A 57,409-nucleotide genomic window follows, 5' to 3' on the forward strand; every position below is an offset into this window, starting at 1 on the left:
CACCTTGCCGCTGGCCGTGGTTTCCACCACTGCCTGAGCCGCTTTCTCAGCCTGTGCATGAATGGTCTCAACCCGACCGCGTACCGCTTGCGCGCCTTGCGCCTGATGCGCCGCTGCCTGCGTTGCCAGACCAATCGCCGCATGAACCTGCTCGACTGACGCCTGCACCGATTGCTGCAACCGCGCACTGTCACGCAGCACCAGCAAACCTTCGCTGGCCTGACGCCCGGCCTGACCGATCGCTGCCACCGCTTCACGCGCACCTTGTTGCAAGGCAACGATGTGCGCCTGAATGTCGCCAGTGGAGCTCTGCGTCTTGCTCGCCAGCGCTCGCACCTCGTCAGCGACCACGGCAAACCCGCGACCAGTCTCGCCCGCACGCGCCGCTTCGATGGCGGCGTTCAGCGCCAGCAGGTTGGTTTGCTCGGCGATCCCGTGAATCACCGTCAACACCACTTCAATCTGCTCACTCTGCTGTGCCAGCCGCTCGATGACTTTCGCCCCGGTGTCGACCTGCCCGGCCAACGCCTCGATCAGGCCGCCGACTTTCGCCGAGGTCCGCGTGTTTTCATCTGTCGCCGAACGAATATCCACCACTTGCTGCAAGGCCGCCTGCATGGCATGACTTTCAGACTGTGCTTCGTCAGCCATTTGCGATAGCGCACGCAGGCTCTCGGCCACTTCATCGCGTTGCATGCCTGCCGCTTTGTCGGCCCCGGCATTGCGCAAGGTCATCGCGCCGATTTCCACACCGGTACGCTGAGCCACATCGCCCGCTTCGCGCACGATCGGCTGCAACTTATCCACAAAGCGATTGACCGCCGAGGCCATGTCGCCGATCTCATCCTTACTGTTGATCTGCACGCGCTTGGTCAGGTCGCCCTCGCCCGCCGCCAGGTCATCCATGGCCGCAATCAGCAGCTTCAGACGATTGACCACGCGACGACCCAGCACCACGGCCAGCAACAGCAATACGCCGAAGCCCACCACCGCCAGGCCCATGCCGATGCGCCAGCGCAAAGTGCCCGCGGCTTCCTGCACGGTGCTGGTGGTGTTGGCCTGCATCTCTGAAGCCGTTGCCTGCGCCGACTTCAGGCGCGCGCCCATCGCTGCCGCACTATCAGCCGCCGCGCCTTTGAGGCTGTCGCCCACCAATTGATCACTGCTGGCGATCAGCGCCGAGAAGCGCTTGTCGAGGGCTGCCAGATCGACTTCCACGGAAGCAGTCGAGACGCCCATCAAGACCTTGCCGATTTCCACGCCATTGGGGCTGATGGAGGCTTCGAGGTAGTAGACCGACGGATCGTTCTTCGCCGCATCCAACACTTTGTCCAATGCGCGCTCGCCCTGGCCTTTCTCCAGCAGCGCTTTGTTGATCGGGTTCTCGCGGTTCAGATAGCGCGTCAGGTGCTGGCCGGTAGCGTCGTCGTAGATTACGAACAGCACGTTGGGATTGCGCTGGGCCCGGCGGGCGAATTCGGACAGGGTTGGAACGTCGCTGTCCCACATGGCCCGAGGTGCGACCGAAGCCAGAAGCTGCGCCATATCGTTGGCGGAGTCCTTCAGATCCTTCTCCAGCGTCGCACGCAGCTGTGCTTGTTCGTCCTTCAATCGCGAGGACAAACCCACCGCAAGACGCTGACGCGTGCTCGTAGAAAGGCTATCGAGGCTCGACGTGACTTCACGCCCTGCCTGCTCAAGTTCCCCGGAAAGTTTTTGACTGTCGGCACCCAGGCGCACACCCAGATCGGCTTCGAGCGCGGTCACTGTGCTCCGGGTCAGAGCGACAGCTACAAGCACTTGCACCAAAAGGGCGATACCCAGGGTAACGAACACAGGCCGCAATAGACGGCTTTGTAACAGTGAGAGAATGGCTGACACTTAAAATCCCTCTGCTTGGCGCCATTAAATTGATGGCGCACTGGAAGCGATGCTTTTAATCAACATCACAGCAAAGGTCGTGCCGCCCGACAGGCAGATACGACAAAGGCCCCAAATGAGGGGCCTTTGTGTTTTACATCAACGACTTATTAAGCGAACGGATGACGCAAAACGATGGTTTCGTTGCGGTCCGGGCCCGTCGAAATAATGTCGATCGGCGCACCGATCAGCTCTTCAACGCGCTTGATATAAGCACGGGCGTTAGCTGGCAGCTCTTCCATGGTTTTGGCACCCACAGTCGACTCGGTCCAGCCCGGCACTTCTTCGTACACAGGCTGCAGGCCCACGTAGCTGTCAGCATCAGTCGGGGCAACGGCATTGCCTTGCGCATCTTTGTAGCCGACGCAGATGTTGATGGTTTCGAGGCCGTCGAGCACGTCGAGCTTGGTCAGGCAGATGCCCGAGATGCTGTTCACATCGATGGCACGACGCAGGATAACGGCGTCGAACCAGCCGCAACGGCGGGCACGGCCGGTGGTAGCACCGAACTCGTGACCTTGTTTGGCCAGGTGAGCACCCACTTCGTCAAACAGCTCAGTCGGGAATGGACCCGAACCTACGCGAGTGGTGTAAGCCTTGGTGATGCCCAGGATGTAATCCAGGAACATCGGGCCAACGCCCGAACCGGTCGCCACGCCACCAGCGGTGGTGTTGGAGCTGGTCACGTACGGATAGGTACCGTGGTCGATGTCGAGCAACGAACCTTGGGCGCCTTCGAACATGATGTCTTTGCCGGCGCGACGCAGGTCGTGCAGCTCGGCGGTCACGTCCAGCATCAGCGGCTTGAGCAGCTCAGCGTATTCCTTGCACTCGGCCAGGGTTTTTTCGAACTCGATGGCAGGCTCTTTGTAATAACCGACCAGCATGAAGTTGTGGTAGTCCACCAGTTCACGCAGTTTGTCTTCAAAGCGCGGCATGTTGAGCAGGTCGCCCACACGCAGGCCACGCCGTGCAACCTTGTCTTCGTACGCCGGGCCGATGCCGCGACCGGTCGTACCGATCTTCAGTTCGCCACGGGCCTTTTCACGGGCCTGGTCCAGCGCTACGTGGAAGGACAGGATCAGCGGGCAGGACGGGCTGATACGCAGGCGCTCGCGCACCGGGACGCCTTTCTCTTCCAGCTTGATGATTTCCCGCAGCAGAGCGTCGGGTGCAACCACCACGCCGTTGCCGATCAGGCACTGCACGCCTTCACGCAGCACGCCCGACGGAATCAGGTGCAAGACGGTTTTTTCGCCGTCGATCACCAGGGTGTGACCAGCATTGTGGCCACCCTGGTAGCGCACTACGGCGGCAGCATGTTCGGTCAGCAGATCAACGATCTTGCCTTTGCCCTCATCACCCCATTGGGTGCCCAGGACTACGACATTCTTACCCATAACACTTGTCCTCATTCGCGCAAACTTGGTGCCGGCGGCAGCCGGCAGGAAAACTCAAGAAGCCAGTGGCGATACTTGCCAAAGCCCGTTCTGCTGAATCAATTGCCGGTCGCAGTCCGCTTCACGGGCGGCGGCCAAAGGTTGTCCAGGCAACGCCTGAACGACACGCTGACCCTCACTGCGCAACTGGCAAACCTGCTGCCAGAGAGCGGCATCCGTACTGTCAGGCATCCAGATACCGCCAGACGGTAACTCGATCTCAGCACGCCCCAGGGTCACCAGGGTTTTCAAATCGGTAGAGAAGCCGGTTGCTGGACGGGCGCGGCCGAAGTCGGCACCGATGTCGTCGTAACGACCACCCTGAGCAATGGACTGGCCAACACCCGGTACGAATACCGCGAACACCACACCGGTGTGGTAGTGGTAGCCGCGCAACTCGCCCAGGTCGAAATACAACGGCAACTCAGGGAAACGCGTGGACAGACGCTCGGCAATCGCCAGCAGATCATCCAGAGCCGCCAATACTGGCGCCGGCGCATTCGCCAGGCGCTCGCGGGCAGCGCTCAATACTTCACGGCCGCCACACAGATCGACCAGCGCCCGCAGCATGCCCGACAGATCGGCTGGCAGGCCTTCGGTCAAGGTAATGACCTCGTCGATGGCCTTACGTTGCAACGCATCGAACAACTGTTGCTCGACTTCACCGGACAGACCGGCGGCGCGAGCCAGCCCGCGGTAGATACCCACATGACCGAGGTCCATGTGCACATCCGGCACATCGGCCAGTTGCAGCATAGCCAACATCAGGCTGATGACTTCCACGTCGCTGCTCGGGCTGGCATCGCCGTACAGCTCGGCACCCAGCTGGATCGGGCTGCGCGAGGACGACAAGGCGCGCGGCTGAGCGTGCAGCACGCTACCGGCATAGCACAGACGGCTCGGGCCTTCGCGTCGCAAGGTGTGCGCATCGATGCGCGCCACTTGCGGCGTGATGTCGGCACGGAAACCCATCTGCCGGCCCGATTGCGGGTCGATGACCTTGAAGGTACGCAGATCGAGGTCCTGGCCCGCGCCGGTCAGCAGGGATTCCAGGTACTCGATATGGGGAGTCACGACAAACTCGTAACCCCAGCTCTGGAACAGATCCAACACCTGACGACGCGCGACTTCAATGCGCGCCGCTTCTGGTGGCAGTACTTCTTCGATGCCATCTGGCAGCAGCCAGCGGTCTACCGTTGCCATTACGCCATTCCCCTATGATCCGGGCGGCCAGCCTTTGGGCGAGCCTTGAGTGAAGCAGAAAATGATCGGTTCATGCGCAAACCACGCGCATGAACAACGCGGCGAAAAGCCCAAATCGGCTTCACCAACCACTTTCCTCGAAAAACCTGTCGAGTCATTCAACTCGCACGCCTGCATAAAAACAGCAATCAAACGTGCAGACGCAAAAAAGCCGGGAATTTCCCGGCTGCCGCATCATACACACGTTTTCCCAAAGGATCACCCCGCCCGAGGCGTTAGCCGCCAGGCGGGGGATGATTCAGGTCAGCGCCGTATCAAGGCTTGGCTTTTTCCAGGTAACGGAAGAAGTCGCTGCTTGGGTCCAGGACCATGACGTCGGATTTGTTCGCGAAGCTTTCACGGTAGGCACGCAGGCTACGGTAGAAACCGTAGAACTCCTGGTCTTGGCCGTAGGCCTTGGAGTAGATCGCAGCGGCCTGGGCATCACCATCACCGCGAACCTCTTCAGATTCACGATAGGCTTCAGCCAGCAACACGCGGCGTTGACGATCAGCGTCGGCACGAATGCCTTCTGACAGCTCGTTACCCTTGGCGCGGTGCTCGCGAGCTTCACGCTCACGCTCGGAACTCATGCGTTCGAACACGCTGCGGTTCACTTCTTTCGGCAGATCAATGGCCTTGACCCGAACATCGACAACTTCGATGCCCAGCTCTTTTTCCGCCATCTTGTTCAGCGAAGCCGTGATATCGGTCATCAGCGCATCGCGCTCACCGGACACCACTTCATGCAGCGTGCGCTTACCGAACTGGTCACGCAGGCCCGATTCCAGACGACGGGAAAGACGCTCGTCGGCAATCTGCTTGAGGCCGGAAGTCGCGGTGTAGAAGCGCTCGGCATCTTTCACGCGCCACTTGGCGTAGGCATCGACCATGACGGCTTTCTTTTCCAGCGTCAGGAAGCGTTGTGTCGGCGCATCGAGCGTCATCAGGCGTGCGTCGAATTTGCGCACCTGGTTGACGTAAGGCACTTTCACATGCAGGCCTGGCTGAACATCAGCCTGGACCACGCGACCGAACTGCAGCAGCACCGCACGCTCGGTCTGAGCCACGATGTAGAAGCAGTTCCAGGCAGCGATCGCCACGACGACGCCGACAATAAGGGCGATCAGCGATTTATTGCTCATCAGCGACTCTCCCTGGTACGTGCTGGCTGTTGCTGCAGATCGGCTGCCGCACGCGCATTCGCTTCATTGCTGCTGGCTGCCGCACCGGTCACCGAAGTGCTGGTGTTGCGACCACTTTCGACCATTTTATCCAGCGGCAAGTACAGCAGATTGCTCTGGCCATTCTTGTTCCCGGTTACGAGAACCTTGCTGGTATTGCTGAAGACTTCCTGCATGGTGTCCAGGTACAGACGCTCACGGGTGACTTCAGGTGCCTTGCGGTACTCGGCCACCAGTTTGGTGAAGCGATCGGCCTCACCCTTGGCGCGCGAGACGGTTTCGTCACGGTAGCCATTGGCATCTTCGATGATGCGCTGGGCCTGACCACGTGCTTCCGGCACGACGCCGTTGGCATAGGTTTCAGCCTGGTTGCGCGAACGCTGCTCGTCTTCACGGGCGCGGATCACGTCATCGAAGGCTTCCTGCACTTCACGCGGTGCGGCTGCGCTCTGTACGTTGACCTGGGTGACGGTGATGCCGGTGCGATAGGTATCCATGAAGCGTTGCAGACGCTCCTTGATTTCGCTGGCCATCAATTCACGACCTTCAGTCAGCACCTGGTCCATCGCGGTGGAACCCACTACGTGGCGTAAGGCACTTTCGGTCGCGTGCTGAAGGCTGATTTCCGGCTGGTCAACGCTCAACACGAAGTCCTGCAGGTTGCTGATCTTGTACTGCACGGTCAGCGGCACTTCGACGATGTTTTCGTCTTCAGTGAGCATTTGACCCTGCTTGGTATAGGCACGCTCACGCGTGACGTTTTCCAGGTACTTGCGATCCAGCGGCGGGAAATAGATGTTCAGACCCGGGCCGACAGTCTCGTAGTACTTGCCGAAGCGCAGCACCACGGCTTGCTCCTGCTCGTCGACGACATACACCGCGCTGTACAGCCACACCGCTGCCAACACGACCAGACCGATGCCGAGCAGACCGCCGAAGCCGCTACTCCTGCCCGAACCGCCCCCGTCATCACCGCGTTTCTTACCACCACCGAACAACCCGTTCAGGCTTTCCTGCAGCTTTCGGAAGGCCTCGTCGAGATCCGGTGGTCCCTTGCGGTCGCCGTTATTGCGGCGCTTGCCACCCCAAGGATCCTGATTATTCGAGTTGCCACCCGGCTCATTCCAAGCCATAGCGCTCTCCATCTGATAAAGCAAAGACGCACCCACGGCGCGCCGACCAATGCTACAGAATGCCTGTCACCGCGGCACAACCGCTTTTTCAGGCTTTTATTGCAAAGTGTGTTGTTCGATGAACTCTGTCGGCACAACGCCTTCACGGCTGACCAGCCGATTGAGCTCCGAGCGCGGTAATCGAACGGCCAGCAAGCTGACACCTTCTTCGTCGTGTTCTTCTTTCTGCACCGCTCCGAGCTCGAAAAACTGCGCACGCAGTCGAGCGAATCGTTGCGGCAAACGCAAGGTACCGATAAACAACTCACTGCCCAGCAACTCGGCAATGGCTTGCTCAAGCAATTCCAGACCACTGCCATCACGCGCCGACAGCCAGACCCGTTGAGGCTTACCGTTTTCGTCTCGCTGGATTTGTGGCTCAACGCCTTCAAGCAAATCGAGTTTGTTATAGACCTCGAGGATCGGCAAGTCCTGGGCACCAATCTCGCCCAGCACCACCATCACCTGCTCGATCTGCAACATGCGATCCGGTTCGGCCGCATCGATCACGTGCAACAGCAGGTCTGAGTTGCTCGACTCTTCGAGCGTAGACCGAAATGCCTCGACCAGTTTGTGGGGCAAGTGGCGTATGAAACCCACCGTATCGGCCAGGACAATCGGCCCCAGGTCGTCGAGTTCCAGACGGCGCAAGGTCGGGTCCAGCGTGGCAAACAACTGGTCAGCCGCGTAAACGTCGGATTTCGTGACGTTATTGAAGAGCGTGGATTTGCCGGCGTTGGTATAGCCCACAAGGGACACGGTAGGAATATCCGCACGCGAACGGCCGCGTCGCGACTGTTCGCGCTGACTGCGTACTTTTTCCAGTCGGCCCTTGATCTGTCGCAGGCGTACCCGCAGCAAACGGCGGTCGGTTTCCAGCTGGGTTTCACCCGGGCCACGCATACCGATACCGCCACCCTGACGCTCAAGGTGGGTCCAGCCACGAACCAGCCGGGTGCTCATGTGATCAAGCTGGGCCAGTTCTACCTGGAGCTTGCCTTCATGGGTACGGGCGCGCTGGGCGAAAATATCGAGAATCAGACCGGTACGGTCGATCACGCGACACTCGAAAACACGTTCGAGGTTACGTTCCTGACTGGGCGTGAGGATGTGATTGAAGATGACCAGATCGGCCTCTTTGGCATGGACCAGGTCGCGCAACTCTTCGACCTTGCCGCTGCCAATCAGGAATTTGGCGGTTGGCCGATGACGCGGCACGTTAAAAAACGCAACGGTCTCGGCGCCGGCCGAATTAGCCAATTCCTGAAACTCCTGCGGATCTTCGCGCGCCTCAGGGTCCTGTCCATCCAAGTGAACGAGGATCACTCGCTCACCACCACCGTGGCGCTCAAAGAACAAAGGAGACTCCTATCAGGCGTTACCTGGCTCAGCATCACCTGCTTCGGATTCGGTTGCGCTAGGCAGACGAATTGGACGAACCGGCACCACTGTAGAGATAGCGTGTTTGTAAACCATCTGGCTGACGGTGTTTTTCAGCAGGATAACGAACTGGTCGAAAGACTCGATCGTGCCTTGCAGCTTGATCCCGTTGACCAGATAGATGGAAACCCCCACTTTCTCTTTACGTAAAGTATTCAAGTAAGGGTCTTGTAGCGAATGCCCTTTTGACATGTGCCGCACTCCTTTAAGGATTCAATATTAAAAAATAGGTAATCAGATGACTTGTGGCCGTCACACCCCCAAGGATAGACGGCAATTGCAAGGACTCAGCTCAATATGGAGATGGTCCCAAGGTATTTCAAGGCGCGCGGCAGATTGTCGCAATCGAGGCTGTCCAACCAATGTAAATCAGCCCAACTGCGCAGCCAGGTGAACTGGCGCTTCGCCAATTGGCGCGTGGCAATGATTCCACGCTCCTGCATCTCGGCTTGCGTCAGCTTGCCATCCAGGTAATCCCAGACTTGTCGGTAGCCTACTGCACGTATAGACGGCATCCCCGAATGCAGGTCACCTCTATCTCGCAGGGCTACGACCTCGTCGATGAATCCCTGTTCCAACATATTCGTGAATCTTTGTTTAATTCGCTCGTGCAGTACCTGGCGATTTGCCGGAGCAATGGCCAAGTTCGCGACAGTATAGGGCAATTGTTGCAGTCCAGAGGCGGCTGCTTCAGTACTTTGCGCAGATTGTTGCAACCTGAGTGCAGTCATGCTCTGACCACTGACGCGATAAACTTCCAGCGCTCGACTCAGTCGCTGCGGATCGTTCGGATGAATACGCGCCGCAGATTGCGGATCGATGACTGCCAATTGATCGTGCAAGGCTTGCCAGCCAAGGCGTGCGGCCTCTTCTTCGATCTGTGCGCGAATGGCCGGGTCAGCCGCCGGCATGTCTGCCAGACCTTCGACCAAAGCCTTGTAATAGAGCATTGTGCCGCCCACCAGCAGCGGAATTTTGCCCCGCGCGGTGATCTCGGCCATGGCTTCGAGGGCATCGCGACGGAAATCGGCGGCCGAATAGCTCTCTGCCGGATCAAGAATATCGATCAAACGGTGTGGAAATTCAGCCAGAAGCTCTTTTGAAGGCTTGGCGGTGCCGATGTCCATGCCACGGTAGACCAGCGCCGAATCGACGCTGATCAGCTCACACGGCAAGACTTTGGTGAGTTCGATAGCCAGGTCGGTCTTGCCGGCGGCGGTCGGGCCCATCAGGAAAATCGCAGGAGGGAGCTGGTTCATCAACGACCGCGCAAGAACAGTTTGTCCAGATCGTCCAGGCCCAGTTGGGTCCAGGTCGGTCGGCCATGGTTGCATTGACCGCTGCGTTCGGTGTTTTCCATATCGCGCAGCAGACCGTTCATTTCGGGGATCGCCAGACGCCGATTCGCCCGAATCGCGCCGTGGCAGGCCATGGTGCCGAGCAGTTCGTTCAGGTGCGCCTGAATCCGGTCGCTGGTGCCGTATTCCATCAAGTCCGCCAGAACGTCACTGACCAATCGATTGGCTTCAGCTTGCTTGAGCAAGGCCGGAATCTGCCGGATCGCCAGGGATTCCGGGCCCAGACGCTGCAATTCAAAGCCCAGGCGCTGGAACCACGCGACGTGTTCTTCGGCGCAATCGGCTTCACGCTGACTGACCGCCAGCGACTCCGGCACCAGCAGCGGCTGACCGCTCAGGCCTTCGCTGGCCATGGCGATTTTCAGGCGCTCGTACATGATCCGCTCATGAGCCGCGTGCATGTCCACCAGCACCAGGCCCTGGGCGTTTTCCGAAAGAATGTAGATGCCTTTGAGCTGCGCCAGCGCATAACCCAGCGGCGGAATGTCGTCCTGCCCGGCTGGCAGCGCTACCGCGTTGGCTTCTGGCAATGGTGCAAAAAACTCACGATACGCTGCCTGGGCCTCAGCAACCGGCACACCGGATTGAGGCCGTGGCGAGTACTGATATTGATAACCGGCACCCGCGCCCGAGCCGGCCGGCGTATTGAACGACGGCTGGGCTTGAGGCTGTTCCAGCAAGGCATTGGCCGCCAGACGCATTTCGCCCTGTGGACCGAATTCGCCAGCATCAATGCCGGTCGGCCGAACGATGGCCGTCGCGACAGGCGCGGCCAAATGGTCTTCCGGCCGCACATCGCCCAAGGCGCGGTGCAGGGTGCCGTAGAGGAAATCGTGAACCATGCGTCCGTCACGGAAGCGCACTTCGTGCTTGGTCGGGTGCACGTTGACGTCAACGCCTGCCGGATCGACTTCGAAAAACAACACGAAGGTCGGGTGCCGACCGTTGAACAGCACATCGCGGTAAGCCTGGCGCACCGCGTGGGCCACCAGTTTGTCGCGTACGGCGCGGCCATTTACGAAGAAGTACTGCAAGTCCGCCTGGCTGCGGTTGAACGTCGGCAAACCGACCCAGCCCCACAAATGCAGGCCATTGCGTTCGATCTCGATCGGCAGCGCCTGCTCGAGGAAACCCGAACCGCAAATCGCCGCCACACGCCGGGCACGGGCCGCGTCGTCATGGGCTTCATGCAGACTGAGGATGGTCTTGCCGTTGTGGCGCAGATGGAACGCCACGTCGAAACGTGCCAGCGCCAGACGCTTGATCACTTCTTGCAGGTGATCGAATTCGGTTTTTTCGGTTTTGAGAAACTTGCGGCGTGCCGGAGTGTTGAAAAACAAGTCACGCACTTCCACCGAGGTGCCCACCGGATGGGCCGCCGGCTGCACGCGAGGCGCCATGTCCCGGCCTTCGGTTTCGACCTGCCAGGCCTGATCAGCGTCTTTGGTGCGGGATGTCAGGGTCAGGCGCGCCACAGAGCTGATCGACGCGAGTGCCTCACCGCGAAAGCCAAGGCTCATGACCTGCTCGAGGTCTTCCAGATTGCGGATCTTGCTGGTGGCGTGTCGCGCCAGGGCCAGCGGCAGGTCATCGGCAGAAATGCCGCTGCCATCGTCGCGCACCCGCAGCAACTTGACGCCGCCCTGCTCCACATCGACATCGATACGCCTGGCGCCGGAGTCGAGGCTGTTTTCCAGCAGTTCCTTGATCACCGAAGCCGGGCGCTCAACCACCTCACCGGCGGCAATCTGGTTCGCCAGTCGCGGGCTGAGCAGCTCGATACGAGCCGTATTGGTCAGCACCTGGTTCATTCTTTGGCCGCCAGCTCAGTGCCAGGGATGGTCAAGTGCTGACCGACCTTGAGCTCATCACTCGACAGCTTGTTGGCGCTGCGCAGCGTGGCCGGAGAAACCTGATATCGCACGGCAATCATCGCCAGCGTCTCGCCGGGGTTCACCCGATGGTCACGCGGGCCTTGGGCGATCCCGCCGGAGTCGCGCAGCCAGGCAATGTAGGTGCCTGGCGGCGGGTTCTGCTGGAAGAACTGGCGCACGCCGCTGCTGATCGAACGCGCCAGCGCTTGCTGGTGGTTCGCTGCGGCAAGCTTGGACGCTTCGTTGGCGTTGGAGATGAACCCGGTTTCCACCAGGATCGATGGAATGTCCGGCGACTTCAGCACCATGAACCCGGCCTGCTCCACCCGCTGTTTATGCAACGGCGTGACGCGGCCGATGTTGCTCAGCACTTTCTGGCCGACGTTCAGGCTAGAGGTCAGCGACGCGGTCATCGACAGGTCAAGCAGCACGCCCGCCAGCATGCGGTCCTTGTCGTCAAGGCTGACGTTGCCGGCACCACCGATCAAGTCGGAACGGTTTTCGCTATCAGCCAGCCAACGGGCCGTTTCCGAGGTAGCGCCGCGATCAGACAGGGCGAACACCGAGGCACCGAAGGCTGCGGCCGAAGGCGCGGCGTCGGCGTGGATCGAAACGAACAGGTCGGCGCCCTTCTTGCGGGCGATTTCGGTACGGCCGCGCAACGGGATGAAATAGTCGCCGGTGCGGGTCAGTTCGGCGCGGAAGCCTTTCATGCCGTTGACCTGACGCTGCAGTTCACGGGCGATGGCCAGTACCACGTCTTTTTCACGCTGACCGCGAGAGCCGGAGGCACCCGGGTCTTCGCCGCCGTGACCGGCATCGATGACGACAATAATGTCGCGCTTGCCGGCCGGGGCTGGCGGCAGCTTGACCGGAGGCTCCACCGGAGTGACCGGCACCGGGGCTACCGTCGCGACGTTGGTCGGCGCCGGAATTGGCGCGGCATCGGCAGCGTTGTCGAACAAGTCGACCACCAGGCGATTGCCGTACTGGGCGTTTGGCGCCAGGGTAAAACTTTTCGGCGTCACGGCTTTTTTCAGGTCGATGACCACCCGCAGATCGGTTGGCGTACGTTGAGCCGAGCGCATGGCGGTGATCGGAGTGTTCGAGCTGTTGACGTTCAGCGGCGCCCCCAGAGTCGCGCCATTGATGTCGATGACCAGCCGATCCGGGGCGGTCAGGGTAAAGACGCTGTGCTGGACAGGCCCGGTCAGGTCGAACACCAGTCGCGTGTTGTCCGGAGCCCGCCACAGGCGAACGCTGTTGACCTTCGTCTCGGCCACAGCATCGACGGTCACCGCCAAAAACAACAATCCTACGGCAGCTACCATCGCGCGAAAGCGCATACCTAACCCCATCATTTAATTGGTTTCCAATGCCAAAGCGGCACACCACGACTCGCCACGCGAGCCCTGGGACAAAATTTTCAGCGAACGCCCGCCATCTTGCGGGCTAATGGTAATGGTCAGGTCGGGCTTTGGCAAAAAGCCTGCACCCTTTTCGGGCCACTCGATCAAGCACAACGCGTCGTCTTCGAAATAGTCGCGGATGCCGAGGTACTCCAACTCCTCAGGGTCGACCAAGCGATAGAGGTCGAAATGGAAGGCACGGATGTCACCAATCTCGTAGGGTTCGACCAAAGTAAACGTAGGGCTTTTTACCGACCCTTGATGCCCCAGCCCCCTGATGATGCCCCGGGACAGCGTGGTTTTCCCCGCGCCCAGATCACCCTCGAGAAAAATCAGACCGTGCCCTTCAGTGGTTTGTGCGATGCGTGCGCCAAACGCAGTCATCGCCTCTTCATCAGCCAGGTACAGGGTTACTTCAGACACGGTGTTTGCTCCTCCAACAACTGACGAATGGCTGGAATCAGATCACTGGCCGCCAGCCCACGGCCCGATTTACCTTCTTGCGCGCCAGCATTGGCGTGCAGCCAGACGGCCAGGCAGGCGGCGTCGAACGCTGCCATGCCTTGCGCCAGCAACGCGCCGACCAGACCGGCCAGCACATCACCCAAACCGGCGGTGGCCATGGCCGGATGACCCTGATGACACAACGCCAATCGCCCATCGGGGCTGGCGATCAAGCTGCCGGCGCCTTTCAGCACCACGACAGCTGTATATTTTTTGCTCAATGCGTGAGCCGCCGCAGGACGATCGGCCTGCACTTGGGCAGTGCTTATCCCCAACAAGCGCGCCGCCTCGCCCGGATGCGGGGTGATCACACAATCCCTGGGCAAGCTCACGTGCTCTGTGGCCAGCAGATTCAATGCATCGGCGTCCCAGACTTGCGGCAGCGGCGCAGTGGCAGCCGCCGACAAAAGGCTGCGCCCCCAGGAAGCCTGACCCAAGCCTGGGCCGACCACCAGCACGGAAACCTTTTGCAGCAGTTCCATCAGTTGATTGGCCGACGAAGTGCCCAACACCATGGCTTCAGGAATTCTCGCCAGCGCGGCCGGAACATGTTCACTGCGCGTCGCCACAGACACCATGCCCGCACCGCTGCGCAGGGCACTTTGCGCGCTCAGCAAGATGGCGCCACCAAAGCCGCGATCGCCGCCGATCAGCAGGACGTGGCCGAATTTGCCTTTATGGGAGGTTGGAGCACGGCCCGTCAGACGCGGCAAGGAACTGGCCGTCAGGCGACGCGCACTGATGGCGACTCCATTAAACGATTCGGGGGAGGCCTGCAGATCGTTGAATACCAACTCGCCGACCACGTCCGCAGCATCGCCGGTGAACAGACCCAGTTTCAGGCCGATGAACGTCACCGTCAGGTCCGCCCGCACCGCCGCGCCGAGTATTCGGCCGGTATCAGCGCACAACCCCGAAGGGATATCCACCGCCGCAACTGGCAACCCGCTGCCGTTGATCGCCGCGATGGCGCCAGCGTAGGGCTCTCGCACCTCCCCCGTCAGACCGGTGCCGAGCAAGGCATCCAGCACGACACCGCGCAATTCGGACTGCGCGCTCCAGGCTTGAACCGCGACACCTTCAGACACAGCCTCGGCATGGGCCAATGCCGCATCACCTTGTAAACGCTTGGGATCACCGACCGCGAACACCCGCACATGCCAGCCAGCACGTCGGGCCAGCACGGCCACCAGATAACCGTCGCCAGCGTTATTGCCATGACCGGCCACGACACTCAATTCATTCGCCGACGGCCAATGGCGGACCAGCGCACGCCAGGTCGCCCGCGCCGCGCGCTGCATCAATTCGAAGCCCGGTGTGCCGGCCGCGATCAGGCTCGCATCGAGGGCTCGCACTTGCGCGGCGCTATACAGCGCGTCGGGTAAATCATCTTTAGTGTGCGGCATGCGTCTTCGGGCTCCGATGTCTGGCAGAATTATACGCACCTCAGCTCCGGTTTCTCTCGCCTCATGCCCGCAATTACCACAGACCTGCCCGCCCTCGCCCAATCCATCAAGGACTGGGGCCGCGAGCTGGGCTTTCAGCAAGTCGGCATCAGCGGCCTCGACCTGGCCGAGCATGAGCAGCACCTGGAGCGCTGGCTCGCGGCCGGCTACCACGGCGAAATGGACTACATGGGCGCCCACGGCAGCAAACGCTCACACCCGGAAGAGCTGGTGCCCGGCACGCTTCGGGTGGTTTCCCTGCGCATGGACTACCTGCCGGGCGATACCGAAATGGCCAAACGTCTGGCACAAACGGAAAAAGCCTACGTCTCGCGTTACGCCTTGGGCCGCGATTACCACAAATTGATCCGTAAACGCGTGCAACAACTGGCCGATAAAATTCAGGCCGAAATCGGCCCGTTTGGTTTCCGCGCCTTCGTCGACAGCGCGCCGGTGCTGGAAAAAGCCATCGCGGAACAGGCTGGTCTTGGATGGATCGGCAAAAACACCCTGGTCTTGAATCGAAAGGCCGGCAGTTACTTCTTTCTGAGCGAACTGTTTGTCGACCTGCCGCTGCCGGTTGACCCGCCACACAGCACCGAACACTGCGGCCGTTGCACCGCGTGCCTCGACATCTGCCCGACCAACGCCTTCGTCGGCCCGTACGTGCTGGATGCCCGACGCTGTATTTCCTACCTGACTATCGAACTGAAAAGCGCGATCCCGGAAGATCTGCGGCCACTGATCGGCAATCGGGTATTTGGCTGTGATGACTGCCAGATCGTCTGCCCGTGGAACCGCTTCGCCCGCCCCTCCGGCGAAAGCGACTTCAAGCCACGGCACAATCTGGACAACGCGGAGTTGGCAGAGCTGTTCATGTGGGATGAGGAGAAGTTTCTCAGCAGCACTGAAGGTTCGCCGTTACGCCGGGCGGGTTATGAGCGTTGGTTGCGAAACCTGGCGGTTGGCCTGGGCAATGCCCCGTCGAGCATTCCGGTGCTGGAAGCGTTGAAGGCGCGGCGCGAATACCCTTCAGAACTGGTCCGCGAACACGTGGAATGGGCTCTGAAACAACACGGACTTGTGTAGCAGCTGCCGAAGGCTGCGTTCGGCTGCAAAGCAGTCGTCATCCTGCAAAGCGAGTCCTGCGGCCTCGAACGCAGCCTTCGGCAGCTGCTACAAAGGCTGCGCGATGTCAGGCTTCGTCGTTGTAGACGAATTTAGGCATTTCCCAGTGAAAACGGATCGCCAGTAACCGCAGCAGGAAGCCGCCAAACAAGGTGATCAAAATCGCCTGTTCCCCCGGCAATTGCAGGTAAATGCACAGCATGTAGCACCACGCCGCGGCGAACGAGACGCTGGCGTAGAGTTCGCGGCGGAAGATCAGCGGGATGTCGTTGCAGAAGATGTCGCGCAGGATGCCGCCGAAAACCCCGGTGATCACACCGCTGACCGAGGCCACCAGCATGCCGTGGCCCATTTCCAGCGCGGTCATGCAGCCGATCAGGGTGAATGCCACCAGGCCCACGGCGTCGAGCACCAGAAACAGCGAGCGCAGGTGGCGCATCCAGCGTGCAGCGAAGACCGTGAACATCGCTGCCACCGAGGTCAGCACCAGGTATTCCGGGTGTTTGACCCACGTCAGCGGGTAATGGCCGAGCAGCACGTCACGCACCGAACCGCCGCCCAACGCCGTGACGCAGGCAATCAGCACCACGCCAAACCAGTCCATCCCGCGACGACCGGCAGACAGGGCACCGGTCATGGCTTCGGCGGTGATGGCAATCAGGTAAAGCATCAGCAACATGGTGGCGGTCCTTGCAAGAAGGCGCGCAGTCTACTCACTTCGCTGAGGTACCAAAAGAGAGCGTCGAAGCATTCACGCATACCTGTGGCGAGGGGGCTTGCCCCCGTTGGGTCGCGTAGCGGCCCCAAAACCTGGCACCGTGTTTTGTCAGGCAGTACGCGCCAGCCGATTTACGACTGCTTCGCAGCCGAACGGGGCGGTGCGACGTTTCGACAAGCCCCCTCGCCACAAAAGCCCTCACCGCTCTGCATCAGAACTTGATGAAATGCTTGCGATAGTGCTGCAGCTCGGCGATCGATTCGCGAATGTCGTCCAGGGCCAGGTGAGTGCTGCCCTTTTTGAAGCTGTCGCGCACGTCCGGCGCCCAGCGTGCGGCCAACTCTTTAAGAGTCGATACGTCGAGGTTGCGGTAGTGGAAGAAGCTTTCCAGGGATTTCATGTGCGTATAAAGGAAGCGACGGTCCTGGCAGATGCTGTTGCCACAGATCGGCGATTTGCCCTTCGGCACCCATTTTTCCAGGAAGGCGATGGTTTCGGCTTCGGCTTCGGCCATGCTGATACGGCTGTCGCGAACCCGCTGGGTCAGCCCGGAGCCGCCGTGTTGACGGGTGTTCCACTCATCCATGCCAGCGAGAATTTCGTCGCTGTGGTGGATGGCGATCACCGGACCTTCGGCCAAGGTGTTCAGGTCACTGTCGGTGACGATGGTGGCCATTTCGATGATGACGTCGGTATCAGGGTTCAGACCGGTCATTTCCAGGTCGATCCAGATCAGATTCTGCGGGTTTTGCATGTGTCGGCTCCTAGGCAATGCTGCGCAGTTTAGCCTAGGGCGGCGGCCGGGCGTGCTAAACTCGCGGCCGTTTTACCTAATCGCTGCATTCTTGATACGGAACACCCATGGCCAAACGCCAACTCAATCGTCGTCAAAACTGGCGCATCGAAAAGATTCAGGGCGAACGCGCTGCCCGCGCCGCCAAACGCGAGTCCTCGGCTGTCGAGGCACTTGAAGGTGGCGACCTGGGTCCGGAACAAACCGGCCTGGTGATCGCGCACTTCGGTGTGCAGGTCGAAGTCGAAGCCCTCGATGGCGATCTGGCCGGCCAGGTGTTCCGCTGCCATTTGCGCGCCAACCTGCCTGCGCTGGTGACCGGCGATCAGGTGGTCTGGCGTGCCGGCAACCAGGGTATCGGCGTGATCGTGGCGCAACTGCCGCGTAAAACCGAACTCTGCCGTCCGGACAGCCGTGGCCAGCTCAAGCCTGTCGCCGCCAACGTCGACATGATCGTCATCGTCTTCGCGCCGCTGCCCGAGCCCCATGCCAACCTGATCGACCGTTATCTGGTCGCCGCTGAGCACGCCGGGATTCGTCCGCTGCTGCTGCTCAACAAGTTCGACCTGATCGACGAGCAGAACGCCCCGGCGTTGAATGCCTTGCTGGCGGTTTACCGCACGCTGGGTTACCCGGTGCTGGAAGTCTCGGCCCACCACGGCAATGGCATGGAGCAATTGCAGGCACAACTGGACGGGCACATCAGCGTATTCGTCGGCCAATCCGGCGTCGGCAAATCCTCGCTGGTCAACACTCTGCTGCCGGAAGTCGAAGCCCGTGTCGGCCCGCTGTCCGAGCTGTCCGGCCAGGGCACTCACACCACCACGACCGCGCGGCTGTTCCACTTCCCCGGCGGCGGTGAGTTGATCGACTCCCCGGGTATCCGCGAATTCGGCCTGGGCCACGTCAGCCGTGCCGACGTCGAAGCTGGCTTCATCGAGTTCAACGACCTGATCGGCACCTGCCGCTTCCGCGACTGCAAGCACGACCGCGAGCCGGGTTGCGCATTGCTCAAGGCCCTGGAAGAAGGCCGCGTGCAGCAGCAACGGATGAACAGCTATCGCTCGATCATCGCGAGTTTGCCGGAAACCAGCTACTAGACCGGCACAAAACCTGTGGGACCGTGCACACACTGAAAATGAAGTGGCTTCCAAACCAGTGAAAGCCGCAAAAAAAAGCCGACATCACTGTCGGCTTTTTCATGGGTCACTGCTTCGGCGGCTCACCCGGCTTCGGTGCCGGATCCTCGAACAGATTCAACCGCTGCCGAAGCTCATGCGCCGGCAACGGCTCTTTATCCGCCGGCAGCGCATTCGGATCGGCTGGCGTGGCGGGCACTTCGCCCGGGCCGCCCTGCCCTTGTGTCGGCGCTGGCTCTGGAGCCGGTTCCGCACCTTGCGAACCTTCTATGGCACGCTGGGCTTTCTTGGTCAGCACCACGATGTCGATACGGCGGTTGACCGGGTTGAACGGGTTCTTGCGATCGAACAGGGCTGACGAGGCATAACCGACGACCCGCGCCACCTGAGTGTCTGGATAACTACCTGCGACCAGCGCACGACGTGCTGCGTTGGCGCGGTTGGCCGAGAGTTCCCAGTTACCGAAATCACCCGTGCCCGAATACGGCTTGGCATCGGTGTGGCCGCTGATGCTGATCTTGTTCGGCACCGCTTTGATGGTGTCGGCCATGGCCAGGAGGATGTCTTCGAAGTACGGCTTCAAACGCGCTGAGCCTGAGTCGAACATCGGCCGGTTTTCGGCATCCACGATCTGGATGCGCAAACCATCCGATGTAATTTCGAACAGGATCTGGTCTTTGAATTTCTTCAGTTGCGGGTTCTCTTCGACCTTGTTCTGCAGTTCTTGCAGCAACAGCTCGAGACGTTCCTTCTCGACCTGTTCGGCCATGCCCTCAACCTGCTCGGCGTCGATGGTCACCTTGTCTGGCTGCGGCTGGGATTTCACCTCGGGGTTGAGCGTGCTCTCCGGCGCCAGGGTCGGTGTGCCGCCCAGGTCGATGATGTACGGCGTGCCGCTTTCGGAAAAGCCGACCGGGTCCTTGAAGTAACCGGCGATGGCGATCTTCTGTTCAGGCGTTGCGGTGGACAGCAGCCACAGCACCAGGAAGAACGCCATCATCGCCGTCGCGAAGTCGGCGAAGGCGATTTTCCAGGCGCCCCCGTGATGCCCGCCGGCGATGCGCTTGACGCGCTTGATGATTATCGGCTGGTTATTTTCCATGCCTTAACGTCCGCGAACCGCTTGTTCCAGCTCAGCGAAGCTAGGACGGTGCGCCGGGTACAGAACTTTACGACCGAACTCCACCGCCAGCGATGGCGGCATACCGGAAGCCGAAGCGACCAGCGAGGCTTTGATGGCTTCGTAGACGTTGAGTTCTTCCTTGGCATCGTGGGCCAGGGAGTGGGCCAGCGGACCGAAGAAACCGTACGCGGCGAGAATACCGAAGAAGGTACCGACGAGGGCCGCACCGACGTGCAGGCCGATGGATTTCTGATCGCCTTCACCCAGCGAAGCCATGGTCACCACGATACCCAGTACCGCCGCGACGATACCGAAACCGGGCATGGCGTCGGCAATACCGTTCACCGCGTGGGACGGATGCTCGAGGTCTTCCTTGAGGCTGTAAAGCTCCATGTCGAACAGGCCTTCAAGCTCATGGGGCGCCATGTTGCCGGAGGACATGATGCGCAGGTAATCGCAGATGAATGCGGTCATGCGTTCGTCTTTGAGCACGGCCGGATACTTGGCGAAGATCGGGCTCGCAGCAGCGTCTTCGATGTCGCCTTCGATGGCCATCATGCCTTCGCGGCGGCTCTTGTTGAGGATCTCGTAGATCAGGCCCAGCACTTCCAGATAGAACGTGTGGCTGAAACGCGAAGTGAACATGCCCAGGGATTTCTTGAGCACGTGCATGGTCATGTAACTGGGGTTGGCCTGGAGGAATGCGCCGAGGGCCGCACCACCAATAATCAACACCTCGAAGGGCTGAATCAGGGCGGCAATTTTGCCGTGGGAGAGCACGTATCCGCCGAGCACGCTCGCGAATACGACGATGATGCCGATTATTTTAGCCATAGGTAGGAGAGCACTTACTGAGTCGGGTTCAAGGTCATATTCGGAAGTTAAAAAATCTCTTCTTCTACTTATCGGCAAAACTGCGCCAGACTATAGCCAGTTCAGGCGAAAAGCCAATTTGGCCCGCTCCGGGCATAGGTAATGCAGACGGTGATCGCGTCCAGACATGGCTAACGAAACGAACGTTCCAATTCCAAAACCGACCACTCTCGAAGGCTGGGTCAAGCTTCTCGATGGCGTGCGCCTGCCGGTTCCGCAAGCCAGTCATGACCGTGTCTGCAAGGCCATCGCCAACAGTCGCAGCTCTCTGCGCGATATCGCCGAACTGATACAGGACAGCCCGGCGCTGGCCTTGAGCGTGATTCGCGAAGCCAATCGCCACACCCATGGCAGCATGACCGAACCTGCGGAAAACCTTGAGGTGGCGATCAATCGCCTCGGTTTGAAACGCACCGAAGAACTGCTCGCCCGGTTGCCTGCCCTGCCGCAATCGGAGATCCCGATTGCCCTGCGTCAGCTGCAGCTGATCAGCCAGCACGCGACCCAACAGGCCAACGGTTTTTTCGCCAGTCGCCTGGCGCGACTGTGGCAGGACATCCACTGGGGCAGCCTGCTGTTTCTCTCGCCACTGTGGCCGATGGCATTGACTCATCCGCAGTTGCTCGAAGAGTGGGAGCTGCGGGTCATGCACAAAGGCGAGTCGGCACACAACGTTGAAAAGCAATTGTTCGGCACGCGTCTGCTGGAAATCTGCCTGGCGCTCGTGGACATCTGGCGCCTGCCGATCTGGGTGCAGCAGGGTTATCGGCTGCTGCTCAACGAGCAGCGTGAGCTGGTGAAAGTGCTGCGCATCGCGCGCGACAGCGATCATCCATTGCGCCAGCAGAACCGCCTCGATGACGACCCGACGCTGCGTCGCTGGCTCAATCAGCCGGCCAATACGGTGCTGCTGGCCAACGGTCTGGCGCTGTCGGCGCAGCAGTCCTGGAACAGTCCACACAGTGAGCGCTGGCAGTTCCTGACCAGCCTTTACCTGCAAATGCCGATGGACGAAGTGCAGCAGCAGTTGCACCAACAGGCCGCCAACAGCGCCCGCCATCACGCCATGCCAGACCTTTGGCACCCCGCCGTTTCGCTGATCTGGCCGTGGGGCATGAACCGCGTGCACGCAGGCTTGCTGCCGGCCCCGGCGCCGACCGCCGAAGACCTGGCGAAATGGCGCAGACAATGCGCCGAGCTGCTGGTCGAGCCCAGCCGCTTCACCAATGCCATGCACTTGACCACGTCTGCCCGGGACGCTTTGGTCGCGTGCGGCATGCGTCGGGTGATGATCCTGATGGCCGACCGCACCCACGCCAATCTGCGAGTGCACCAGACGGCCGGGCTGCCAAAGGAAGCGGCCGGCCTGAATTTTGTCGTCAGCCAAAGCACCGTGCTGCAACGCCTGCTCTCGCAACAAGCCCAGGTGCACCTGACGCCGACCAACAACGCACAATTCTCGGCCATGCTGCCGGCCAGCCTGCGCTCGCAGTTCGGCGGCGAACACCTGCTGCTACGCTCACTGGTCAATAACGGCCGGGTGATCATGATTGTGGTGGCGGATCAGGGCGGCGGACCGTTCTCTGAAATCACCGTACAAGCCTTCGGCAAAACCGCGCAGTGCATCGAAAAGGCACTGCACAGCTTTAGTCACCGCTAGCAACGAAAGCCGCATCGGCCTGTAGCAGCTGTCGAGCCCCGGCGAGGCTGCGTTCGGCTGCGAAGCAGTCGTAAAATCAGGGATTGCGGTATATCCGGCAGATCGCATTCGCCAGGTTCACGACTGCTTCGCAGCCTCGCCGGGGCTCGACAGCTGCTACAAGCCCCGTTGTTTCCCCTGCCGAAATAACTGATAACAGGCCCTCATGACGCTGCTATACAATCCTCCCCTTTGTGCTCTGGAGACCTCACATGTCTGACTTCTCTGGCTTGCCGCTGGTGATCGAGCCGAGCGACTTGCTCCCGCGTCTCGACGCCCGCGAACTGATTCTGGTAGACCTGACCAGCAGCGCCCGCTATGCCGAAGGGCATATCCCCGGTGCGCGTTTTGTCGATCCGAAACGCACGCAACTCGGTCATGCGCCTGCGCCGGGACTGATGCCGCCGCAAGCGGCGCTCGAAGCGTTGTTCGGTGAGCTGGGACACAACCCTGATGCGGTCTACGTCGTCTATGACGACGAAGGCGGCGGTTGGGCCGGGCGCTTTATCTGGCTGCTGGATGTCATCGGCCACAGCAAGTACCACTATGTCGACGGCGGCCTGAAGGCCTGGCTGGCAGAAGGCTTGCCCATGTCGATCCAGATCCCGGCTCCGGTCGGCGGCCCGGTTGCGTTGACCCTGCACGACGAACCCACTGCCACCCGCGAATACCTGCAAAGCCGTCTCGGTGCCGCCGACCTGGCGATCTGGGATGCACGCGGGCCGCTGGAATACTCCGGTGAGAAAGTCCTGGCAGCCAAGGGCGGGCACATTCCCGGCGCGGTCAATTTCGAATGGACCGCGGGCATGGATCAGGCGCGCAACCTGCGCATCCGCACCGACATGCCGCAGATCCTGGAAAAACTCGGGATCAGCAAAGACAAAGAAGTGATTACCCACTGCCAGACTCACCATCGTTCTGGCTTCACCTATCTGGTGGCCAAATCCCTCGGTTATCCGCGGGTCAAAGGCTACGCCGGTTCCTGGGGCGAATGGGGCAACCATCCCGATACGCCCGTAGAGCTTTAAGGTTTTTAAGGACAGTTAATGAATAAGCGTTTGTTTATCCTCAGCCAATACCTGCTGCCCCATCACTTGCTGTCGCGCCTGGCCGGCTGCATTGCCGAATGCCGCGTGCGCTGGTTCAAGAACGCCTTCACCGCCTGGTTCGCCAAGCGTTATCAGGTGGACATGTCCCAGGCGCTGGTCGAAGACCTGACTGCCTACGAACACTTCAACGCATTCTTCACCCGCGCCTTGAAGGACGGCGCTCGCCCGCTGGACGAGACGCCTGGCGCGATCCTCAGCCCGGCCGACGGTGCGGTCAGCCAACTCGGCCCGATCGAACACGGTCGCGTGTTCCAGGCCAAGGGCCACAGCTTCAGCGTGCTGGAATTGCTGGGCGGCGACGCTGCCAACGCAGCGCCGTTCATGGGCGGCGATTTCGCGACTATTTATCTGTCGCCGAAGGACTACCACCGCGTGCACATGCCGTTGGCCGGCACCTTGCGCGAGATGGTCTACATCCCGGGCCGGATCTTCTCGGTCAACCAGACCACCGCCGAAAACGTTCCGGAACTGTTCGCCCGTAACGAGCGTGTGGCGTGCATTTTCGACACCGAGCGCGGGCCGATGGCCGTGGTGCTGGTGGGCGCAATGATCGTTGCGTCGATCGAGACCGTCTGGGCCGGGCTGGTCACGCCGCCGAAACGCGAGCTGAAAACCTTCCGCTACGACGAAGCTGCCCGTGCGCCGATCCATTTGGAGAAAGGTGCAGAACTGGGTCGCTTCAAACTGGGTTCGACCGCTGTCGTGCTGTTCGGGCCTGATCAAGTGAAGTGGGCTGAAGAGCTGGCGGCCGGTTCGCCGGTGCAGATGGGCCAGGGCATGGGCCTGGCAAAAGACTGATCACTGATCCGACCCCGCGAACGTCTTCGCGGGGTCGGACATTTCGGTGGTGCCGTTACTCTATCTGTCCACGGAAGCCGATTGGCCCTTCGTTGGCGTAGGTATTGGTGCCACTGAGGTTTTTCCCTCCATCACTGGAGGTCACGCTCAACGCCACAACGTTCTGATTATCACGGCCGCCGATGACCCATTTGCCACCCGGATGCCATGGAGCGTCGTTGCCGCCCCACTGATTTTCAACGTTGTACTGGTTCTGACCCGTGCGCTGAGCCTTGAAGCCAATGGGACCTTCACCCGCATACGTCATGGTGCCGGTGAAACTCTTGCCGCCATCGCCCGATTTGATCTCGATCGCGACAACGTTCTGGTTGTCCCGCGCGCCTAGCGTCCAGTCTCCGCCCGGATGCCAGGGTGCCGAACTACCGCCCCATTGATTTGCCACTACGTATCTAGACATAAACTTCATCTCCTTGAAGTTACAAGAGACCTGCCCTGCGTAGGCAGCAGGCCGTACGACTGTGCGTATCCAGTCGCACGACTGTCAGATTAGTAGTACGCCCGGATGACACTCGACTGACAGACAAACGGTAAAAATCCATAGCTGCTACAGTCAGATCATTCACTGCCCATTTACCGGTTGGAGTTTTTTCACGGCATGAATGAGACCAGCCCCCATCTTCTGCTACGCGCGCCCGTTCCGCTGCAGGTGCGCCTGTCGTTCTGTGAAGCCACCCCGCGCGATCTCAAGCGCTGGATCGCCAATCTGCCCAAAGCCAACATCGGTGAAACCGCTCGTCAGCTATATAAAGGCTTGAGCGAACTCAATCAGCTGTTCACACCCAGCGACAATCGCCTGCAATTGCTCGAACTGCTGCGGCCTGAGGTGTATTACGTCTGCAAACACCTTGAGCAGCATTTCCTGCATCAATCGATTGTCCTCGACGAGCGTTCCCGCAAGATCGCCAACCTCTGCCAGGCGCTGCAAAGTCACTTGGCCATTGGCTATAAACAGATCGTGGTGCGCATTACACCGAAGTTCAGCAAGGACCGTGCGCCGCTGCTGACCCAGGCGCTGCAACGGGCGATCCATTGCCTGAACGGGCCGCTGATTCGCGCGACCAAACTCTATTGCCCGGTGCCGGAAGGCTTGTGGCTGGAGTTGCATCAGCTCTACCGGATCGCCTGCGCGCACCGGCTCCAGCACACGAGCCTGCGCGATGAGCTGGCCAGCCAGACGCAAATCCTGAGTATCGAACAGACGTACGTGGTCGCCTTGCTGCTGGGCGCCTCACGCTGCAACCAACTGCGCCAGCATCAGATAGCCCGGGTGGCCGAGGTGCTGGAGCCCTGGAGCCGATGGATCAAGCTGCAACCGGGCATGCCGGCCACCGGGTTGTTTGCCGTCGCGCAAGACCTCGACACCGGGCCGCGTTACCGCACCAAGTTCCGCGCAGAACAGCAGGAGAGTTTGCTGGGGATCGATCCGCAGCCGTTGGTCGCGGCAATTGAAGCTCATCTGCAAAAAAATGACAGTTCATCGCCACTGCCCGTGCCGGCGGGATTAAGCCTGGACACGTTGCAACACCTTCATGCCGCCTGGGGCCAGACGGCCGAGCGCGGTTTCCAGCGTACCGTGGGCCATGGCACGCTGACCCTGTGCCTGGGCATGAGCGCGCTGCATTTTTATCTGGGTGGGCAACGCTCATTCAGCGACATCCTGAAAAACCCCGGCGCCCGGCCTGCACAGTTTTCGGTGACGCCTGTGTCCGGCCGGGAAAAGGACCAATGGCACCATGCCTTCGACGCTGCACCCCAAGGCAATGCAGACGCTTTATTGCCCTACGAAGAGATCGAATATCCACAACTTCAGAATGACGACAGTCGCGAAGCGTCCGACCGCAATCAGCACTTCCCGACCCATGTCCTGTCAGTGGTCAATCACAGCCCCGGCGGTTACTGCCTGGCCTGGCCTGGCGCAGTGCCGGCCGAGTTGCAGGCCGGTGAGATGGTCGGTATCGAGGATGCTGCCGGTCAGGGTTGGAGCATCGCGGTGGTGCGCTGGATCCGCCAGGTGCGCGGCGGTGGCACGCAGATGGGTATCGAGCAGGTTGCCCCCTGCGCCGAGCCTTGCGGCCTGCAACTGGTGCGTACCCACGATGACCACAGCCAATACCTGCGCGGCCTGTTGCTGCCGCAAATCAGCGCCATCGACGTGCCGGCCACTTTGCTCGCGCCGCGCCTGCCCTTTCAGGAGGGCAACAAAGTCATGATCAATACCCACGGCGAGGAACGTCGAGTCGGGCTGGAACGGCGGCTGGCGAGCACCAACAGTTTCAATCAGTTCGCCTACCGTCCACTGGAGGTAGCCAGAAACGACAACGCCGCGGTGAGCGGCGCTGAGGAGGATTTTGATTCGCTGTGGAAAACACTTTGAGGAAGTAGCCGATCCCTGTCAGTCAATACGAGACTTAAAGCTGCCCGTCGCGATCCCGGAAACCCAGCAGATACAGCACGCCATCCAGCCCAAGGGTGGAAATCGCCTGCTTCGCCGACTGCTTGACCAGCGGCTTGGCACGGAACGCTACGCCCAACCCGGCAATCGCCAGCATTGGCAAATCGTTGGCGCCGTCGCCGACCGCAATGGTCTGCTCCAGACGCAAACCTTCCTTGTGCGCCAGTTCCTTCAGCAGATCCGCCTTGCGTTGCGCATCAACAATCGGCTCGACCGCCACGCCAGTCACTTTGCCGTCCACGACTTCCAGTTCATTGGCGAACACGTAGTCGATGCCCAGCTTGGCCTGCAATTGCTTGGCGAAATAGGTAAAGCCGCCCGACAGGATGGCGGTCTTGTAGCCCAGACGCTTGAGTTCGGCGAACAGTGTTTCGGCACCTTCGGTCAACCGCAGGGAGGCGCCGATGGAATCCAGCACGCTGACGTCCAACCCTTTCAACAAGGCCAGGCGCTCCTTGAAGCTGGCGCGGAAGTCCAATTCGCCGGCCATCGCCCGCTCGGTGATCGCAGACACCTGATCACCGACGCCGGCAGCCTTGGCCAGTTCGTCGATGACTTCGGCTTCGATCAGCGTCGAGTCCATGTCGAACACCGCCAGGCGACGGTTACGACGGAACAGTGAATCTTCCTGGAAGGCGATGTCGACGTTCAGTTCCTGCGCGACGCTGAGGAATTCGGCCCGCAGCGCTTGCGGATCAGCCGCTTCACCACGAACGGAAAACTCGATGCAGCCCTTGCCCTGATCGGCCGGGGTGTCCAGCGGCATGCGCCCGGACAGACGATCGATGTGGTCGATGTTCAGGCCATATTTAGCAGTGATCGAACTCACGGCCTGCAATTGTCCGGCGGTCACTTTGCGGGTCAGCAGGGTCACGATGTGGCGTTTCTTGCCTTGATTGCCAACCCACTGCTGGTAATCCTCTTCGGACACCGGTGTGAAGCGCACCTGCTGATCGAGCTTATACGCCGTGAACAGGATGTCCTTGAGCACCGACTTGCCTTGCTCGGTGTCAGGAATTTCAACCAGGATGCCGAACGACAGGGTGTCGTGGATCACCGCCTGACCAATGTCGAGAATGTTCACACCACCCTGGGCCAGAACGCCGGTAATGGCCGCAGTCAGACCCGGACGGTCGACTCCCGTGATGTTTATCAGGACGATTTCGCGCAAGGCGCACCCCCGCAAGTGGAAAAAAACCGCATTCTACCTACATTCAGTGACCATCGGGCACCGTGAGCGCTTTGACGGTCTAGGGCCTGTCGCTATACTGCGCGTCAACTTCACGGACAAAAGAGCCGAGCTCAAGTGAACCGGCCCACGCCAGTAAAAACCGATAACTTCTTTCTGCTGATCTTCCGTGCACTGCGCCACCGCCGTGTACCGATTGCATTGCGCATCGCCAGCCATAACGTGATCCTGGTCGCTCTGGCCCTGGTGATCTACGCCTGCGTAATGGGTTTGCAGTTCAAGCAGGCCATGCACGAACAGGCGGATGCGCTGGGCGAAAGCCTGACCACGCAGACGGCCACGTCCGCCACGGAGCTGTTGGTGTCCAACGACATCCTCAGCCTCAACGTGCTGCTCAACAACCTGACCAAAAACAAGCTGGTGGCTCACGCTGCCATCTACAGCGTGGATAACCGTATCCTCGCCGAAGCCGGTCAGCGCCCCAAGCACAGCCTGCTGGGCGAAGCCGAAGGCATGTACCAGAGCAAGATCACCTTCCAGGACGTGACCGCCGGGCAACTGCGCATCAGCCTGGACATGGATCAGTTCCAGCAGCCGATGACCATCAGCCTGCAAAGCATGGGCATTTTGAGCGCGATTCTGCTGGCGCTGTCCCTGGCCTTGAGCCTGCGCCTGGGTCGGCACATCTCCACGCCGTTGCTGCAATTGCGAGTGTGGCTGCGCCATATCGACGAACACACCCCGGCCACCGAGCGTCAGGATGAGATCGGCGATCTGGCCCGTCAGTTGCACGCCGACTTCGCGCCAGAGCCCGCCGAGCCGGAACCCGCTCCCGAGCCTGAATACGACGAAAGCGACTACGAAGACGCGGACGATAACGAGCCAACCTTCGAAGTGCGCAATTTGCGTGACCCGAGTTTCGATGAAACCAAGCCTGTGGCCGGCCTCAAACCTGCACCACGGCGCATTGTCAGCACCGTTGAAGACGATGATGACGACGATGATGACGACGATGCCTTTGCCGACTTGCGTGATGAATCAGCGGCGACCGCGCCGAAACCGCTAGTCAAACCGCAACTGTCGAACGTGCCGCAGCACAGCGCAGTGCTGGCCGTGCAACTGGGCGCCCAGGATCAGCTGCGTCGCCTGCCCCGCACACGCCTGGAAGAACTGCTCAAACGCTATCGCGACTGCCTCGATCAGGCCGCCTCGCTCTACCAGAGCGAACTGCACACCCTGAACGATGGCAGCACGCTGATGCTGTTCCACACCGAAGACAGCGGCGACGACTACCTGACCAACGCCATCTGTTGCGGTGAGCTGTTGCGGGCTCTGGGCCATCAATTGCAGATCGAAGTCGCCGACAGCGGCATCACCCTGCAATTGCAATTGGGCCTGACCCTGGGTGACGAGCTGTTCGGCCTTAGCCAGATCGATCTGCTGCTGACCGAATCCGCCCAGGATGCGTTGGCCCTGTCGCAACACAGCCGCAACCTGTTGCTGGTGGAGCGCAAGATCGGTGACGACGCGCTGATCCGCCAGCGCGCACGAATCCGACCGATCGCCAGCCCGGAAGGCGCTTGTTGCGTAGAGCGGCTGATGGAGCCTTATCCGTCGATGCTCGAGCGGCAACTGGCGCGGATGCATGAGCGTCGGGCGTAATAGCCCTGTTGTGAAGAAGCCCGCAGACGAGTGATTGTCTGCGGGCTTTTTTGTTGCCTGTCCTGGCCTCATCGCGAGCAGGCTCGCTCCCACAGGGATCTTCTGTGGACGCATCCTCTGTGAGCATCAGATATCCCCTGTGGGAGCGAGCCTGCTCGCGATGAGGCCCTCAGCAGCAAAGGAGATCCCCAACCCGCAGAAACAACAAAGCCCGCACATGGCGGGCTTTGTTCCTGGATCAATCCAGGCTTAGAACCTGAACACTTCCATATCGGTCCTGATCGGCGAAGCCATCGGGATCTTCGGTTGTTTGTCTTGCCCGGCTGCCGGTGCCGCAGGCTTTGCAGGAGCTTTACGTGGCGCCTCGGCGATCGGTGGCTGATTCGCCAGCGGCTTCAGCGCCGTCGACAGTTGCTGGGCCAGACGCTGCAACAACACACCCTGGGCCTGAACCTGAGCCGCCGTCCCACCCGCATGTTGCTCTTGCAGATGAATGATGCGGTTATCACGAACCTGGCCACGACGGTCGATCAGACGCCATTGCGCATCAAGGATCGCCGGTTGCGACTCACCCGAGTCCAGGCGAGTAATCGTCAGGAGAACCTGCACATCCGGCGTGAAGCCTACTGTCGCTGGCGCCAGCACCACGCGCTGGCTGTCCAGATGACCGGCGACCTGACGCAGCAGCAGCTGGTCGATATCCGACGACAGGCTACCCGCCCAACGACCATCCGTCGAAGCTTGCAAGCTGCCATCCGGCTGTCGCTGCAACAATGTTTCGCGTTGCAGATAATCGGCAACCGTTACCGGACCCAACAATACCGCCATGCCCGCGCTTTGCGCAGGCTGAGCCGGACTTCCGCTGTCCAGCTGATACAGCGACACCGGTTGGTGAACGCTGCAACCCGCCAGGCCAAGAACGCCGGCGAGCATCAAAATAAAAGGAAGGCGCAGAGCAGTCATCGTCCCATCCAGGTGGTTGCCACAAGGCTAACCACAGTGAAAATACTCAAAAAATGTGAAGAACGCTCGGCCACGCCGGCGCTTGAAAGGCCATATCATCCGTGAATATGCGTTCCGACTCCAGCGGCAAAGCGTCGATCTACGCGTTAAATCGTAGATCGAGCGCTCTAGGACGCTTAATTGAGGTTTTCGACGAGCAGTGCATCTACCCTCTGAAAGCCACGTGGCAGTTTGTTACCACGACGCCCACGCTCACCTTTGTAGTGTTCGAGGTCGTCCGCTTTTAGTGACAAGGTACGTTTTCCGGCCTGCAACACCAATGTGGCGCCATCCGGCAGAACGGCGATGTCCGTGACATATTCTTCGCGGCTGGCCACACGCTCGCCGGAAATCCCGATGATCTTGTTGCCTTTGCCCTTACCTAATTGTGGCAGGTCGCTGATTTTGAAAATCAGCAGGCGACCTTCGGTAGTCACCGAGGCCAGCCAGTTCTGTTCACGATCAGCCACCGGACGCGGCAGAATGACCTTCGCGTTGTTCGGCAGACTCAACAGAGCCTTGCCGGCCTTGTTCTTGGCTTGCAGGTCTTCACCTTTTACCACGAAACCGTAACCGGCATCGGACGCAATCACGTACAGCGAGTCGTCTTCCGGCATCAGCACGCATTCAAAGCTCGCCCCCGGTGGCGGCGTCAGACGACCGGTCAGCGGTTCGCCCTGGCCTCGGGCCGATGGCAGCGTGTGCGCGGCCACCGAATAGCTGCGACCGGTGGAGTCGATAAACACCGCAAACTGGTTGGAGCGCCCGGGCGCCAGAGCCTTGAAACCGTCCCCGGCCTTGTAGGAAAGCCCGGTGGCGTCGATTTCATGACCCTTGGCGGAACGAACCCAGCCTTTTTCCGACAGGACGACGGTCACTTTCTCGTTTGGCAGCAGATCGTGCTCGGTCAGGGCCTTGGCTTCGGCGCGTTCGACGATTGGCGACCGGCGGTCGTCGCCGTACGTTTCGGCGTCCTTGATCAGTTCGGTGCGCACCAGTTTTTTCAGTTTGGCTTCGCTGCCCAGCAGGGCTTGCAGCTTGGCTTGTTCCTTGAGCAGTTCATCCTGCTCGGCACGCAGCTTCATTTCTTCCAGTCGCGCCAACTGACGCAAACGGGTGTCGAGAATGTAGTCGGCCTGGATTTCGCTCAGGGCGAAACGCTCGATCAACGCGGCTTTCGGGTGCTCCTCGGTGCGGATGATGTGAATCACTTCATCCAGGTTGAGGTAGGCGATCAACAAACCGTCCAACAGGTGCAGGCGACGCTCGACCTTATCCAGGCGGAATTGCAGGCGGCGACGCACAGTCTGCACCCGGAATTCCAGCCACTCGACCAACAGCGCGCGCAGGTTTTTCAGCTGCGGCTTGCCGTCCAGACCAATGATGTTGATGTTGACCCGGTAACTCGACTCCAGCTCGGTGCTGGCGAACAGGTGGGTCATCAATGCATCGTGGTCAAAGTTTTTGCGTGCGCCCGGAATAATCACGATCCGGCACGGGTTTTCGTGGTCGGACTCGTCTCGCAAGTCAGCGATCTGCGGGGCTTTCGACGGTTTGGCCTGCATCATGGCCGCGATCTGTTCCAGCACCTTGGCGCCAGACACCTGATGCGGCAGCGCGGTGACGATGATGTCGCCGTCTTCGACGTGGTAAACAGCGCGCATGCGCACCGAGCCCTTGCCGGTTTCGTACATTTTCAGCAGGTCGGCGCGAGGCGTGATGATTTCCGCTTCGGTCGGGTAATCCGGGCCCTGGATGTGTTCGCAGAGTTGCTCGACCGTGGCTTTGGGCTCATCGAGCAAACGCACGCAAGCCGTGGCGACTTCGCGCAGGTTGTGCGGCGGTACGTCGGTGGCCATGCCAACGGCAATGCCGGTGGTGCCGTTGAGCAGGATGTTGGGCAAACGCGCCGGCAACACCAGCGGCTCTTCCAGCGTACCGTCGAAGTTCGGCCCCCAGTCCGCAGTGCCCTGGCCCAGTTCGCTGAGCAGCACTTCGGAATAACGCGACAGCCGCGCTTCGGTGTAACGCATGGCGGCGAAGGATTTGGGATCATCCGGCGCACCCCAGTTACCCTGGCCGTCGACCAGCGTGTAGCGGTAGCTGAACGGCTGGGCCATCAGGACCATGGCTTCGTAGCAGGCCGAGTCGCCGTGCGGGTGGAACTTGCCGAGCACGTCACCGACGGTACGCGCCGATTTCTTGTGCTTGGAATCGGCGTCCAGCCCCAACTCGCTCATCGCGTAGATGATGCGCCGCTGTACCGGTTTCAGGCCGTCGCCGATATGCGGCAAGGCACGGTCCATGATCACGTACATGGAGTAGTTGAGGTAGGCATTTTCGGTGAAGTCAGCCAGTGACCGGCGTTCTACACCGTCCAGGCTGAGATCAAGGGAGTCGCTCATGCGGGCCTCATCGGTTCGTTGTCTGGCGCAGCAGCATGGTGCCACCGCGCTGGGTAAATTCAAGTTTGTTCAGCGCGCTCATTCCGAGCAGCACTTGCTTGCCATCCAGGCCCGGCACGACGAGGGCGCGCACATCACGCAGCACAATGTCGCCCAGTTGCAGGCGCTCGATGCGGGTTCGATAACCCTGGGCTCGACCGTTGGCTGTGCTCAGGGTCACCCCGAAGCCTTTTTCCAGTTTCAGCCGTTCGGCCATTTCCGCCGGGATCGACACATCGGTCGCCCCGGTATCCAGCATGAAATCCACCGACTGGCCGTTGATCTGGCCACTGGCGACGAAGTGACCCTGGTTGTTACTGGCCAGTTTCACCTCGATAAAACCTTCGCCCTGCTCCGAGCTGACCACAATATTAGGATTCTGCTGACGCGCTTCCCACTCGCCGAAAAATCGAGTGGCCAGAAACAGCGCCGCGCACCAGGCCAGCACCATTAACACCCGACCGACGCGTTTGCCTGGCGGCTGCTGACTCATGACTTGGCACTCCAGCCACCTTCAGGCGCGGCAAAGCGCCAGACGATCGGCCGTTCCTCGCCATCGGCGCGGGCATCGTTGTTGTTGTCAGTGCCAATCCACGCGCCCTCGGCGTCAACAATCAACGCTTCGGTCAGGCCGTAGGGATTTGAATAGCGGCGCTGCACCTGCAAGGCTTCATCAGCAAAGGACCAGCAGCGCTCGACCTTGGCCGTCACCGAATCACGGCGGCAGATCTGGTAGGCGTTGCGCTCAAGGGTAAACAGCTTGCCGTTGAACAGCGACAGGTCGGCGAAGTCTCGGGTCACCGCTTTGGCTCGGGGAAACGGCGCCGGCTGCATTTCTTTCCCGGCTTCGCTCAGCAACACACAGCCACCATCGCAATCCCAGACCGTCTGTTTGCGCTTGATCAGCAACAAGCCACGGCTTTGACGCTCAGAGGCGAGCCACAATTGATCACCCGCCGGATTGATCGCCAGACCCTCGAACAACGCATTGAAGTGCAACAGCATGCCGCTGGCCCGGGCTTCGCGAATCAGCATCGGCGAGATTTTCAGCCAGGACGATGGCCCAACGGGTGGCACTTGCAGAATCGCGGCATGGGATTCGCTGACGAGGTAGCGATTACCGGCGCTGTCGCAGGTGATGCCTTCAAAGTCCAGATCCCCACCACGGACAAACGACGCCACCCAGGTTCGTGAACGCAAGCCCCAGGGCAAACCGCTGTCTGGCACCGGTGGTACGCCAATGGCCACGGTTTCGGCCTGCCATACCTTGTCGCGGGTATCGAGCCGGTAAATCTGGTCGTCGTCGCGATCCGATACCGTCCACAGGTCATTACCGCACTGGGCCAACCCTGACAGGTTGCCGCCGCGCATACCTTCAACGGGATGCTCGGACAACAGGCGCAGTTCCGGCACCGGCTCGGCAACCGCCGAAATCGAGGTCAGAAGCAACGCACACGCCAGGGCAAAGCCAACCCGCATCAGCCAAGAACCTCGGCCAGGTTGCCTTTGGATTCCAGCCAGGATTTGCGGTCACCGGCGCGTTTCTTCGCCAGCAGCATGTCCATCATTTCCGAGGTTGCGTCGAAATCTTCCAGCGTCAACTGCACCAGACGCCGAGTGTTCGGGTCCATGGTGGTTTCGCGCAGCTGCGGCGGGTTCATTTCACCCAGGCCTTTGAATCGTGTGACCTGCGGCTTGCCGCGTTTCTTCTCGGCCACCAGGCGATCGAGGATGCCATCGCGCTCGGCTTCGTCCAGGGCGTAGTAAATCTCTTTGCCCAGGTCGATTCGGTACAACGGCGGCATCGCGACGTAGACGTGACCGGCATCCACCAACGGGCGGAAATGCTGGACGAACAACGCGCACAGCAACGTGGCGATGTGCAGACCGTCGGAGTCGGCGTCGGCGAGGATGCAGATCTTGCCGTAACGCAGCTGGGCGATATCTGCCGAACCCGGATCGACACCAATGGCCACGGCGATGTTGTGCACTTCCTGGCTGGCCAGCACTTCGCTGCCGTCGACTTCCCAGGTGTTCAGAATCTTGCCGCGCAACGGCAGGATCGCTTGGAATTCCTTGTCTCGCGCTTGCTTGGCAGAACCGCCGGCGGAATCACCTTCCACCAGGAACAGCTCGGAACGCATCGGGTCCTGCCCGGCGCAGTCGGCGAGTTTGCCCGGCAGTGCCGGCCCCGCGGTGATGCGCTTGCGCTCGACCTTCTTGCTGGCCTTCAGACGGCGGCCGGCGTTGTTGATCGCCAGCTCTGCCAGCAACATGCCGGTTTCCGGGTTGGCGTTGAGCCACAGGCTGAACGCATCCTTGACCACACCGGACACGAATGCAGCCGCTTCACGGGACGACAGACGCTCTTTGGTCTGGCCAGAGAATTGCGGCTCTTGCATCTTCATCGACAGCACGAAAGCGATGCGTTCCCAGACATCTTCCGGCGCCAGCTTCACGCCGCGTGGCAGCAGGCTGCGGAATTCGCAGAACTCGCGCATCGCATCGAGCAAGCCCTGGCGCAGACCGTTGACGTGGGTACCGCCCTGCGCCGTCGGGATCAGGTTGACGTAGCTTTCCTGAACGCTGTCGCCACCTTCCGGCAACCACAACAGCGCCCAATCGACCGCTTCTTTGTTACCGGCCAGGCTGCCGCAGAACGGTTCGTCAGGCAGGCGCTCGAATTCGTTGACCGCGTCCACCAGGTAGGAGCGCAGGCCGTCTTCGTAATGCCACTCGACTTTCTCGCCGGTGGCCTTGTCTTCAAAACTGACCAGCAGCCCCGGGCACAGAACGGCCTTGGCCTTGAGCACATGCTTGAGGCGGCTGATGGAGAATTTCGGCGAATCGAAGTATTTCGGGTCCGGGGCGAAGAACACGCTGGTACCGGTGTTGCGCTTGCCGACGGTACCGATGATTTCCAGCTCGGTTTTCTTGTAACCGTCAGCGAAAGTCATCTGGTATTCGTTGCCGTCACGCTTTACGCGCACCCGGACTTCGTTCGACAAGGCGTTGACCACGGAAATACCCACCCCGTGCAGACCGCCGGAGAACTGGTAGTTCTTGTTGGAAAACTTGCCGCCCGCATGGAGCTTGGTGAGGATCAGCTCGACGCCCGACACGCCTTCTTCGGCGTGGATATCCACCGGCATGCCACGGCCGTCATCGCTAACTTCCAGGGAGTGATCGGCGTGCAGGATGACCTGCACCGAGGTCGCGTGCCCGGCCAAGGCTTCGTCGACGCTGTTGTCGATGACTTCCTGGGCGAGGTGGTTGGGCCGACTGGTGTCGGTGTACATGCCGGGGCGTTTGCGCACCGGGTCGAGGCCCGAGAGGACTTCGATGGCGTCTGCGTTATAAGAGCTAGCGCTGGGAGTGGCCATGGGGTCTCGTCGTCCGCCTGTAAAAAGAGTGTTCGTTGAAAATAGGGGCGACGGTTCACAAAGCAGTGAAATCAATCGCCTGATACAAATCTGCGCCGATGCCGGCAAAACTCAGCATTGCCGGCAATTGCTCGGCAAAACCCTGGAAGCTATGGTCGCCGCCGGCCTGGATGCGCAAGGCACAGGCCCGGTAATACTGCTGGGCGAGGCGGTAGTCCAGCGTTTCATCGCCGGTCTGCAACCATACCTGATACCGCTGCGGGTCCTGGGGCGCCGGCACTTCCAGCTCGGCCAAGGCCGTCACGTGGTCGTGGGTCAATTCCCAGGCCTCATCGGTATACAGGTTTTTCTGCGTCCCCAGATACCCGTCGAACATCCGGTGCGGGCTGACGGCAGGGTTGATCAACAGGGCCTTGAGGCCATGGCGCTCGGCCAAGTGAGTCGCATAGTAGCCGCCGAGTGAGCTGCCGACCAGCAGTGGCCGCCCAAGCTCCTCAATCGCCTTGTTTAGCTGACCGATGGCCTCACGCGGATGGTGATGCAAGGCCGGGACGCGCAACTGATCGCTCAAGCCCAGACGTTCCATTACTTGTACCAACTGCGTGGCCTTTTTAGACGAAGGCGCGCTGTTGAAACCGTGGATATAAAGGATCGAACCAGACATTTGAGCTCCCTGTGCGTCAGGTAAAGAAGGCGGAGTTTACAGGGAGTCGGGGGGATCGGGGATATCCGTGGGAACCAGGTTGTCTTGGCGGACGCCATCGCGAGCAGGCTCGCTCCCACAGGGATATGCATTCCAATGTGGGAGCGAGCCTGCTCGCGATGGCCGCGCCGCGGTCTTTCTGAGAGTTCAGTAACCGTTGGAGCCGTAATCGATCTGGAAGTCGAAACCGGTAACGCGTTCCACGCCGGTTTCCAGCTGACCATCCGGCAAAAGCCGCAACCACCGATACCCCGGCGCCTGGTCACTGACCTTGAAATCATCACTGCCCGGTTCGAACTGAATACAGGTCGAAGGCGAGGCAATCAGCCGCACGCCATTGCGAACCTGATCGATCTCTTGATGCACATGCCCCCATAAAACAGCGCGCACCTGCGCAAACCGATCCAGCACGGCAAACAATGCGTCTGGATTGCGCAATCCGATCGGCTCCATCCACGCACACCCGATCGACACCGGATGATGATGCAAGCACACCAGATGATGCCGTTCTGGCGCCTCGCTCAACGAGCGGACCAGCAACTGTAACTGCTCATCCTGCAAATACCCCGGCACCGAACCCGGTACGGCCGAATCGAGCAATGTGACGCGCCAGTTACCGACATCCACCACCGGCTCCAGCAACGCACTCTGCACGGCGGCCTGCGCCATGATCTGCGGCTCATCATGATTGCCGGGAATCCAGCGCGCCGGCGCATCGAGTTGCCGCGTCAGGTCACGAAACTGCTGATAGGACTCCAGCGTCCCGTCCTGAGAAAGATCGCCACTGGCAATGATCAAGTCGATCTGCGGCTGCTGACGCCGCACCAGCTCGATGACTTTTTGCAGGCTGTCCCGGGTATTCATGCCCAGCAACGTTTCGTCCGTTTCGGCAAACAGATGACTGTCGGACAGTTGCACCAGCAACGCCGGATCGGCGGTGGTCAAAGTGGATACGCTCGGCAAGGCGTTCTCCCAGGGCTGAATCACGGGATGGATGAGTGCCGCAATTATGCTGGGGGATGATCAAAAGGGGAAACCTGTGAACCTGACGCAGTTCACATCTACCGCTACCGCACCACCGCGTACTCGTGTCCGCAGGCCAGGCAATGGCTCAGCCACTCGCCCAGGAACATATTCAGCTGGGCCTTTTCGTCCGGCTGATGCATTGAGGCATTCGGGTAAGGATAGATGCCGCGAAAGCGTCGTGCATGTTCGGCGCTGACCACTTCGGCCATGCACGCGTCGTGATAGACCTGAACTTCCAGTTGCGGCACCGGCAGCCACGGCAGGCTGTGTTCCTGGCGTACTTGCAGGGTTGTGGTGTACGGGCAGACTTGAAGGACTTCGAGGGCCAGTACGCCGAGCATCTGCTCGCCGTGGGTCACGGCTATGCGCCGCGCCTCCGGTTCGTTGCGCATGTCGGGCAGCAATCGCATCAGGCGCGCGTAGTTGGCCTCGCAGGAGGCTTGCAGCCCCACCAGGTCGACCCTATAGCGATCGCGCAACTTGTTTACGACCATAACCCCCTCACTTCAACGCGGTTCAAAGCTAACCATTGCAAGGCAATGATGCTGGCCGCGTTGGCAATTCGTCCGTCGCGTACGGCTTGCAAGGCATCTTCGAACGCCCAGACCGTGACGCGGATATCTTCTGCTTCTTCCTCCAGCCCATGCAGGCCACCGACCCCTACACTGTCACAGCGCCCCAGGTACAAGTGCACAAATTCATTGCTGCCGCCCGGCGATGGAAAATATTTGGTCATCGGCCAAAGCGCCCCGAACACAAGCCCAGCTTCCTCCTGCGCTTCGCGGTGAGCAACTTCTTCCGGCACCTCATCCTTGTCGATCAGACCGGCGACCAGTTCGATCAGCCATGGATTGTCGGTTTTGCTCATGGCGCCGACGCGAAACTGCTCGATCAACACCACTTCATCGCGCTGCGGATCGTACGGCAGCACGCACACCGCATCGTGGCGAACGAACACTTCACGATTGATCTCGCGACTCATGCCCCCGGCGAACAATTCGTGGCGCAAGTGCACACGATCGAGCTTGTAGAAACCCTCGTAGCACTTTTCGCGCCGAACGATATCAACGGCGGTCGGAACGGCGTTGGCAAAATCAGTCATGACTATCCTCGTTTACTGCAAATCCGTTATGAGGCTCCTTTTTGTTACTTGCAACCTCGACTTCGCGCCATCCTAACGCGCCCGCGATGTTTGATGCAGCCCCTTTCCAGTCAGCGGGATAGACGGTGAGAGCAAAACCAACTCTAATCAGCTTAGTGGCGAACTGACTGCTTCGTTGAGAGTCGAAGCGGATAACTTTTTGCCTTTCCCAGTTTCATGAAGGACGCCCATGTCGCTTTTTAAAATCGCCTCCGTGGCTGCAATCGCCCTGACTTTGGGCGCCTGCCAGAGTTTGTTCCAACCCAACTATCGGACGCCGCTGGAAACTACCCGCGATGCATCCGAACAGCTGAAACCGGGTTGCACAACCGCTGACTGCCCGCTGGTTAACATCGATACGCTGCGCTTCCCTGCCGAACCTGCGCTTGACGGCATCGTCGAAAAACGCCTGCTGCAACTGACTCGCACCTCGCCCGACGCCCCGGTGGCGCCGACGCTGGCCGCGTATCGCGAGCAGTTTTTGAGCAGTGCCGGCCCGCGTAACAGCAGTTACTTGCAAGCCAAGGTACGTGAGCAGCATGACGGCTTGGTGATCGTCGAATTTTCCAGCTACCTGGACACTGGCGGTGCCCATGGCACGCCGGGCCGCAGTTTCATCAACTATTCACGCCAGCAGCATAAAGTGCTGACGCTGTCGGACATGTTGGTCCCGGGGCAGGAAGAAGCGTTCTGGAAAGCGGCGCAAGTAGCGCACAACAGCTGGCTGATCAGCACCAAGCTTGATCAGGAGCCAGAGTTCGTGAAGAGCTGGCCCTTCGTCAAAACCCAAAACATTGCGCTGACGTACGGCGGGGTGATCCTCAAGTACGAAGTGAGCACCATCGCGCCATACGCGCTGGGCCACGTCGAACTGAAGATCCCCTACCCGCGCCTGAACGGTATTCTCAAGCCCGAGCTGTTTCCCGGCCGTAGCTGAAGGCTCGACCGAGCAGCAGTTGCAGCAGCCCTGCCAGGATCAGCGACGGCAGGGTTGCGCCGATGTCAGGATACAGATTGGCCAGCAAATGATAGGTACTCACCCCGCCCAACCAGGCGAGCAACGCCGGCCAGCGCAATACGGCTGACGCCACGCGAGCACTGCGCTTGCGCAGGATGAAGTGATCCACCAGCACCACGCCGAACAGCGGCGCAAACACCGAACCGATCAACAGCAGGAAGTTTTGGTACTGGGCCAGCGGCGCCAGGCAGGCGATTAGTGTGCAGATCACGCCAATCGCCAGTGCCAGATGCTCAACTTTCAAGCGCAGCAGTATTCCGCTGGAAACGGCCGCCGAGTGAATGTCGGCGAAGGCGTTTTCCGACTCGTCCAACAGGATCAGCAGCAGCGGAATCCCCAAACCGGCACCTGCCAATGCCAACAGCAAGGCATTCACTTCTCCGCTCGGCGCGAACGCCAGGGTGTAGGCCACGCCCAGGCTCATCAGCCAGAAGTTACCGATAAAGAAGCCGATCGCTGTACCGCCGAACACGTTTTTCGCACGCTTGCCGAAACGCGAGTAATCGGCAATCAGCGGCAACCACGACAGCGGCATGGCGATGGCAATGTCGAAGCCCACGGCGAACGGCATCGAACCATCGCCAGCCTGTGCCCACAACGCCGCCAGATCAGCTTTGGCGAACAGGTTCCAGGTCAGCCAGATGCACGCGGCCAGCAGCAACCAGATGCCCCACTTGCGTAGGATCTGTCGCACGAATGTCAGCGGACCACTGACGGCCAGCAAGGTCGCCAAACCACCAAAGAACACAGTCCACAGCAGTGGATTGGACAGCAGGCTGCCTTCGCTGAACGCCCGCGCACCGAGCAGGCTGGCGGCGTCGCGCATGACGATGATTTCGAACGAGCCCCAACCGATCAGTTGCAGCAGGTTCAGCACGGCCGGCAGGCTCGCGCCTTTTGCACCGAGGCTGAGTTTGAGCGCGGCCATTGACGACAGACCGGTGTCGCTGCCGATCACGCCGACGGCGGCCAGCAGCAAAACGCCGACCAGCGTGCCGAGGAAGATTGCCAGCAGCGAACCGGACAGGCCCAGGCCTGGCGCGAGCAGAGCGCCGGTCTGCAACACCATCAGACCGATGCCGAGGGAAAACCACAGGGAAAACAGATCGCGGCCGCCGAAGACACGTTTGTCTTGGGGCACCGCGATATCAGGGGAATACGTGCTGGGTTGAATGCTCAAGGGTGTTATCTCAGAGGGGCATTTGTTGTGATCGTTCCCACGCTCCGCGTGGGAATGCCTCTAGGGACGCTCCGCGTCCAGTGACGCGGAGCGTCACGGGCTGCATTCCCACGCAGAGCGTGGGAACGATCAGTACAGGATCAAACCTTCTTGTACAGCTGACTGCCTTCCTGCTTGAACCGCTCGGCCTGTTCCGCCAATCCCTGGGCGACTTCGGCGTCGACGGTTTCGATGCGCTGGTTGGCCGCATATTCGCGGACTTCCTGAGTGATCTTCATCGAGCAGAATTTCGGTCCGCACATGGAGCAGAAGTGCGCGACCTTGGCCGAATCCTTCGGCAGGGTCTCATCGTGATACGAACGAGCGGTATCCGGATCGAGGCCCAGGTTGAACTGGTCTTCCCAGCGGAATTCGAAACGCGCCTTGCTCAAGGCGTTGTCGCGGATCTGCGCGCCCGGATGGCCCTTGGCAAGGTCGGCGGCGTGCGCGGCGATCTTGTAGGTGATGATCCCGGTCTTTACGTCATCCTTGTTCGGCAGCCCCAAGTGTTCCTTCGGCGTCACGTAGCAAAGCATCGCGCAACCGAACCAGCCGATCATCGCCGCACCGATACCCGAGGTGATGTGGTCGTAGCCTGGCGCAATGTCCGTGGTCAGCGGGCCGAGGGTATAGAACGGCGCCTCGTCGCAGCATTCCAGCTGCTTGTCCATGTTCTCTTTGATCAACTGCATCGGCACGTGGCCCGGGCCTTCGATCATGCACTGTACGTCGTGTTTCCAGGCGATCTTGGTCAGCTCGCCGAGGGTTTCCAGCTCACCGAATTGCGCCGCGTCGTTGGCGTCGGCAATCGAGCCCGGACGCAGGCCATCGCCCAGCGAGAAGCTGACGTCGTAGGCCTTCATGATTTCGCAGATGTCTTCGAAATGGGTGTAGAGGAAGTTCTCTTTGTGGTGCGCCAGGCACCACTTGGCCATGATCGAACCGCCACGGGAAACGATACCGGTCACGCGTTTGGCGGTCAGCGGCACGTAGCGCAACAGCACGCCGGCGTGGATGGTGAAGTAGTCGACGCCCTGTTCGGCCTGTTCGATCAGCGTGTCGCGGAACAGCTCCCAGGTCAGGTCTTCGGCAGCGCCGCCGACTTTTTCCAACGCTTGATAGATCGGCACGGTACCGATCGGCACCGGCGAGTTACGGATGATCCACTCGCGGGTTTCGTGAATGTGTTTGCCGGTGGACAGGTCCATGACCGTGTCCGAACCCCAGCGAATGCCCCAGGTCAGTTTCGCCACTTCTTCTTCGATGGACGAACCCAAGGCGCTGTTGCCGATGTTGCCGTTGATCTTCACCAGGAAGTTACGGCCGATGATCATCGGTTCCAGTTCGGTGTGGTTGATGTTGGCCGGAATGATCGCGCGACCGCGGGCGATCTCTTCACGGACGAATTCAGGGGTGATGATTTTCGGCACGCTGGCGCCAAAGCTGTAACCGGCGTGTTGCTGGTCCAGCAGGCCGGCGGCGCGAGCCACTTCGAGCTTCATGTTCTCGCGGATGGCAACGTATTCCATCTCGGCGGTGATGATGCCTTTGCGCGCGTAGTGCATCTGGCTGACGTTGGCACCGGCCTTGGCCCGGCGCGGGTTGTTCACGTGAGCGAAACGCAGCTTGGTCAGCTCTTCATCAGCGAGGCGTTCCTGGCCGAAGTTGGAACTCAGGCCTGGCAGGCGCTCGGTGTCGCCACGGGATTCGATCCACGGCGAACGCACATCGGCGAGGCCTTTGCGTACGTCGATGATGACGTTGGGGTCGGTGTAAGGGCCGGAGGTGTCGTACACAACGACCGGCGCGTTGACCTCGCCGCCGAAGTCGGTCGGGGTTACATCAAGGCTGATTTCGCGCATCGGCACGAGGATGTCCGGGCGGGAGCCCTGAACGTAGATTTTTTGCGAGCGGGTAAACGGCTGAACCGATTGCTGATCGACTTGGGCCGAATCACTCAGGTTCGTAGTGTTTTTTAGTTTTATCGTCATCACGGGCTCTCCAGACACATCCAGGCAGTGGATTTTTGTCGGAGCGAACCTGTAAACGAATGGACGCACGTGCGCTGGGGAAACCAGCTGTGCTGTGCTCAGTGCTCGAGGGGTGTTCGATTGTCGAACAACATCCCGGACGAAGCACAAGAGGACTCGCCGGGTGACGAGAAATCTTGTTCCCTACGCAGGCGCTAACCTGATCAGGTTCAACGGGATCCGAAATTATTCGATCTCAGCCTCATAGCAAGGCACCCCGACAAGAACCCGGCCAGTCTAGACACAACCGGCAAAGAACGCCAACACCGCGGTAAACACCGTGATGAATGGCGCAATTACAGGATTGTTGCGGTCGTTGCGCACAACTACACTCGCTACGCCATACCGCGCCTTGACGCTGTATGGGCCGCGCCGTAGCCTTGGCGCTCAAATTATCAGCGTAATTTTTTAGGGATGGCCTCATGCTGCGCAAACTCTCACTGGCCGTTGCCGTGTCTTGTGCGTCCAATGGAATGGCCTGGGCAGCAGAAGCGCCCTTATCGACCAAAACCGATCTGGTCAGCGTCTACCAGGAAGCGGTGGACAATAACGCCGACCTTGCTGCCGCCATCGCCCAATATGGCGCCCAGAAAGAAGTCGTGCCCCAGGCTCGCGCCGGGCTGCTGCCGAACCTCTCTGGCGGTGCCGAAGTGGCTAACGTGCGCACGTCGATCGATCAGCCTGCGTCCACCTTTACCCGCAATGCTCATTCGTATCAGGCAACGCTGGCGCAACCGCTGTTCCGGGCCGATCGCTGGTTCCAGTTCCAGGCTGCCAAGGACGTTAATGAACAGGCCGCGTTGCAACTCTCGGCGACCCAGCAAAACCTGATCCTGCAGACCGCCGAAAGCTACTTCAACGTATTGCGCACCCAGGACAACCTGGCCTCGACCAAGGCCGAGGAAGCCGCATTCAAACGCCAGCTCGATCAATCCAACGAGCGCTTCGATGTCGGCCTGTCGGACAAGACCGACGTGCTGCAATCCCAGGCCAGTTACGACACCGCGCGGGCCAACCGGATCGTCGCGCAGCGTCAGGTGGATGATGCGTTCGAAGCCCTGATCACCCTGACCAACCGTCAGTACAACTCGATTCAGGGCATTGTCCACACCCTGCCGATTCTGCCGCCATCACCGAACGACGCCAAATCCTGGGTCGATACGGCGGCCAGGCAGAACCTCAATCTGTTGGCCAGCAACTACGCCGTCAGCGCCGCCGAAGAAACCCTCAAGCAGCGCAAGGCCGGCCACGCGCCGACCCTGGACGCCGTGGCGAAGTACGAGAAAGGCGATAACGATGCCCTGGGCTTCAGCAACCCGAGTGTCTTCCCCCAACCTTACAGTGGCAACGTCGAGCAAACGACCGTGGGCCTGCAACTGAATATCCCGATCTACAGCGGCGGCCTGATCAATTCCCAGGTGCGTCAATCGTATGCCCAGCTGGATCAGTCCGAACAGCAACGTGAAGCCCTGCGCCGGCAAATCGTCGAAAGCACCCGCAACCTGCACCGCGCGGTGAACACCGACGTCGAGCAGGTGCAGGCGCGCAAGCAGTCGATCATCTCCAACCAGAGCGCGGTGGAAGCGACCGAAATCGGTTATCAGGTGGGCACACGGAACATCGTCGACGTACTGGATGCCCAGCGTCAGCTGTACACCTCGGTGCGCGACTACAACAACACGCGTTACGACTACATCCTCGACAACCTGCGCTTGAAACAGGCCGCGGGCACGTTGAACCCGGGGGACTTGCAGGACCTGGCGCGTTATCTGAAGGCTGATTACAACCCGGATAAAGACTTCTTGCCGCCGGACCTGGCGAAGGCTGCGGCGGAGCAACTCAAAGCCAATCCAACGCAGTAAAGGTAAACCTGTGGCGAGGGGGCTTGCCCCCTCTCCACAATGGATCAGCGACAGATTCAGGACTTGTCGATCAACCGCCCCAACCCATCCAGCAATCGCTGCAACGCGCCCTGATTGGTGCGCATCACTTTCAACCCCGCCTGCGCCATCCGTTGCGCATCGCTCGGCAATTCGAACAGCCGCTGCACCGCCAGCGCCAGACCTTCGGCATCCTCCACTTCCTGCAACGCCCCGGCACTGCGCAGTTGTGCGGCGATCTCGAGGAAATTGAACAGGTGTGGCCCGCTCAATACCGGTTTGGCCAGAGCCGCCGGCTCCAGCAGGTTGTGCCCGCCGTTCGGCACCAGGCTGCCGCCGACAAACGCGCTGTCAGCCAACGCGTAAAGAAACAGTAACTCACCCATGGTGTCGCCCACCAGCACCGACGTTTGCGCGGTAACCGGGTCGCCAGTGGAGCGACGCACCGTGGCGAAACCCTGTTGCCTGCACAGCTCGAACACCGTATTGAAACGCTCAGGATGGCGCGGCACCAGAATCAGCAATGCATCGGGATGATTGGCCAGCAACTGACGATGAGCCGCCAGCACTACTTCGTCTTCGCCTTCGTGCGTACTGGCCGCAATCCACACCGCGCGCTCCTGCGCCTGCCATTGCGCACGCAACTCGGCGGCACGCTCAAGCAGTGCCGGGTCGATGGTCAGGTCGAACTTGATCGAGCCGGTCACTTCGACGGTTTCCGGGCGCGCACCCAAATCGCGGAAGCGCTGGGCCTCGGCTTCGGTCTGCACCGCGAACAGGCTCATCTCGGCGAGCATCGGCTGGGTCAGTTTGCCGAAGCGGCCATAACCCTTGGCGGAACGCTCGGACAGTCGCGCATTGGCCAGGGCCACGGGAATCCCGCGCCTGGCGCACTGATGGATATGGTTCGGCCAGAGCTCGGTTTCCATGATCACCGCCAGTTTCGGCTGGACCCGATCAAGAAATCGCTTCGCGGCGCAAGGCAAGTCGTAAGGCAAATAGCAGTGCTGGATGCGCGGTTCATTGGCGAACAGCGCGTGGATGCGCTCCGAACCGGTCGGGGTCATGCAGGTCACGGTAATGGGCAACTGGGGATAACGTTGCAGCAAAGCGCGAATCATCGGCGCCGCGGCAATGCTTTCGCCCACCGACACCGCGTGCACCCAGATGCCGCCCGTTTTCATCGTCGGTAACCCGAGGGAGAAACGTTCGCCAATGCGCTTGGCATACGCCGGCGCCTTGCGCGCCCGCAGCCACAGCCGAATCGCTACCAATGGCAGCCCCAGGTAAAACAGCGCGGTGTAGAGAGTTCTATTCATGGCGGCGGAGTTTATCGGCTTTTTTCACCGATCGTCTGCAAGTGCACGGCAAAACGTTCCGCCAACCAACGAGCCGCCGGCCCCAGAGGCTCATCACGGCGCCAGACCAGCTCCACCACCAGCGCTGGCGGGGTCCATTCGCTGTCCAGCTCGACCATCAGATCCTGATACGCCGGGTACTGCACCACATGACGCGGCAGCCAGGCCCAGCCGAGGCCGCGCACCAGCCACTCAGCCATCACGTAGAAACTGTCGGCCCGCCAGACTTGCGGGCTGGCGGGTTCGCTGCCGGGATAGACACTCGACTGCGTGGACATCAGCAACTGTCGATGCTGCGCCAGTTGCTGGCAATCGACCCGGGCCTGTTGCGCCAGTGGGTGGCCGACGCCGCACACCGTGACCATTTCAACGCTGCCCAACACCCGGCGCTCGAGCGCTTCGGGAATCTGGTCGTGATAGAACAGCAACCCCAGATCGGCCCGACGCTCCACCAGTTTGCGCGCGACATCGCCTTGGGCCGCACTGGTCAGTTGCACTTCAAGGCTGGGAAATTGTTCAGCCAGGGCTTCGAAGCTTTCGATGATCGGCTGATAAGGCATCGCCTCATCCTGGGCCACACGCAAACGCGCCTCCTGGCCGCGCATCATCGCCAGCGCCCGACCGTTAAGGCGTTCGCATTGGCGCAGCACTTCCCGCGCCTCGTCCAGCAACGCGTGACCGGCCTCGGTGAGTTTCGGCTGACGGCCGCTGCTACGGTCGAACAGGCTGACGCCCAGGTCCTCTTCCAGCAGCGCAATCGAACTGCTGACTGCCGACTGCGCCTTGCGTTGATCCCGCGCTACCGCAGAAAACGAACGCTGCTCCGCTACGCTGACAAACAGCCGCAGCTGCTCCAGATTCCATTGCGTGTTCATGGCTCAACCCATCTTCAAAACAGATAGGTAATGACTTTACCGCATCTGGGGAATCTCTAAAATGCCGACCTCAGAAAGCAACACTTCACACGAGGATGCACCCATGACCGCTTACTACTACCTGGCCATTGCCATCTGCGCCGAAGTGATCGCCACCGTTTCGATGAAAGCGGTCAAAGGCTTCAGCACCCCGCTGCCGCTGATTCTGGTTATCGTCGGTTATGGCATCGCCTTCTGGATGCTCACGCTGGTGGTGCGCAGCGTTCCGGTCGGCGTGGCTTATGCGGTATGGGCCGGCATGGGAATCGTGATGGTCAGTGTCGCGGCGCTGTTTATCTACGGGCAGAAACTGGATGTGCCGGCCATGCTGGGGATGGCATTGATCGTATTGGGCGTCGTCGTCATCCAGCTCTTCTCCAAGACTGCCGGGCATTAAAGTTCGAAGTGCATTGCACTGTGGCGAGGGGGCTTGTCGGAACGCCGCATCGCCCCGTTCGGCTGCGCAGCAGTCGTAAATCCAGTTGTCGCGGTGTGCCTGAACAAATGCGGTTGCAGGTTTTGGGGCCGCTTCGCAGCCCAACGGGGCGATGCGGCGTTCCGACAAGCCCCCTCGCCACAGGAGCCTGCGCAGCCAAGAGGACATTGATCGCCAGCAAAACCTCCAATCTTCGAGTCTGTATACTGCGCCCTCGTCTTGAACACTGAGGTCGCTGCATGCCATCCGTTATTTCCACCGACGTTCTGATTGTCGGCGCTGGTGTCGCCGGCCTCTGGCTGAATGCGCGCCTGCGCCGCCAGGGTTTTTCGACCGTGCTGGTGGAAAGCGCCAGCCTCGGTGGCGGGCAAAGCGTGAAATCCCAAGGCATCATCCATGGCGGCGCCAAGTACGCCTTGCATGGCGCCCTGACCGGCGCCTCGGAAGCCATCGCCGACATGCCTCGGCGCTGGCGCGAAGCCCTGGCCGGTGACGGCGAACTGGACCTGAGCGGCGTGCGCCTGCTGTCCGAAGCCCATTACCTGTGGTCCCCCGGCACGATCGCCGGCAATCTCACCAGTTTCTTCGCCAGCAAAGCGGTGCGCGGCCGCGTCGATCAAGTCAAGGGCGAGCAACTGCCGCCCGCCCTGCAAGACAAGCGTTTCAAGGGCAAGGTCTATCGTCTGGCCGAATTGGTGATCGACGTGCCGAGCCTGATCCGGCGCCTGGCCGATCTGGCGGGTGATGGCCTGCTCGCCGGCCAGAACATCGAACCGTTGCTGGAGGATGGAAAACTGGTCGGCCTGAAGGTCGACGAGCGCGAGATTCGCGCCCAGCGCATCGTCTTGAGCGCCGGTGCCGGGACGGCAGCGCTGCTCGAAGCCCTGGGCTTGAGCCAACCTGCCATGCAACGCCGGCCGTTGCACATGATCATCGCCAAAGGTCCGGGCCTCAAACCACTGTATGCCCACTGCCTGGGCGGCGGCACCAAGCCGCGCATTACCGTGACCACCCATCCTGCCGCCGATGGTCAATGGGTCTGGTATCTGGGCGGTGACATCGCTGAAGCCGAAGGGGTCGCCCGCGAACCCGCCGAGCAAATCGCCACCGCGCAAAAAGAATTGGGCCAGTTGCTGCCATGGATCGACCTGAGCACAGCGCAATGGGCCACCCTTCGGGTGGATCGCGCCGAGCCACTGCAATCGGGACTGACCCGTCCCGACAATGCATTCCTTGCCGAAGAAGGCCGGCTGCTGGTCGGCTGGCCGACCAAACTGGCGTTGGCTCCGGACTTTGCTGATCGCGTCATCGCGTCCTTGCAGCGCGACGGCATCCAGCCAAGCCATCCGGCGCCGCTGCCCGAGCTGCCAAAACCGCCGATGGGCGTCCCTGCCTGGGAGCAACTGCTGCCATGAGCCAACCGACCTTGCACGATCTGCATCGCCCGCTGGGCAGCACCGGCCTGCTGGTTTCCCCCCTGGGCCTGGGCACGGTAAAACTCGGCCGCGACCAAGGCGTTAAATATCCCAGCGGTTTTCAGATTCCCGATGACGACGAAGCGCGCATGCTGCTCAAACTGGCGCGCGACCTGGGCATCAACCTGATCGACACTGCTCCGGCTTATGGCCGTAGCGAAGAACGCCTCGGCCCATTGCTGCGGGGTCAGCGTCAGGATTGGGTGATTGTCAGCAAGGTCGGCGAAGAGTTTGCCGATGGCCAGTCCCATCACGACTTCAGCGCCGCCCACACCCGGATGTCGGTGGAACGTAGCCTGCAACGCCTGGAAACGGACTTCATCGACCTGGTGCTGGTGCACTCCGACGGCAACGACCTGGCGATCCTCAACGACAGTGAAGTCTATGCGACCCTCGCGGCGCTCAAGAGCGAAGGCAAGATTCGCGGCTTCGGTTTTTCCGGCAAAACCGTCGAAGGCGGTTTGAAGGCTCTGGAACAAGGTGATTGCGCGATGGTCACCTACAATCTGAACGAACAGAACGAGAAGCCGGTCATTGACTATGCTGCTGCTCACGGCAAAGCCATTCTCGTCAAAAAAGCCCTCGCCAGCGGTCATGTCTGCCTGAGCCCGGGGGTGGACCCGGTTCGCGCCAGCTTCGAGTTGTTGTTTGAACACCCGGGTGTCGCCAGTGCTATTGTCGGGACCATCAATCCGCTGCACCTCGCCCATAACGTTGCGACCGTTGCCCAGGTCCTTCGTAGAAACTGATGCCGCCCACGCGGCCTTAAGCAGGAGCCGACATGCCGCGTACGCTCATAAGAAAGAACCCGAGCAACTTCAAGACCCTGCCGTTATTCGTCGAAGCGACTCCCGAAGGCCTGAGTTATCAAAGCGTCGGGATGCCGCTCAATTTCTCCCAGACGCTGCAACGTCGCCGCCCGGTGACGGTCGCCGACACTCAGCGGTTTTCGCTGGAGCTGGCCAACCTCGGGGTCTCGGTGCGCCTGACCCTGCATTGGCAGAACCGCGATTACTGGGTGTTGGTGCGTCAGCGTCGGCAAGACCGCGGCGATGTAGTGCTCAAGCTGATCTCCGGTTACGTGCCCGCCCATGAACTGAACCTGCCACTGCACACCGCGATTCAGGAAATTGCCGAAGAGTGCCTGCTGGAAACCCCGGAAGGCTGGCTCGGCGGGCGTTTCAACGACACGTGGCTGCCGGCGCCCTACTCGTCCGCGCTGCATTACCGTGAAGCCTTGCCGTTTCGCCTGACGCCGTTGTCCGGTTCGGCGCGGCCGGTGCGTTGCGCCAAGATGCAGTTGATCGAACGCCCGCGGGCCTACGTGCATTTGCCGACGGCCTCGCTGCAATTGATCTATGACTTGCGCCTGGACGTGCCCAAGGAGGCCAAATCCCTGAGCCTGTTCCATGTCGACGAACGACTGGAAGGCGATCAACTGGTGGCCCGCCTTGATCGCAAACGTCCCGATTTGTATTTGATGCCGCTGCAGGACGGTCAACCGATGGCCGAGCTCTACACCCTGAAAAAGGATCAGCTGTACCCGGCGAGTACTCGCGGGTTGTACCTGGCAGAGAGTTTTGCCCAGCAGGAAGGCTGGCTGGTGAGGGATGAGCGGATTCGCTGGAAAGATTGGGTGCGGCAACAGGGCTTGAGCCCGCCGGGGAAAGATTCAGGTTTGGCGCGGTTGCGTGGGAAGGCCAAGCTATTACTGAAAAGAATCGTACCGCGTAAAAAAGTCAGCTCCTGATTGATCGTTCCCACGCTCTGCGTGGGAATGCCTCAATGGACGCTCTGCGTCCGCTTTGGGACGCGGAGCGTCCCGGGCTGCATTCCCACGCAGAGCGTGGGAACGATCAGTGTTACTCGGACTTGCGGATCTTCTCGACAATCGCGGTAGTCGAGCTGTTTTCCACCAGCCCCAGCACTTTCACCGTTCCGCCGTAAGCGGTCACGATGTCTGCGCCGACGACCTGCTCGATCCCATAGTCCCCGCCCTTGACCAGCACATCCGGCTTGACCTCGCGCAGCAGGTTTTCCGGGGTGCCTTCAGCGAAGCTGATCACCCAATCCACGGCGCCCAGACCTGCCAGAACAGCCATGCGACGGTCGACGCTGTTGATCGGACGACCCGGACCTTTCAGTCGGCTGACCGACGCATCGTCGTTGACCGCCACGATCAGGCGATCACCCTGAGCCCGCGCCTGTTCGAGGTAGGTCACGTGGCCGGCGTGCAGAATGTCGAAGCAGCCGTTGGTGAAGACGATCTTCTCTTTATGCGCACGCGCATCATCGACGGCCAGTAACAGTTGCTCCAGGCCAAGCACACCGCGCTCCGAACCTTCTTCACGCTGGATCGCGCGACGCAGTTCCGGCGCGCTGATGGCTGCCGTACCGAGTTTGCCGACCACGATGCCCGCCGCCAGGTTGGCCAGGGCCACCGCGTGAGGCAGTTCTTCGCCAGCGGCAATGGCGGCGGCGAGGGTGGAAATCACCGTGTCGCCGGCACCGGTCACATCGAACACTTCACGGGCACGGGCCGGCAGGTGCAGCGCCGGATGATCCGGCCGCAACAGGGTCATACCGTGTTCGCCGCGGGTCACCAGCAACGCGCCGAGGTCGAGGTCGTGCATTAGCTGCGCGCCCTTGCTCACCAGCTCGTGCTCATCGGCGCAACCACCTACGATGGTTTCGAATTCGCTGAGGTTCGGGGTGATCAGGCTTGCACCCCGGTAGATCGAGAAATCCTTGCCCTTGGGGTCGGCCAGCACCGGAATGCCACGGGCACGGGCGGCCTGGATCAGCACCTGATGGTTTTTCAGCGCGCCTTTGCCGTAGTCGGACAGCACCAGCACTTTGATGCCTTCGAGCAATTCGTCGACTTGCTCGCCCAACGCCAGCGCGTCGGTGGCGAAAGGTTCTTCGAAGTCGATACGCAGCAGTTGCTGGTGACGGCTCATGACCCGCAGCTTGACGATGGTCGGCTGGTGCGCAATGCGCTGGAACACCGCTCGCACGCCAGCGCCCTTGAGGCTGTTGGCCAGGCTGTCGGCGGCTTCATCGTCACCGGTCACGCCGAGCAGCGAGGCCGGGGCGCCGAGGGCGGCAATGTTCAACGCAACGTTGGCGGCACCGCCCGGGCGGTCCTCGATTTGCTCGACCTTGACTACCGGTACCGGCGCCTCAGGGGAAATCCGTGAGGTACCACCATGCCAGTAACGGTCGAGCATGACATCGCCGACCACCAAGACAGGGGCTTGATCGAATCGCGGCATGGACAACTTCATGGAGCAACCCACATACAAAATGAACAGGGGCGCGATATTAACACAGGGTTGGCGTGGGCTTGTGTGACGGCTGCAATGGGAGGGTTCGGCAGATGTTTCTGATCATTTATTGATCAGAAAACCGGACAATCGACAAGTTTGGTCAAGGAAGGTAAAGGTCTGGATACAAACCGCCGGGCGCATTGCACGCCGGGTGTGCGAAAGGGGTGAGCCAGGCTCACCCCTTTTTGTGGGGTCAGGCGATGTCGCCAACCGGGGCATCGAGGCCCATCGCATGCAGGCGCGAGTAGTAGCCGTTTTGCGCCAGCAGTTGAGCGTGGGTGCCGCGCTCGACGATTTCACCATGATCCATGACCAGGATCAGGTCGGCTTTCTCGATGGTCGACAACCGGTGAGCGATCACCAGCGTGGTGCGACCTTTCATGACCTGATCCAGTGCCGCCTGAATGTGTCGCTCGGACTCGGTATCGAGTGCCGACGTTGCCTCGTCGAGAATCAGCAACGGTGCATTCTTCAACAAGGCCCGGGCAATCGCCAGGCGCTGACGCTGGCCGCCGGACAACAACACGCCGTTTTCGCCGACCTGGGTGTCCAGGCCTTGCGGCATTTCCGAGATGAAGTCCATCGCGTAAGCATCCGTGGCGGCCTTTTCAATGTCGGCACGCGGGGCGCCGGCCAGGTCACCGTAAGCGATGTTGTTGGCAATGGTGTCGTTGAACAGGGTCACATGCTGTGTCACCTGTGCCACGTGTCGACGCAGATTGCGCAGGCGATAGTCTTCGATTTCCACGTCATCGAGCATGATTTCGCCGGTTTCGTGGTGATAGAAACGCGGGATCAGGCTGGCCAGGGTCGACTTGCCGCTACCCGAACGACCGACCAGGGCGACCATTTGCCCCGGTGCCGCCGTGAAGCTGATGTTCTTCAGCACTTCACGCTCGGTCCCTGGATAGGTGAAGCTCAGGTTGCGCACTTCCAGGTGGCCGCTGACGCGATCACGCTCGACGGTACCCAGGTCAACCTCTGGCTCGACGTCCAGTTGCTCGAAAATGCTCTCGGCGCCGGCAACGCCTTTCTGGATGGTCGAGCTGACTTCCGACAGTTGCCGAATCGGCTTGGGCAACAGGCCCGCTGCGGTGATGTAGGCCACCAAATCACCGGCGGTGGCATCGCCGCGCAGGAACAGCACCAGGAACATCAGCACCGCCATGGCGGTGTAGATCACCAATTGCAGCATGGGCGTGTAGACCGCACCGGTCTTTGTCATGCGCAGTTGCTTGTCAGTGTTGCCCTGGCTGGCTTCGGCGAAACGACGTTCTTCATAGCTCTCGCCGCCGAAGCTGCGCACCACGCGATAGCCCTGGATGGTTTCGGAGGCCACGTGAGTCACATCGCCCATCGCCACCTGGATTTTCTTGCTCTGCTTGCGGAATTTTTTGCTGGTGCTGCTCACCATCACTGCGATGATTGGCAGGATTGCCAGCATTACCAACGTCAGCTTCCAGTTCATCCACAGCAGGTAAGCAAACAGGAACACCACGGTCAGGCCTTCACGAATGACCACTTTGATGGCGTCCGTGGCAGCACCGGTGACCATGGTCACGTTAAAGGTGATGCGCGAAATCAGGTGCCCGGAGTTATGGGTGTCGAAATAACGGTTGGGCAATACCAGCAACTTGTTGAACAGCTCGACCCGCAAGTCGTGGACCAGCCCCAGCGATACTTTGGCCAGGTAGTAATTGCCCAGGAAAGAGCCCAGTCCTTGCCAGGCGGCGATCAGGATGATCAGCAGCGGCACGGCCATCAGCAACTGCAAATCTTGCAGATAGGGAACAGTCGGGAAGAGCACCGCTTCGGGGTTGCTCAGGCCATCGACGAAATATTTGAGAATCCCTGCGAGCATGGGCTGCGTCGAGGCAAAAATCACAAAGCCGACGATACTGATGGCAAACATGCCCCAGTACGGGCGCACATACGACAGCAGGCGCAGGTAAATCTTCAAGCTCGACGGCGCAGGCAAATCAGGGCTGGTCATGAGAACCCGTTGTATGAGAAAAGAGCCCGCGAGTGTAACACAGGCCATTTTAGTCGCTGAGCTGCGGTAACATGGCCGGCTATCCATGCCTCACGGCGCCCAACCCGGAGTATTGATGCAAGCGCTTGATCACACCCGATATCTCGCCCTGCGCGAGGGAGCACAAGTCCTTGAAGCGGATGGTTCGGGGGACAAGGTTCTGCGGTTGACGGACGGTTCAATACTCAAACTGTTTCGCCGCAAACGCCTGCTGACGTCGGCCGCGTGGTACCCGTACGCCAAACGCTTTGCCGACAACTGCGATGCATTGCGTGAACGGCACATCCCCTGCCCCACGATTCGTCAGGTTTACCGTATTGCGAGTATCGAGCGCGATGCCGTGCACTACGATCCGCTGCCGGGCCAGACCCTGCGTCAGTTGCTGGACATCCAGGGCGATGCCGATCCGTTGCGCGGCCAATTGGGGGTCTTCATGGCCACTTTGCATGAGCGGGGGATTTACTTTCGCTCGGCGCACCTGGGCAACATCGTACTCACACCCGAACATCAGCTGGGTCTGATCGACATCGCCGACCTGCGGGTGTATCGCCGTCCGCTGCGCAAGACGCTGCGGCTGCGCAACTTCAAGCATATGGTGCGTTACCCGCAAGATCGCCAATGGCTGCTCGACAGTCGCGGCGAAGTCTTCATGCAGCATTATGGCCAGACCCAGAGCATCTGCTCCAAGGAAGAGCTGAGCGTCGCACTGCAAAAATGATCTGACGGCCTTCGCCTCCGGGGAGGAAGCGAAGGCCAGGCATTACGCCAGCGCAGGTTGTCGCGTCTTCAGCACTCGAGAGAGGATCATCGCGGCGGGCAGCAGCACCAGTGGCCACAATTCGTCAGGGTTACCGATCAGCAAACTGCCATCGAAATTCAGCATCACCAGCGCACACGCCAGGTACATTCCCCACGCGTCGCGCAGACGCCAGGCCTGCCAAAGGCTTGCGACCATCAGCGCGACGAACAACGCCAGCGCGACCCCGCCGCTGTACAGCCCCAGCGCTACGAAAATGTTGTGTGGATGCTGAATCGGCATAGAGCCATCGAGCACCTGGGCGGTATGAAAGTTGATGCCGCAGCCCAGCGTCCAGCCACAGTGGCGCCACTCGCCGACCATGATCTGGAAGATTTCGATACGGTACGAATCGCCTCGAGTCCAGAGGGACTGGTACCAGGCTTCGTTGTGCACCATCAGGAACAACAGGCCTGAAACAACCGCGCCAATCGCCACCGCAGTGCCAACCAGCCGCGGCTTGAGATAAATGCCGTAAAGCAACCAGATGCCAAACAGGAACACAGCCCCCACGAACGCAGTGCGCGTCTGTAGGACGAAGGCTACCGCGAACACCGACAACACGATGGCCAGGCCACCCTCGATATACTTTCGCTCCTTGAGCCAGATTGGCAGCGCCAGCGCCAACGCACAAAACAGCCAGATGCTGGCGTAGATGACATTCTCCAGGCGTGCCGGAAGTATCGCCACCCGGCTACCGACGGCGAACTCACCGGTTGCCCATCCGTAGAGCGCACTGCCGAAAATGTACAACGTCAGAATCCAGAACTGAGCGCGAATAAAAGCTGCGCTGCGGAAAAACTGCGGATCGGTGAGGGCTGCGGCCACCATCACGAACATCAGTACATAGAAGACGTGTTTGTAGAATTGCAACTGCCCGGCAATCGTCGCAGGTACCAGAAACCACAGAATGAACGCCAGCCAGCCCCATGCCATTGGCTCCTTGAGCAAGCCCGCACCGCGCTCCTTGATCAGGAAGACCAGGCCCGGCAATGCCATCAGGACGTAGAACAGGTTGTTGGTCCACTTCGACGACCAGCCCACCACAAAGCTCAACAGAAACAGGCAAAGCACTGCGCCGAAATAGGTCAAGGTGTTCTTTGCTGGCTTCATGCCGCTAAATTCCATGGAGCACCCAACCTATTGCCAGACCCAAGATAAGAGCTGCAATCAGCTTCAGCCGATCGAGACGTTTACGCCGTAACTTGTTCTCCCGCTCCTTCGGAACCACTACATGCTCTCCGAAGCCGGTGTGCAGTACCGCGTCGTTTTCCAGAATCAACGCATAGCGGTTCTCGCCAGCGTACAGGCGCGACAGGTCTTTCTCCCCGGAGAAACCGGAATACGGTGCATGCATCAAGTAATCCGCACGACGGCGCAGCCCTGGATTAAAGGAAAAACCTTGCCACTCGGCTTTTTGCGAGCCCAGTACGTAGAAAGGAATGCCATGGCTGACTTTGCGTTCGTTCAGGAACACATAAGGACTGTGAACC

49 protein-coding genes and 1 riboswitch (2 of these 50 cut by a window edge) are annotated in these 57,409 nt (G+C 60.4%); of the genes, 14 read left to right on the forward strand and 35 right to left on the reverse strand.

The genetic code is table 11. The features are described from left to right. The 12 genes from ACQ4OB_RS18085 to ACQ4OB_RS18140 all read right to left on the reverse strand — a co-directional run. Positions 1–1,881, reverse strand: partial view of a methyl-accepting chemotaxis protein gene (locus ACQ4OB_RS18085; RefSeq protein ID WP_074873216.1) — the 5' portion only. 54 nt of this gene lie to the left of the window's left edge; 1,881 of the gene's 1,935 nt are visible here — the first part of the coding sequence; the start codon lies at positions 1,879–1,881; its stop codon lies beyond the left edge, outside the window. 149 nt (positions 1,882–2,030) lie between these two features. Then, complete coding sequence (locus ACQ4OB_RS18090; protein WP_074873214.1) at positions 2,031–3,320, reverse strand: adenylosuccinate synthase; 1,290 nt, start codon at positions 3,318–3,320, stop codon at positions 2,031–2,033. Between the two features lie 54 nt (positions 3,321–3,374). Continuing rightward, positions 3,375–4,562, reverse strand: coding sequence for an ATP phosphoribosyltransferase regulatory subunit (locus ACQ4OB_RS18095; RefSeq protein WP_007939588.1), 1,188 nt, complete (start codon positions 4,560–4,562; stop codon positions 3,375–3,377). Between the two features lie 314 nt (positions 4,563–4,876). After that, on the reverse strand, positions 4,877–5,746 hold the full coding sequence (gene hflC / locus ACQ4OB_RS18100; protein ID WP_056746351.1) for a protease modulator HflC: 870 nt from the start codon (positions 5,744–5,746) through the stop codon (positions 4,877–4,879). Then, positions 5,746–6,918, reverse strand: coding sequence for an FtsH protease activity modulator HflK (gene hflK, locus ACQ4OB_RS18105; protein ID WP_074873211.1), 1,173 nt, complete (start codon positions 6,916–6,918; stop codon positions 5,746–5,748). Before hflK ends, hflC begins: the two co-directional genes overlap by 1 nt. Positions 6,919–7,014: 96 nt before the next feature. After that, on the reverse strand, positions 7,015–8,316 hold the full coding sequence (gene hflX, locus ACQ4OB_RS18110; RefSeq protein WP_074873207.1) for a ribosome rescue GTPase HflX: 1,302 nt from the start codon (positions 8,314–8,316) through the stop codon (positions 7,015–7,017). Positions 8,317–8,328: 12 nt separating this feature from the next. After that, positions 8,329–8,589: an RNA chaperone Hfq gene (gene hfq / locus ACQ4OB_RS18115; protein WP_007902656.1), complete on the reverse strand. Its 261-nt coding sequence runs from the start codon at positions 8,587–8,589 to the stop codon at positions 8,329–8,331. A 95-nt stretch (positions 8,590–8,684) separates the two neighbouring features. Continuing rightward, complete coding sequence (gene miaA, locus ACQ4OB_RS18120) at positions 8,685–9,656, reverse strand: tRNA (adenosine(37)-N6)-dimethylallyltransferase MiaA (protein WP_074873204.1); 972 nt, start codon at positions 9,654–9,656, stop codon at positions 8,685–8,687. Beyond that, positions 9,656–11,566, reverse strand: a complete 1,911-nt coding sequence (mutL, locus tag ACQ4OB_RS18125) for a DNA mismatch repair endonuclease MutL (RefSeq protein ID WP_074873201.1) — start codon at positions 11,564–11,566, stop codon at positions 9,656–9,658. The genes miaA and mutL overlap by 1 nt, the downstream gene beginning before the upstream one ends. Then, on the reverse strand, positions 11,563–12,990 hold the full coding sequence (locus ACQ4OB_RS18130; protein ID WP_074873198.1) for an N-acetylmuramoyl-L-alanine amidase: 1,428 nt from the start codon (positions 12,988–12,990) through the stop codon (positions 11,563–11,565). Before ACQ4OB_RS18130 ends, mutL begins: the two co-directional genes overlap by 4 nt. Then, positions 12,991–13,461: a tRNA (adenosine(37)-N6)-threonylcarbamoyltransferase complex ATPase subunit type 1 TsaE gene (gene tsaE / locus ACQ4OB_RS18135; protein WP_074873195.1), complete on the reverse strand. Its 471-nt coding sequence runs from the start codon at positions 13,459–13,461 to the stop codon at positions 12,991–12,993. Beyond that, positions 13,449–14,948 carry an NAD(P)H-hydrate dehydratase gene (locus ACQ4OB_RS18140; protein ID WP_430956157.1) on the reverse strand — a complete coding sequence of 500 codons (1,500 nt, stop codon included), beginning with the start codon at positions 14,946–14,948 and terminating at the stop codon, positions 13,449–13,451. The genes tsaE and ACQ4OB_RS18140 overlap by 13 nt, the downstream gene beginning before the upstream one ends. Positions 14,949–15,011: 63 nt before the next feature. Here ACQ4OB_RS18140 and queG point away from each other — a divergent pair, with 63 nt between their 5' ends. After that, a complete protein-coding gene (gene queG / locus ACQ4OB_RS18145; RefSeq protein WP_430956158.1) occupies positions 15,012–16,076 on the forward strand; it encodes a tRNA epoxyqueuosine(34) reductase QueG in 1,065 nt (354 codons plus the stop codon). A 106-nt stretch (positions 16,077–16,182) separates the two neighbouring features. Here queG and ACQ4OB_RS18150 read toward each other — a convergent pair whose 3' ends face one another. Beyond that, positions 16,183–16,794, reverse strand: a complete 612-nt coding sequence (locus tag ACQ4OB_RS18150; protein WP_008153267.1) for a trimeric intracellular cation channel family protein — start codon at positions 16,792–16,794, stop codon at positions 16,183–16,185. Between the two features lie 250 nt (positions 16,795–17,044). Further along, positions 17,045–17,587: an oligoribonuclease gene (gene orn, locus ACQ4OB_RS18155; protein ID WP_008035288.1), complete on the reverse strand. Its 543-nt coding sequence runs from the start codon at positions 17,585–17,587 to the stop codon at positions 17,045–17,047. A 107-nt stretch (positions 17,588–17,694) separates the two neighbouring features. Between orn and rsgA the strand changes: the two genes are divergently transcribed. After that, positions 17,695–18,726 (forward strand): small ribosomal subunit biogenesis GTPase RsgA, encoded by a 1,032-nt coding sequence (gene rsgA / locus ACQ4OB_RS18160; RefSeq protein WP_074873186.1) that lies wholly within the window; start codon positions 17,695–17,697, stop codon positions 18,724–18,726. Between the two features lie 106 nt (positions 18,727–18,832). On the opposite strand, the gene motB is transcribed toward rsgA, so the two are convergent. Together motB and motA are read right to left on the reverse strand one after the other, a co-directional pair. Next, positions 18,833–19,867 (reverse strand): flagellar motor protein MotB, encoded by a 1,035-nt coding sequence (gene motB, locus ACQ4OB_RS18165; protein WP_074873183.1) that lies wholly within the window; start codon positions 19,865–19,867, stop codon positions 18,833–18,835. Between the two features lie 3 nt (positions 19,868–19,870). Then, the gene (gene motA / locus ACQ4OB_RS18170; RefSeq protein ID WP_074873180.1) at positions 19,871–20,722 is read right to left on the reverse strand and encodes a flagellar motor stator protein MotA; all 852 of its coding nucleotides are present in this window, start codon (positions 20,720–20,722) and stop codon (positions 19,871–19,873) included. A 166-nt stretch (positions 20,723–20,888) separates the two neighbouring features. On the opposite strand from motA, the gene ACQ4OB_RS18175 reads away from it, so the two are divergent. The 3 genes from ACQ4OB_RS18175 (at position 20,889) to asd (ending at position 24,367) form a co-directional block, all read left to right on the forward strand. After that, positions 20,889–22,421 (forward strand): HDOD domain-containing protein, encoded by a 1,533-nt coding sequence (locus ACQ4OB_RS18175; RefSeq protein ID WP_430956159.1) that lies wholly within the window; start codon positions 20,889–20,891, stop codon positions 22,419–22,421. Positions 22,422–22,672: 251 nt separating this feature from the next. Beyond that, positions 22,673–23,488 (forward strand): rhodanese-like domain-containing protein, encoded by an 816-nt coding sequence (locus ACQ4OB_RS18180; protein ID WP_074873175.1) that lies wholly within the window; start codon positions 22,673–22,675, stop codon positions 23,486–23,488. Positions 23,489–23,506: 18 nt separating this feature from the next. Then, complete coding sequence (gene asd / locus ACQ4OB_RS18185; RefSeq protein WP_430956160.1) at positions 23,507–24,367, forward strand: archaetidylserine decarboxylase; 861 nt, start codon at positions 23,507–23,509, stop codon at positions 24,365–24,367. Between the two features lie 55 nt (positions 24,368–24,422). On the opposite strand, the gene ACQ4OB_RS18190 is transcribed toward asd, so the two are convergent. Beyond that, positions 24,423–24,824, reverse strand: coding sequence for a lectin OAA family protein (locus ACQ4OB_RS18190; protein ID WP_042932429.1), 402 nt, complete (start codon positions 24,822–24,824; stop codon positions 24,423–24,425). Positions 24,825–25,022: 198 nt separating this feature from the next. Here ACQ4OB_RS18190 and ACQ4OB_RS18195 point away from each other — a divergent pair, with 198 nt between their 5' ends. Beyond that, complete coding sequence (locus tag ACQ4OB_RS18195) at positions 25,023–26,801, forward strand: molecular chaperone (protein ID WP_430956161.1); 1,779 nt, start codon at positions 25,023–25,025, stop codon at positions 26,799–26,801. A 34-nt stretch (positions 26,802–26,835) separates the two neighbouring features. On the opposite strand, the gene serB is transcribed toward ACQ4OB_RS18195, so the two are convergent. After that, complete coding sequence (gene serB / locus ACQ4OB_RS18200) at positions 26,836–28,050, reverse strand: phosphoserine phosphatase SerB (protein ID WP_008153333.1); 1,215 nt, start codon at positions 28,048–28,050, stop codon at positions 26,836–26,838. Between the two features lie 135 nt (positions 28,051–28,185). On the opposite strand from serB, the gene ACQ4OB_RS18205 reads away from it, so the two are divergent. Then, positions 28,186–29,730: an AhpA/YtjB family protein gene (locus ACQ4OB_RS18205; protein ID WP_430956162.1), complete on the forward strand. Its 1,545-nt coding sequence runs from the start codon at positions 28,186–28,188 to the stop codon at positions 29,728–29,730. Between the two features lie 249 nt (positions 29,731–29,979). Here ACQ4OB_RS18205 and ACQ4OB_RS18210 read toward each other — a convergent pair whose 3' ends face one another. The 9 genes from ACQ4OB_RS18210 to ACQ4OB_RS18250 all read right to left on the reverse strand — a co-directional run bounded on the left by ACQ4OB_RS18210 (position 29,980) and on the right by ACQ4OB_RS18250 (position 39,390). Continuing rightward, complete coding sequence (locus ACQ4OB_RS18210; RefSeq protein ID WP_074873166.1) at positions 29,980–30,693, reverse strand: PqiC family protein; 714 nt, start codon at positions 30,691–30,693, stop codon at positions 29,980–29,982. A gap of 176 nt (positions 30,694–30,869) precedes the next feature. Continuing rightward, positions 30,870–33,137 (reverse strand): DNA topoisomerase IV subunit A, encoded by a 2,268-nt coding sequence (gene parC, locus ACQ4OB_RS18215; RefSeq protein WP_074873163.1) that lies wholly within the window; start codon positions 33,135–33,137, stop codon positions 30,870–30,872. A gap of 7 nt (positions 33,138–33,144) precedes the next feature. After that, a complete protein-coding gene (locus ACQ4OB_RS18220) occupies positions 33,145–33,669 on the reverse strand; it encodes a retropepsin-like aspartic protease family protein (RefSeq protein WP_430956163.1) in 525 nt (174 codons plus the stop codon). Then, positions 33,666–34,655 carry an esterase-like activity of phytase family protein gene (locus ACQ4OB_RS18225; protein ID WP_074873158.1) on the reverse strand — a complete coding sequence of 330 codons (990 nt, stop codon included), beginning with the start codon at positions 34,653–34,655 and terminating at the stop codon, positions 33,666–33,668. Before ACQ4OB_RS18225 ends, ACQ4OB_RS18220 begins: the two co-directional genes overlap by 4 nt. After that, positions 34,655–36,559 carry a DNA topoisomerase IV subunit B gene (gene parE / locus ACQ4OB_RS18230; RefSeq protein WP_074873155.1) on the reverse strand — a complete coding sequence of 635 codons (1,905 nt, stop codon included), beginning with the start codon at positions 36,557–36,559 and terminating at the stop codon, positions 34,655–34,657. Before parE ends, ACQ4OB_RS18225 begins: the two co-directional genes overlap by 1 nt. Before the next feature lie 55 nt (positions 36,560–36,614). Then, positions 36,615–37,223: a YqiA/YcfP family alpha/beta fold hydrolase gene (locus ACQ4OB_RS18235; RefSeq protein WP_008153348.1), complete on the reverse strand. Its 609-nt coding sequence runs from the start codon at positions 37,221–37,223 to the stop codon at positions 36,615–36,617. Between the two features lie 186 nt (positions 37,224–37,409). Beyond that, a complete protein-coding gene (cpdA, locus tag ACQ4OB_RS18240) occupies positions 37,410–38,225 on the reverse strand; it encodes a 3',5'-cyclic-AMP phosphodiesterase (protein WP_074873149.1) in 816 nt (271 codons plus the stop codon). Positions 38,226–38,329: 104 nt separating this feature from the next. After that, positions 38,330–38,782, reverse strand: a complete 453-nt coding sequence (locus ACQ4OB_RS18245) for a DUF1249 domain-containing protein (protein ID WP_074873145.1) — start codon at positions 38,780–38,782, stop codon at positions 38,330–38,332. Next, complete coding sequence (locus ACQ4OB_RS18250; RefSeq protein WP_074873142.1) at positions 38,773–39,390, reverse strand: NUDIX domain-containing protein; 618 nt, start codon at positions 39,388–39,390, stop codon at positions 38,773–38,775. The genes ACQ4OB_RS18245 and ACQ4OB_RS18250 overlap by 10 nt, the downstream gene beginning before the upstream one ends. A gap of 229 nt (positions 39,391–39,619) precedes the next feature. Between ACQ4OB_RS18250 and ACQ4OB_RS18255 the strand changes: the two genes are divergently transcribed. Then, positions 39,620–40,366 carry an RsiV family protein gene (locus tag ACQ4OB_RS18255; RefSeq protein ID WP_430956164.1) on the forward strand — a complete coding sequence of 249 codons (747 nt, stop codon included), beginning with the start codon at positions 39,620–39,622 and terminating at the stop codon, positions 40,364–40,366. Here ACQ4OB_RS18255 and cytX read toward each other — a convergent pair. After that, entirely contained in the window at positions 40,335–41,627 is a 1,293-nt protein-coding gene (gene cytX, locus ACQ4OB_RS18260) for a putative hydroxymethylpyrimidine transporter CytX (RefSeq protein WP_430956165.1), read from the reverse strand. The two genes, ACQ4OB_RS18255 and cytX, sit on opposite strands and share 32 nt — an antisense overlap. 140 nt (positions 41,628–41,767) lie before the next feature. Beyond that, positions 41,768–43,657 (reverse strand): phosphomethylpyrimidine synthase ThiC, encoded by a 1,890-nt coding sequence (gene thiC / locus ACQ4OB_RS18265; protein ID WP_074873133.1) that lies wholly within the window; start codon positions 43,655–43,657, stop codon positions 41,768–41,770. Positions 43,658–43,820: 163 nt separating this feature from the next. Next, a riboswitch (TPP riboswitch) is annotated at positions 43,821–43,926 on the reverse strand. Between the two features lie 192 nt (positions 43,927–44,118). On the opposite strand from thiC, the gene ACQ4OB_RS18270 reads away from it, so the two are divergent. After that, on the forward strand, positions 44,119–45,558 hold the full coding sequence (locus ACQ4OB_RS18270; protein ID WP_430956166.1) for a TolC family outer membrane protein: 1,440 nt from the start codon (positions 44,119–44,121) through the stop codon (positions 45,556–45,558). A 56-nt stretch (positions 45,559–45,614) separates the two neighbouring features. Here the strand turns inward: ACQ4OB_RS18270 and waaA are convergent, their stop codons facing one another. Continuing rightward, positions 45,615–46,895, reverse strand: coding sequence for a lipid IV(A) 3-deoxy-D-manno-octulosonic acid transferase (gene waaA / locus ACQ4OB_RS18275; protein WP_074873126.1), 1,281 nt, complete (start codon positions 46,893–46,895; stop codon positions 45,615–45,617). A gap of 11 nt (positions 46,896–46,906) precedes the next feature. Continuing rightward, positions 46,907–47,809 carry a LysR family transcriptional regulator gene (locus ACQ4OB_RS18280; RefSeq protein ID WP_074873123.1) on the reverse strand — a complete coding sequence of 301 codons (903 nt, stop codon included), beginning with the start codon at positions 47,807–47,809 and terminating at the stop codon, positions 46,907–46,909. Between the two features lie 103 nt (positions 47,810–47,912). On the opposite strand from ACQ4OB_RS18280, the gene ACQ4OB_RS18285 reads away from it, so the two are divergent. From ACQ4OB_RS18285 to ACQ4OB_RS18300, 4 genes are all read left to right on the forward strand, one after another. Continuing rightward, entirely contained in the window at positions 47,913–48,245 is a 333-nt protein-coding gene (locus ACQ4OB_RS18285; protein ID WP_008027887.1) for a DMT family transporter, read from the forward strand. Positions 48,246–48,523: 278 nt separating this feature from the next. Beyond that, positions 48,524–49,699 (forward strand): NAD(P)/FAD-dependent oxidoreductase, encoded by a 1,176-nt coding sequence (locus ACQ4OB_RS18290; RefSeq protein ID WP_074873120.1) that lies wholly within the window; start codon positions 48,524–48,526, stop codon positions 49,697–49,699. Further along, positions 49,696–50,508 (forward strand): aldo/keto reductase, encoded by an 813-nt coding sequence (locus tag ACQ4OB_RS18295; RefSeq protein ID WP_102615340.1) that lies wholly within the window; start codon positions 49,696–49,698, stop codon positions 50,506–50,508. Before ACQ4OB_RS18290 ends, ACQ4OB_RS18295 begins: the two co-directional genes overlap by 4 nt. Positions 50,509–50,540: 32 nt before the next feature. Then, positions 50,541–51,509, forward strand: coding sequence for a metal ABC transporter ATPase (locus ACQ4OB_RS18300; protein WP_074873114.1), 969 nt, complete (start codon positions 50,541–50,543; stop codon positions 51,507–51,509). A 112-nt stretch (positions 51,510–51,621) separates the two neighbouring features. On the opposite strand, the gene hldE is transcribed toward ACQ4OB_RS18300, so the two are convergent. Together hldE and msbA are read right to left on the reverse strand one after the other, a co-directional pair. Further along, positions 51,622–53,046 (reverse strand): bifunctional D-glycero-beta-D-manno-heptose-7-phosphate kinase/D-glycero-beta-D-manno-heptose 1-phosphate adenylyltransferase HldE, encoded by a 1,425-nt coding sequence (gene hldE / locus ACQ4OB_RS18305; protein ID WP_074873111.1) that lies wholly within the window; start codon positions 53,044–53,046, stop codon positions 51,622–51,624. A gap of 235 nt (positions 53,047–53,281) precedes the next feature. Then, complete coding sequence (gene msbA, locus ACQ4OB_RS18310) at positions 53,282–55,081, reverse strand: lipid A export permease/ATP-binding protein MsbA (protein ID WP_430956167.1); 1,800 nt, start codon at positions 55,079–55,081, stop codon at positions 53,282–53,284. 115 nt (positions 55,082–55,196) lie between these two features. Between msbA and ACQ4OB_RS18315 the strand changes: the two genes are divergently transcribed. Then, positions 55,197–55,838: a toluene tolerance protein gene (locus tag ACQ4OB_RS18315; protein ID WP_074873105.1), complete on the forward strand. Its 642-nt coding sequence runs from the start codon at positions 55,197–55,199 to the stop codon at positions 55,836–55,838. Positions 55,839–55,880: 42 nt separating this feature from the next. On the opposite strand, the gene ACQ4OB_RS18320 is transcribed toward ACQ4OB_RS18315, so the two are convergent. After that, positions 55,881–57,029 carry an O-antigen ligase family protein gene (locus tag ACQ4OB_RS18320; RefSeq protein WP_083383348.1) on the reverse strand — a complete coding sequence of 383 codons (1,149 nt, stop codon included), beginning with the start codon at positions 57,027–57,029 and terminating at the stop codon, positions 55,881–55,883. A gap of 4 nt (positions 57,030–57,033) precedes the next feature. Continuing rightward, positions 57,034–57,409, reverse strand: partial view of a glycosyltransferase family A protein gene (locus ACQ4OB_RS18325; protein ID WP_074873099.1) — the 3' end only. Its footprint extends 392 nt past the window's final position; 376 of the gene's 768 nt are visible here — the last part of the coding sequence; its start codon lies beyond the right edge, outside the window; its stop codon occupies positions 57,034–57,036.

This window comes from Pseudomonas sp. ES4 (assembly GCF_050586665.1).
Lineage (GTDB): Bacteria > Pseudomonadota > Gammaproteobacteria > Pseudomonadales > Pseudomonadaceae > Aquipseudomonas > Aquipseudomonas frederiksbergensis.

What these genes read in the sequence shown, in the direction of transcription:
- ACQ4OB_RS18090 (WP_074873214.1), bottom strand. Translation starts at nt 3,320, where the DNA reads ATGGGTAAGAATGTCGTAGTCCTGGGCACCCAATGGGGTGATGAGGGC.
- ACQ4OB_RS18095 (WP_007939588.1), bottom strand. Translation starts at nt 4,562, where the DNA reads ATGGCAACGGTAGACCGCTGGCTGCTGCCAGATGGCATCGAAGAAGTA.
- hflC (WP_056746351.1), bottom strand. Translation starts at nt 5,746, where the DNA reads ATGAGCAATAAATCGCTGATCGCCCTTATTGTCGGCGTCGTCGTGGCG.
- hflK (WP_074873211.1), bottom strand. Translation starts at nt 6,918, where the DNA reads ATGGCTTGGAATGAGCCGGGTGGCAACTCGAATAATCAGGATCCTTGG.
- hfq (WP_007902656.1), bottom strand. Translation starts at nt 8,589, where the DNA reads ATGTCAAAAGGGCATTCGCTACAAGACCCTTACTTGAATACTTTACGT.
- miaA (WP_074873204.1), bottom strand. Translation starts at nt 9,656, where the DNA reads ATGAACCAGCTCCCTCCTGCGATTTTCCTGATGGGCCCGACCGCCGCC.
- mutL (WP_074873201.1), bottom strand. Translation starts at nt 11,566, where the DNA reads ATGAACCAGGTGCTGACCAATACGGCTCGTATCGAGCTGCTCAGCCCG.
- ACQ4OB_RS18130 (WP_074873198.1), bottom strand. Translation starts at nt 12,990, where the DNA reads ATGATGGGGTTAGGTATGCGCTTTCGCGCGATGGTAGCTGCCGTAGGA.
- ACQ4OB_RS18140 (WP_430956157.1), bottom strand. Translation starts at nt 14,948, where the DNA reads ATGCCGCACACTAAAGATGATTTACCCGACGCGCTGTATAGCGCCGCG.
- queG (WP_430956158.1), top strand. Translation starts at nt 15,012, where the DNA reads ATGCCCGCAATTACCACAGACCTGCCCGCCCTCGCCCAATCCATCAAG.
- ACQ4OB_RS18150 (WP_008153267.1), bottom strand. Translation starts at nt 16,794, where the DNA reads ATGTTGCTGATGCTTTACCTGATTGCCATCACCGCCGAAGCCATGACC.
- orn (WP_008035288.1), bottom strand. Translation starts at nt 17,587, where the DNA reads ATGCAAAACCCGCAGAATCTGATCTGGATCGACCTGGAAATGACCGGT.
- rsgA (WP_074873186.1), top strand. Translation starts at nt 17,695, where the DNA reads ATGGCCAAACGCCAACTCAATCGTCGTCAAAACTGGCGCATCGAAAAG.
- motB (WP_074873183.1), bottom strand. Translation starts at nt 19,867, where the DNA reads ATGGAAAATAACCAGCCGATAATCATCAAGCGCGTCAAGCGCATCGCC.
- motA (WP_074873180.1), bottom strand. Translation starts at nt 20,722, where the DNA reads ATGGCTAAAATAATCGGCATCATCGTCGTATTCGCGAGCGTGCTCGGC.
- ACQ4OB_RS18175 (WP_430956159.1), top strand. Translation starts at nt 20,889, where the DNA reads ATGGCTAACGAAACGAACGTTCCAATTCCAAAACCGACCACTCTCGAA.
- ACQ4OB_RS18180 (WP_074873175.1), top strand. Translation starts at nt 22,673, where the DNA reads ATGTCTGACTTCTCTGGCTTGCCGCTGGTGATCGAGCCGAGCGACTTG.
- asd (WP_430956160.1), top strand. Translation starts at nt 23,507, where the DNA reads ATGAATAAGCGTTTGTTTATCCTCAGCCAATACCTGCTGCCCCATCAC.
- ACQ4OB_RS18190 (WP_042932429.1), bottom strand. Translation starts at nt 24,824, where the DNA reads ATGTCTAGATACGTAGTGGCAAATCAATGGGGCGGTAGTTCGGCACCC.
- ACQ4OB_RS18195 (WP_430956161.1), top strand. Translation starts at nt 25,023, where the DNA reads ATGAATGAGACCAGCCCCCATCTTCTGCTACGCGCGCCCGTTCCGCTG.
- ACQ4OB_RS18210 (WP_074873166.1), bottom strand. Translation starts at nt 30,693, where the DNA reads ATGACTGCTCTGCGCCTTCCTTTTATTTTGATGCTCGCCGGCGTTCTT.
- parC (WP_074873163.1), bottom strand. Translation starts at nt 33,137, where the DNA reads ATGAGCGACTCCCTTGATCTCAGCCTGGACGGTGTAGAACGCCGGTCA.
- ACQ4OB_RS18220 (WP_430956163.1), bottom strand. Translation starts at nt 33,669, where the DNA reads ATGAGTCAGCAGCCGCCAGGCAAACGCGTCGGTCGGGTGTTAATGGTG.
- ACQ4OB_RS18225 (WP_074873158.1), bottom strand. Translation starts at nt 34,655, where the DNA reads ATGCGGGTTGGCTTTGCCCTGGCGTGTGCGTTGCTTCTGACCTCGATT.
- parE (WP_074873155.1), bottom strand. Translation starts at nt 36,559, where the DNA reads ATGGCCACTCCCAGCGCTAGCTCTTATAACGCAGACGCCATCGAAGTC.
- ACQ4OB_RS18235 (WP_008153348.1), bottom strand. Translation starts at nt 37,223, where the DNA reads ATGTCTGGTTCGATCCTTTATATCCACGGTTTCAACAGCGCGCCTTCG.
- ACQ4OB_RS18245 (WP_074873145.1), bottom strand. Translation starts at nt 38,782, where the DNA reads ATGGTCGTAAACAAGTTGCGCGATCGCTATAGGGTCGACCTGGTGGGG.
- ACQ4OB_RS18250 (WP_074873142.1), bottom strand. Translation starts at nt 39,390, where the DNA reads ATGACTGATTTTGCCAACGCCGTTCCGACCGCCGTTGATATCGTTCGG.
- ACQ4OB_RS18255 (WP_430956164.1), top strand. Translation starts at nt 39,620, where the DNA reads ATGTCGCTTTTTAAAATCGCCTCCGTGGCTGCAATCGCCCTGACTTTG.
- thiC (WP_074873133.1), bottom strand. Translation starts at nt 43,657, where the DNA reads ATGACGATAAAACTAAAAAACACTACGAACCTGAGTGATTCGGCCCAA.
- ACQ4OB_RS18270 (WP_430956166.1), top strand. Translation starts at nt 44,119, where the DNA reads ATGCTGCGCAAACTCTCACTGGCCGTTGCCGTGTCTTGTGCGTCCAAT.
- waaA (WP_074873126.1), bottom strand. Translation starts at nt 46,895, where the DNA reads ATGAATAGAACTCTCTACACCGCGCTGTTTTACCTGGGGCTGCCATTG.
- ACQ4OB_RS18280 (WP_074873123.1), bottom strand. Translation starts at nt 47,809, where the DNA reads ATGAACACGCAATGGAATCTGGAGCAGCTGCGGCTGTTTGTCAGCGTA.
- ACQ4OB_RS18285 (WP_008027887.1), top strand. Translation starts at nt 47,913, where the DNA reads ATGACCGCTTACTACTACCTGGCCATTGCCATCTGCGCCGAAGTGATC.
- ACQ4OB_RS18290 (WP_074873120.1), top strand. Translation starts at nt 48,524, where the DNA reads ATGCCATCCGTTATTTCCACCGACGTTCTGATTGTCGGCGCTGGTGTC.
- ACQ4OB_RS18295 (WP_102615340.1), top strand. Translation starts at nt 49,696, where the DNA reads ATGAGCCAACCGACCTTGCACGATCTGCATCGCCCGCTGGGCAGCACC.
- ACQ4OB_RS18300 (WP_074873114.1), top strand. Translation starts at nt 50,541, where the DNA reads ATGCCGCGTACGCTCATAAGAAAGAACCCGAGCAACTTCAAGACCCTG.
- hldE (WP_074873111.1), bottom strand. Translation starts at nt 53,046, where the DNA reads ATGAAGTTGTCCATGCCGCGATTCGATCAAGCCCCTGTCTTGGTGGTC.
- msbA (WP_430956167.1), bottom strand. Translation starts at nt 55,081, where the DNA reads ATGACCAGCCCTGATTTGCCTGCGCCGTCGAGCTTGAAGATTTACCTG.
- ACQ4OB_RS18315 (WP_074873105.1), top strand. Translation starts at nt 55,197, where the DNA reads ATGCAAGCGCTTGATCACACCCGATATCTCGCCCTGCGCGAGGGAGCA.
- ACQ4OB_RS18320 (WP_083383348.1), bottom strand. Translation starts at nt 57,029, where the DNA reads ATGAAGCCAGCAAAGAACACCTTGACCTATTTCGGCGCAGTGCTTTGC.